Origin of the sequence: Cellulomonas cellasea (assembly GCF_030372105.1) — a bacterium.
Lineage (GTDB): Bacteria > Actinomycetota > Actinomycetes > Actinomycetales > Cellulomonadaceae > Cellulomonas_A > Cellulomonas_A cellasea_A.
On sequence record NZ_JAUDBQ010000006.1, the window covers coordinates 1 to 56782 of the forward strand.

The following is a 56782-nucleotide window of genomic DNA, read 5'->3' on the forward strand; positions in this document are numbered from 1 at the left end:
AGGGGTGGCTCTTTCTGCGTTTCCAGGGCAGAAACCGCCCCCGAAGGGGCGGGTAATCCGCGGTTCTCAGGCCTCGACGGGGGCCGCCGGAGATGCGATCTGCACCAAATTGCCGCACGTGTCGTCCAGGACGGCGACCGTGACGGGGCCCGTGGTGGTGGGCTTCTGCACGAAGCGCACCCCGAGCTCGCGTAGGCGCTCGTACTCGGCGTCCACGGAGTCCACAGCGAAGGACGTCACCGGGATGCGGTCGCGGTAGAGCGCGCGACGGAACGGCTGGACCGCCTTGTGGGCCGCCGGCTCGAGCACCAGTTCGGGGCCCTGCGGGTCGTCAGGGGAGACCAGCGTCAGCCATGCGAACTTGCCCATCGGGATATGGGTCTTCACCTCGAAGCCCAGGATGTCCGTGTAGAAGGCCAGGGCCTTGTCCTGGTTGTCGACATAGATGCTCGAGAGCTGGATCCGGGGCATGGCTGTCCTTCAGACGGGTGCGGGGGTACCGCCCGAGCCTAAATCGCCGTGCCGGGCTGCAGGTGCGGGCGCGCCAGCGCGGAGCGGGCGTCGAGGAGCGCCGCGACGATCTTGTCTTGGCGGTCCGTGGTGGACGGGTCCCGCATGAGGGAGGCCCCGAGGGCGAGCGGCTGCTCGGTGGGGGAGCGAGGGGGCAGCACGACCGCGAGGCCGAGCACGCCGGGATGGGTCTCACCGTCATCCAGGGCGAATCCACGGGCGCGAGTCGCGTCGAGCTTGCGTTGCAGGTCGTCGATGGTCGCGACGGAGCGCTCGGTCCAGCGCGGCATCGTCGCGGGATCGCTGAACCGTTCGCGCACGTCCTCGGGGTCCAGGAGGGCGAGGAGCGCGGAGCCGACGGCGGTGACACTCGCCGGGAACCGGTCGCCGATCGACGCGGAGAGCCGCAGCGGCGCGCGCCCCTCATGCCGGGCCAGATAGAGCACGTCAGTCCCGTCGAGCATGGCCACTTGCAGCAGCTCAGAGCGCAGCACAGGGGAGTCGGCGCAGACCCGGTAGAACTCGCGCACCAGGTCGAACTCGCGCACGAAGGCGCCGCCGAGTCGCACCGTGGTGCGTCCCAGCGCGTAGAGGTGCTCCGTCTTGCGGACCAGGCCCGCCTGCTCGAGCGCCAGGCACAGGTTGAGTGTCGAGGACTTGGCGAGGCCGAGGGCCCGCGCGATGTCGGTCAGGCCCAGCGGGCCGCGTTCGGCGAGCAGCGTGAGGATCGCCGCGGCGCGGGTGACCGCGGGCGCCGGGCTGCGGGTCGGGTCCTCGGTGGGCGGCATCGGCGTCCTGTCGGCGAGTGTCAGGAGGTCATCAGGCGGCGGTCAGTAGAAGTCGACGGTGTCCATCCGGTTGACGAGCTCCTGGCCGTCGAGCAGCCGGGTGGCGTTGGCGGCGAAGAGCTCGGCGATGAGGCGGTCCTCGTCGTCGTTCAGCGCGGCGGTGTGCGGGGAGATGAGGACGTTGTCCAGGTCCCAGAGCGGGTCGTCGGCGGGCAGCGGTTCGACGGCCACCACGTCCAGGCCCGCGAAGGCCACGCGGCCGTCCTGCAGCGCCTCGACGAGCGCGTCCTGGTCGACCACGTCGCCGCGGCCGACGTTCGCGAAGATCACGCCCGGCTTGACCTGTGCCAGCACCTCGGCGCTGATCAGGTGACGTGTGCGGTCGGTGCCGGGGAGCGTGCTGACGATGGCGTCGGCCTGCGCGACGACATCCGCGAGGCGGTCGACGCCGACCACCTCGGCCACCCCGTCGGTGGGCCGGACGGTGCGGTTGACGCCGATGACGTGCGCGCCCATCGCGGCGAACAGCCGGGCTGTGGCGCGGCCGATGTTGCCGAGGCCGACGACGACCACTGTCATCTGGGAGACCTGCTGCATCGTCCAGCGCTCGCTCCAGTGCCGGGCGGCCTTCTGGGACTGCAGGCGCGGCAGGGACTTGGCGCCGGCGAGCACGGCGAACAGCGCGAACTCGGCGAGGGTGCCACTGTGCGGGCCGGCGGAGGTGGAGAAGGCGACGCGGGCGAGCTCGTCGGGGGTGAGGCCGGCGGCCTTGACCTGTGCGCCGCCGCCCGCCGCCATGGTGTGCACCCAGCGCAGGCCGGGGTTGGAGCGCACGGCGCGTCGCAGCGCCGAGGGGTCGATGTCGGGGATGCCGTACAGCGCGTCCGCGCCGTCGATGAGCGCCTCGAACCGGGCCTGGTCATCGAAGGAGCGCCGGAACGACGGGTCGCCGGAGTGGTCGCCGGGGAACCGCATGGGCGGCAGCAGCCCTTGGTCGCACACGATGTCGAGGCGGGGCTCGAGTCGTGTGAGGAGCGCGCAGTGCTCGTCGGTGAGCGGCGTGGCGATGACGACCCGGAGGCGCTCCGGGGAGGTGCTGGTCATGGTCCCCGACCGTACACGTGGTTGAACAGGGTTTGCTAGGTTGACCCGCGGATGGTCGCGACAGGCGGCCACGCGCCCGCGGGGCTCACGAAGCCCCCACGGCGCACACGTCAGTGCGGTGCTCACGGAGGTGGAGATGGCCGGCGTCGGATTCATCGGGCTCGGTGTGATGGGGCGGCCCATGGCCGGGCACATCCTGGACGGCATCGCCCCCGAAGGGCGTGAGCTGGTCCTCCTCGACAGCGGCCGCGGGAACGCCGACGCGCTGATCGGGCGTGGGGCCCGCGGCGTGACCACCGCGCGCGCCGTCGCCGAGGCCTGCGGCCTGATCGTCGTGATGCTGCCCGACCTGCCCCAGCTGCGCGACCTGCTCGACGGACCCGAGGGCCTGCTCGCCGGCGTCGGGAAGCCCGTGCTGCTCGTCATCTGCTCCACCGTCTCGCCGGACGGGGTGCGCGAGCTCGACGCCGAGCTCGCCGAGCGGACCGGGGGCCTGCTGCGGGTGGTCGACGCGCCCGTCTCCGGCGGCGAGGTCGGCGCGGTGGCCGGCACGATGTCGATCATGGTGGGCGGCCCGCGCGGCCTCGTGGACCAGGCGCTGCCCGTGCTCGACCTGATGGGAACGCCCGCGCACCTGGGCCCGCTGGGCGCCGGGCAGGTGGCCAAGGCCTGCAACCAGCTCATCTGCGCCGCCCAGGTCGCCGCGATCGCCGAGGCGGCAGTCGTCGCCGAGCGAGCGGGCCTCGACGTGGGACGGCTGCTCACCCTGCTGCAGGGCGGCTACGCGGCCAGCACGATCCTCGCGGACAAGGCCGACCGCTTCGCGCAGAAGGACTACACCGTCTCCGGCGCCGCGAAGTTCATGGTCAAGGACCTGGCCGCCTACCGGGCCGAGGCGGACCGCACGGGCACACCGACGCTCATCGCCGACCGCCTGCTCGACGCGTTCACCGAGCTGACCGCCCAAGGCCTCGGCGACCAGGACACGTCGGTGGTCCAGGCCTACGTCGCCGGGCGGGCGGCCACCGCGGGCTGAGGTCGCGCCAGCCCTGACATCTGCGCGGGCCCTGACAGTTGCGCGGCCCTGACATGTGCCCGGGCCCCGACGGGTGCAGCATGGAGGCCCGCACTGGGCCACCGTGAGGAGAGCAGGATGACTGCGCCGATCGTCGTCGGGTACGACGCCTCCGAGCAGGCGGCTGTCGCGGTCAGGTGGGCGGCAGGCGAGGCTGCCCGATCAGGCCGCGAGCTGCTCGTGGTGCATGCCTGGGGGTTCGCCGACCGCCCAGGCGGCGGCGCCGGGCACTCACCGCTGGGCGAGGCGGTCCTCGCAGGCGTGCAGGCGGTGGCCGACGAGGGCGCGGCGATCGCCCGGGCCGCCGCCCCCGGCGTTGCCGCCACCGGCGTGGTGGGCCACGGCTCCCCAGCCCAGGCGCTCGTCGACCACGCGCGCGACGCCCGGATGCTCGTGCTGGGCCGCCACGGCGCCGGCTGGTTCAGTGGCGCCCTCACCGGATCGGTGGCCACAGGCGCCGTGCAGCGGGCGAGCTGCCCGGTGGCCGTGGTGCCCGCCGACGCGCTGGAGCACGCCCGGACCGACGTGGTGGTGGTGGGAGTCGACGGATCGGCGGGATCGGACACCGCGCTGCTCGCCGCCGCCGCCGAGGCCGAGTCGCGGGGGGCGACGCTGCGGGTCGTGACGACATGGACCGCCGCGGAGGCGAGCTCGGCGTTGTCCTACTGGGCGGTGGCCTACCCGACGGTCACCCCGGACGAGATGGCCCTCGCCCACGCCGAGCGCGTCCAGGAGGCGGCCCGCACGGTGCTCGCCGAGCGGGGCGCCCGACTCGAGGTCTCCTGGGAGGTGACCGAGGGCCCGGCGCCGCACGTCCTCGCGCAGGCGTCGACAGGCGCCGACCTCGTGGTGGTCGGCGCCCGCGGGCGCGGCGGCCTGGCCGGGTTGCTGCTGGGCTCGGTGAGCCGCAACGTGGTGCGCCGGTCCCACTGTCCGGTGCTGGTCACGCGGGCCGACATCGACCAGGGCTGAACAGCGGACCAGGGCTGACCAGCGAGCCAGGGCTGACCGGCAGGCCAGGGCCGACGGTCACCGACCGCCGCGGCCAGCGCCCTGCCCGCCGGGCTGCGCGCCGCCCATCTGCCCGCCCTGCTGGCCCCCGCCCATCCCCGAGCTCGCCTGGCCTGCGGTGCCGGTCGCGGCCACAGTCGCCCCGTCCAGGTCGCCCTCGTGGCCGAGGCCGCCCACTGTCTCCCCGGTGATCGTCCCGCCGATCGCGGCCTGGTACTCCTCACCCGAGACGACGTCCGCCGACGAGTAGATGACCGAGCCGTACGGCTTCGTCGCCTCGAACACCGCGAGCTGGTTCCCCTCCGAGTCCAGGATGTGCACCACGTCGCCGGCCTGGCCGGTGGCGGAGAGCGCCACGAAGGACTGCGCCGACGAGGCCGCAGGGGTCTGCGCCATGCCCGCGCTGCCCACCGCGATGAGCTCGCCGCCCGTCACGTCGAACGTGCCGGCGACGTCGATCGAGCCGTTGCCGCCGTTGGTGGGGCCGTGCACCACGAGCGTCCCGCCGCTCAGGGAGGCGGACCCGTTCGAGTCGAAGCCGTCGCCACCGGCGTCCAGCACCACAGTGCCGCCCGCGATCGTCAGGCTGGAGTCGTCGGCGGCGTCGCCGCCGCCACCGGGCGCCGGCGCGTCGCCCCACTCGTCCTCCGACGCGTCGTTGTCACCGCCCGCGGCATTGATGCCGTCGTCGGACGCCACCACGGAGACTTGGCCGTCGACGACCGTCACCTCCGCGGCCTCGAGGCCCTCATATGAGCGCGTGACGTCCACCGATCCGCCGCTGATCCGCAGGGCGTTGTTCGCGTGGATGCCGTCGTCGCCGGAGGCGATCGTCACGGCGCCACCCGCGACATGCACCACCCCGTCGGAGTGGATCGCGTCGTCGGCGGCGCTGACCAGCACCTCACCGCCGCCCACGATGACGCTGACGTCGCCCACCAGGCCCTTCGGGGACGCGTCATCGGCCACGGACGCGGTGCTGCCGCCGCCCGTCGTGACGTCCAGGGCGCCACCCGAGACGATCACGTCGGTCGTCGCGGCGATGCCGTCGTCGCCCGCGACGAGCGCGAGGTCGCCGCCGGAGACGGCCACGTAGCCCTTCGTCTCGTCCTCGTCGTTGTCGGACTTCAGCGCGTCGCCGCCTGCCTCCACGTCCAGGGCGCCGCCACGCACCACCAGGTAGTCCTTGCCGCGGATGCCGTCGTCCACCGCCTCGACGGTGAGCGAGCCCGAGTCGATGACCAGCCCGTCCTTGCTCGCGATGGCGTCGTTGGCGTTCCCCTCGACGTGCAGCGCGCCGTCGCCGGTGAGGGTCAGGTCGGCGGTGGAGAAGAGCGCCGCGTTCGGCTCATCCGTCGCGGCGTCCGGGTAGACGTACGTAGTCGCGTCGGACAGGCGGTTCGACGACCCCTCGGCGAGCACCACGGCCGCCTCGTCGGCGTCGAGGAACTGCAACGGGCTGCTGGTGGAGCTGGCGATCTCGGCGCCGTCCAGGACCACGCGGACCAGGCCGTCGCCGGGGCTGTCCACCACCACCTGGCCGTCGTCCAGCATGCCGCTGATCCGGTACGTGCCGGGCGCGGTGACGGTGACCGTCGAGCCGTCCACCCGCACGCTGTCGTCGTCGGCGGTGGCCGAGTCCCCGGTGAGCGTGATCGCGACCTCGTCGGACGCGTCCCACGTCGACGCCGAGGCGTGCGGGGTGGCGTTCGCGGCGAGGGCCTCCTCGACGGACACGTCGGCGTCGGTGGCCGGGGTGGCGGCCGTCGACGCCGAGGTGGACGAGTCGCTCGTCGTGGTGGAGTCCACGGCGGTGGTGGAGGTGCAGCCGGCCACGAGGGCGACGGCGGCGACGGGGGTGACGAGGTGGGTGAGGGTGGTGCGTCTCATCAGATGCTCCAAACGGCGAGGGGTCTCATGCGGTCGGGGTGATGGCTGTGACGTGCCCGCCCTGGACGTGCCCGCCCTGGACGTGCCGGTCGAGGACGCGCCGCCAGGGAGTGGCCGGCAACTCCGGGTGGAGGGCCGCCATGCCGGTGCCGTACTTCGAGATCCGCACCGGGCGCAGGCCGTGCCGCCACAGCAGCCGGTCAGTGGACGACGGCGTCGAGCCGGTCTTCGACTCGATGATCGCGACGCCGCGCAGGTCCAGATCGGCGCCGCTGGCGGGATCCGCCCACACCAGGCCGGTGTCGATGGTGGTGCGGCTGTCGCCCGGCAGGTGCAGGGTCACGCGCCGGTACCGGCTGACGAGCGTCGGGAGGAACGGCGCCCCGCCCATGCCGGGGATCGCGGCGAGCTCGAGCACCGAGTCCGCGAACAGCAGGCTCTCCGGGGTCAGCGCGCCCCGCTGGTCCGGATCGTGCGGCATGCGCGTCTTGACGGTGGCGCCGCGCGGGCCGCGGGTCTTGACCTCGACCCAGCTCTGGCGCGAGTCCACGTAGGTGCGGGTCCGGACCTTGAACCGGCGTCGGCGGCGGCGCGCGGCGCCCAGGTAGCTCGTGAGCTCGGGGGTGTCGAAGTACACCGACTCGTAGGCGAACTCCCGGTCCGCGCCGATCTGCAGCACCCGGGCGCCCGGGTGGATCTGCCGCAGCAGCGGGCCGAGCGCGTCCGCGGGGACCACGTACTTGCGGTCCACCCGCGTCTGCAGGGACGCGCGGGCGTCGAGCTCGGCCAGGCTGATCGGGCCGAGGTGGTCGAGGTGGTCGAGGGTCGAGGTCATCGCAGCCCCGCGGCCAGGCCGTCCCGCGCCGAGGGCGGCGGCACAGCGCCCGGGACGGCGGGGCGGACGCGCCCGGGCATTCCCGCCGCCGCGTACCGGACCTCGACGCAGGTCGTGTCGTTGACCAAGTCCAGCCGCTGCACGCTCACCCGGTGGACCCGCGCGCCCAGAAGGCCCTCGAGGTGCGCGATCAGCGCCGCCTCGTCGGCCAGGGCCACATCCAGCACCACCACCTGGTGGCGGTACTGGCGGAACAGCCGCGGATGGTCGCCCACGGCGAGGACGACCAGGATCAGGGCCATCAGCGCGATGCTCAGCCCCGGCGCCCCCGCGGCGAGCCCGCCCAGCAGCCCCAGCGCGAGCGCCGAGAAGTAGTACGCCACCTCATGCTGCTCCAGCTCCGTCGAGCGCAGCCGGATGATCGACAGCACACCGAAGAGCCCGAGCCCCAGGCCCGCGCCCACAGTGCTCTGCGCCAGCGCCCCCGCGACGGCGAGCACACCCACGTTCACGCCGAGGTAGGCGACCACCAGGTCGCGTCGCCGGTGGCGCGGGAAGTACAGCCCGAACGTGAGGATGCTGATCGCTATCAGGTCGACCAGGTACAGCAGGTACTGCGACATGCGGGGCCTCCGGAGAGTCAGGGCCGGGTCGTTCTCGGCTGGACTATTCAGCGACCCCCGACTGTGCCGACGCTGTGCGAGCCCTGTGCTGGAGGTGCGGATCGGGTTGTCCGAGTGAGGACGAACGTCCTGAGGGGACCGTCGGGGCCCGACGGAGGGTGGAGACGGGCGCCGCTCCCCAGGCCGCGGCGCCGCTGCTCAGCAGGGGAATGAGAGGACCGCGACATGAGGGCATGGCAGTTCACCGGGACCCACCAACCGCTTGCGCTCAACGAGGTGCCCGAGCCTGTCCCGGGCGCCGGCGAGGTCGTCGTGGACATCAAGGCGGCAGGCCTGTGCCACTCCGACGTGGGCGTGCTGGACGACGAGGGCTGGCTCTCGATGCTCCCCGTGCTCCCCGTGACGATGGGGCATGAGGTCGCCGGCGTGGTCTCCGCGATCGGCGAGGGCGTGACCGAGTGGAGTGTCGGCGACCGCGTCGGCGTGTGCCCCACGTCGAGCCCCGTCACCCCCGGCTACAACCGCGATGGCGGGTTCTCCGCCAAGTACCTCGCGCCGGCCGGCGACCTGGTGGCCATGCCCGACGGGCTGGGCTTCGAGCTCGCCGCGCTCGGCACCGACGCCGGGATGACGTCCTACCACGCGGTCATGACGATCGGCGGCGTGAAGGCCGGCGACAAGGTCGCGATCATCGGCCTGGGCGGGCTCGGGCAGGTCGGCGCGCGCGTCGCGGTGGTCAAGGGCGCCGAGGTGACGGTCGCCGAGATCAACGAGGACGTCTGGCCGCTGGCCAAGGAGATCGGCGCCGTCGAGGTCGTCAAGAGCATCGAGGAGCTGGCCGGCCGCGACTTCGACGTGGTCATCGACTACGCCGGGTTCGGGAGCACCACCGCGCGGGCCGTCGACGCGATCCGTCGCGACGGGACCATCGTCGTCGTCGGCATGGGCGTGCTCGAGGCGACCATCAACACTCGCGACGTCATCCTCAAGCAGGCCCGGATCCTCGGGTCCAACGGCGGCGTCAAGCAGGACATCGCCGACTGCTACGAGCTGTTCGCGAGCGGCGAGGTCGCTCCCGTCACCACCACGATCACGTTCGACGAGATCCCCGAGGGCATCGAGAGGCTGCGCCGCGGCGAGGTGTCCGGCCGGCTCGTCGCCCGCATGGACTGACAACTCCGACGGCGCGCAGCTGCCCGGCCCGCCGCCCGATGAGGCGGCGGGCCGGGCAGTGTCATGTGCGGGCCCGCGATCCGAGGGCTGGGGAGCCCGGCCGCCGGGTCAGCGCGCCAACTCGGCCAGGATGATCGCGTTGCCCCACGGGTCGCGGATGTGCGCGTACCTGCCGTCGTCGTCGACGAGCGGGCCGTGATCGGGGTGCACGCCGGCGGCGGACATCCGCGCGAGGTCGGCGTCGAGGGTGTCGGTGTAGAGCACCAGCAGCGGGTACCCGGCGGTCTGGTTCCCGGCGCGTGCCCGGGCCTCGTCGGACGTCGCGGCGAACAGCCACAGGCCTGGGTCCTGCAGTCCGCCGGGGCCGACGTGCACGTAGCGGAAGCCGGGGGAGGGCTGCTCGTCGTAGAGCGTTGTGAAGCCGAACGCGGTGGCGTAGAACTCCTGTGCCCTGTCGAGGTCGTCGACGAGGACTGTGTATCTGCCGATGGTCACCATGCACGAAAAGTGGCGCTTCGGGCGGTCTGGCGTCAAGTCGGGCCGAGGTCAGCCCGCCGAGGTGCCGTGTGACGCCGGCGGTGGCGGGCCGACGCGCATCGCGAGGGCGAGCACCGCCTGGGAGCTCAGTGGTCGGCGCTGCGCCCTGCGACGGAGCAGCACCATGCGGCGCAGCTCGCGTTCGGTGGGCGGAGCATCGGTGGTGTTGTCGACGTCGTCGTCGGCCATGTCATCCACCTCCTGGGGAGACGACCTCGATCGGGGCCTCGATCGAGGGGAGTTCGGTGCGGGCGCCGAGCAGGGTCGCTGCGGCGAGCCCGGTCAGCAGGATCGTGAGCGCGGCCAGCGCGGCGGCGGCGCGCAGCAGGCCGGTGGGCCCGTCCGTGCGACGGGCTCCCAGCAAGGCGGCGATGCCCACGGCGAGCGCGAGGGCGACTGCCGCGACGGGCGTGGCGGGGATGAGCGCGAGGGACAGCGCGGCGAGGGCGAGCAGCGCGGGCCCCGATCGGGCGGGGTGGCCGACGCGGTGCGGGACGGTCGGGGTGGCTGGGCCGAGCAGCGCGGGCCCGGTGGCGTCCGCCTCGCGGGCGATCCGCTCGACCGGTCCGAGCCGACGCAGCACGTCCTGCACGTCCTGCGGCGTGGGCGCCTCGCCCAGGGACTCGTCGACGTGCTCGCGGATGGAGGCGACGACATCGGCGCGCTCGGCGGGGTCGATGCCCGCCAGGGCGCGGTCGAGGTCGTCGAGGTACGCCTCGACGAGGGGCAGGCGCGGGGCGGTCATCAGCTGGCCTTTCCGAGCACGGCGTCCACGCCCTCGCTGAACGGGACCCAGATCGCGGCGAAGGTGCGGACGGCCGCGCGGCCCTCGTCGGTGAGGGAGTAGTAGCGGCGGGGCGGCCCGCTGCGGGACTCCTGCCAGGTGGTCTCGACCCAACCCTGCTTGCGGAGCCGGGCGAGCAACGGGTAGAGCGTGCCCTCGCTGGTGAATAGCGACTCATGGCGGCCGAGCTCGGTGGCGATCTCCAGCCCGTAGGCGGGGCCGGACCTCAGGTAGGCGAGCACGCAGAACTCGAGCACACCCTTGCGCATCTGGGTGAGCACGCCTTCCGCGGTCGGTTCCATGCGCCGCACGGTAGCAGTAGCGTGCGGCGCAAGGTAGTGCGCATCGCCAGGTTCCCTGGTTGGCTCAACGCGGGAGCAAGGGGGCCTCCTCTCCTGGTCGGCCCCGTCTGCCCCGTCCGACCACCTAGGGGAGACACATGCATAGGTTCCGCACCGCCACCGTCGCCACGATCGCCGCCGCCGGGCTGGTCCTCGCCGCTGCGCCCAGCATGGCCGCCGGGCACAGCCCCACCGCGGCCGACAGCGTGTCCACGGCAGCCGTCACCGGCGCCGACGCGCTCAGCCCCGAGCTCGAGGCGTACCTCGGCACGTTGAGCCCCACCGACCGCGACGCGTTCATCGCCAGCAACCTGCCAGCCGAGATCGTGCTGACCCGCGGCGCCCAGCAGCCGCTCGACGCCGCAGCCCGGCGCAGCCTCAGCGCGGCGACCTCCGCGGGCCGGTCCGTGAGCATCCTGGCGACGGGCTGCTGGACGGCCCGGCAGAACGGCAGCGCCCGGTCCGGGCTCGGCAACACGCTGTACACGTACTACACGGTGGGTGGCTGGTGCTCCTCCGGCTCGACGGTGACCAGCGCCTGGCTCGCCGACGCGGGCGGCGAGACGTCGACGCCGGGCTGGAGCTACCAGGGCCGGATCAACGGCGGCTCCGGCGTGGTGTCCAACACCGGCCGCGCCTACTCCCAGCACCGGTTCACGCTCAGCGCCGGCGGGGCCACCGTGCAGTCGCCCACCCCGTGCCTGCGGGTGACGGGCACGTCGAGCGGCTCCGCGTCGGGATCCTCGAGCTGCGGGATCTGACCCGCGCCGCGCCCACAGCAGGCCGCGCCCAGACGACGTCGGGCCCCCGAGGATCGCTCCTCGGGGGCCCGACGTCGTCCTGCGGGTGGGACCCGCGGCGGACTGGCTAGCGCGTGGCGCTGGCCGCGGCGGCGGCCAGGTACTCGCGCCACCCGCCGTGCTGCGTGATCTCCGGGTGCTGCTCGGCGCGCTCGCGCTCGTACAGGATCCCGGGCACCACACGCCCGTCGGCCAGCTGCACCGGGCCGCGGTACAGCCCCGGGGGCTCGCCCTCGATGACCTTCAGCAGGACCTCGATGGGCACCTGGTAGAGCTCGCCTGTGATGGACGCGCCCTGCTCGTCGTCGGCCACCTTGTACATGCCGGGGTGGACGTCGCCGATGGTGTGCACCCGGTAGAGGGGCGCCGTGGCGATCTCCTCGATGAACTCCGCGCCGGCGAGGTTCGGGTGCAGTTCCAGGCCCCGCATGAGGGTGCCGTTGACGAACAGGATGTCGTCGTCCAGCTCGGTGTTCTTCTCGTTGCGCGCCTTCCAGCCGAACGCGGCGAGGATGACGGCCAGGAACACGTAGCCCAGGGTCACGGACGGGGAGGCGTTGAAGCCGATCTCGTAGGCGTTGATGAGGCCCACGAAGGACAGCACCGCGCCGAGCCCGGCCGTGATGGCCGCGGCGTACATCTTGCGGTCGATGATGAAGCAGGTGATCGCGCCGAGCACGACGCCCACGAGCACCGCGCCCTGGCCCAGCAGCTTCAGGCCGTCGTAGATCACGCCGTTGTCGATCAGGGTGGCGATGCCGACCTCGTTCGCCGTGGTGCCGGCCGAGGCCAGCGCGTTGTCGATCTGGCCGGTGGCCCACTCCGCGATGCTGGGCAGCATCGCGATGACGATGGCCGGGGCGTACCGCTTGGCGCTCACGTTGAACGCCTGCGCCCCGATGACCAGGCCGATGTACAGCAGCACGGGCACGAGCGCCTGCATCGGGAAGATCGCGAGGAACGTGCCGATCAGGCCCGTGAAGCAGACCACCGCGACCACGATGCCGGTGACCAGCGAGTAGCCGATGCGTCCGCCGACCTGCTTCCAGCCCGGGTGGCCGATGTACACGGCGGGCGGGAACGGCGAGCCGAGGAACGAGCCGACGATGGCGCCCAGGCCGTCGGCCGTGAGGACCTGGCGGACCGAGTAGCGGTCGCCAGCGGCGGCGGCCGACTCGACGTTGGTCATGCCCTCGGTGAAGTTGTAGATGCCGAGGGGGATGGCGGAGGCGAGCAGCGGGGCGATGTCCTGCAGGCCGGTGAGCACGTCACCGGTCGGGAACGGCAGGTGCAGCGCGAGGTCCGCGATCGACGCCGAGACGGCGCTCGGCTCGAGGATCCCGCTCCAGCCCAGGGCGACGCCGATCCACGCGACAGCCGTCGCGATGACCACGGCCAGCAGGCCCACGGGGGCGTTGAACGGCATCGGGCGGTTGCCCAGCCAGCCCACGAGGATGAAGGCCAGCGCGATGAACGCGATCCACGGCGCCTGCCAGATCTGCGCGGCAGGGCTCATCGCGATGAACGTGATGGAGATACCGGCCAGGGCGCCCAGCAGAGCCGCGCGGGGCGTGATCTTGCGGATCCACGGCCCGAAGACGGCGCCGAGCAGGATGATGCAGCCGATGATGAACGCCCAGGCGAGGCCAGCGCGCCACGCCTTCATCGCGTCGCCGGACTGCAGCAGCACGGGCAGCATGACCACGAACACGACGATGAACGTGTGGGGCACGCTCGGGCCGTAGGGCAGGGCCGTGACGTCCGTGCGGTTCTCGCGGCGGGCGAGGCGGCGCGCGAGGATCGCGTACCAGATGTTGCCGAGCGGCAGGGCGATGCCCAGCGCGGGCAGCACCCGCCCGTACACGGTCTCGGCCGGGATCTTGACGACGGCCAGGCACAGGCCCGTCAGGACGATGACGTTGAGCAGGACGTTCGTGCCGAGGCCGAACAGCCCGTTCCAGTCACCCGGGACCCACCACTTGAGCTTGACGGGCGCCTCGGCGCCACGCTTCGGGGCAGCAGCGACGGTGCTCATGCCTCTCCTCCACTCTCGCTGGACTTGATCGCGCCGAGCAGGGCAGCGGAGTCCGCGACCCACCCGACAATGCCGCCCTGCGCCGAGAACATCGCCAGCGCGGACTCGTGGAACTCGGGGAAGTACGACGACGTGCAGTCCGAGAGCACCAGGCACTCGAACCCGCGGTCGTTCGCGGCGCGCACCGTCGACTGGACGCACACCTCGGTGGTGACGCCGGTGACGATCAGGCGCGTGATGCCACGGGCGCGCAGGATCGTCTCCAGGTCGGTGCCATAGAAGGAGTCCTTGCCGGGCTTGTCGAGCACGACCTCGCCCTCGATGGGCGCGAGCTCGGGGATGATGTCGTGGCCGCGCGAGCCGCGCACCAGGAGCCGCCCCATGGGGCCCTCCTCGCCGATCCGCAGCGTCGGGTTGCCGCGGTCGCGCTTGGCGGGGAACAGGTCCGTCAGGTCGGGGCGGTGGCCCTCACGGGTGTGGATGATCGTGGTGCCCAGCTCGCGGAAGGCCGCGAGGACGCGCTGGGTCGGCTCGATCGTCGTGCGCAGCCGCGAGACGTCGTTGCCGAGCGACTCGCCGAACCCGCCCGCCTCCACGAAGTCGCGCTGGAAGTCGATGCACATCAGCGCGGTCTGTCGAGGGTCGAACGTGAACGAGAACGGCTCTGCGGGGACAGTGATGGTCATCAGATCTCCTGTTCAGGGCGGGGGGTGGGGACTGTCGGCAGGTCGGTCGCAGAGGCCGTGGGCTGCCGGAGCATGACATGCGTCCCTGATTGCCCGGCGAGCGCCTCGCGCAGCCGGGGCAGGGACGTGATGACGGCGCGCTTTCCGCCGTCCTGGACGAACTGCAACGCCGACTCGACCTTGGGGCCCATGGACCCGGCGGGGAACTCGCCGGCCTCCAGGTGGGCGCGCAGCTCTGCCGCGTCCACCTGGTCGAGCGTGCGCTGGTCGGGAGTGCCCCAGCCGACGTAGACGTGGTCCACGCCCGTCACCAGCACGAGCGTGTCGACGCCAGCCGTCGCGGCCAGCAGGGCCGACGCCCGGTCCTTGTCCACCACCGCGTCGACACCGCGCCACCCGTCGGCGGTGCGCGCCACCGGGATGCCCCCGCCGCCCGCGGCCACCACGACCGCATGCGGGGCCAGGACGCGGATCTGCTCGGCCTCGACGATGCGCAGCGGCGGCGGGCTCGCGACGACCCGGCGGAAGGCGCCCGGGCTCGTCTCGACGACAGTCCAGCCCTCGGCGGCGGCCCGCGCGCGGGCCGTCTCGCCGGTGATCTGGGAGCCGATGGGCTTCGACGGGGCGCTGAACGCCGGGTCCTGCGGGTCCACCTCGGAGTGGGTGAGCACCGCCACCGCGCGCTGGTCGAGCCCGCGGCGCTCCAAGGCGGTGTCCAGCGCCATCGTCAGGATGTGCCCGATCCCGCCCTGCGAGTCTGCGACCGCCAGCCACAGGGGCAGGTCGGGCAGGCCCTCATGGTCGGCGTCCGGGGCCACCAGCTCGCCGCGCCGCAGGATGAAGCCGACCTGCGGCCCGTTGCCGTGCGACACCAGCACCCGCCAGCCGTCGGCCACCAAGTCGGCGACCTGCTCGGCGAACTGCGCGGCCCGCTCGAGCTGGCGGGGCACCGACCCCGGCTCGCCGTCGAGGACGAGCGCGTTGCCGCCGATGGCGACCAGCACGGAGCCCTTCATCGGGAGTCCCTGAGCTCGCGCAGGGCCAGCACGGCCTGCGTGAACACGGCGCTGGGCGCCTCGACGATGCCGGCGCCGATCTGCCCGACGCCCGCCTCGCGGTGCGCGATGCCGGTGTTGATCACCGGCAGCACACCCGTGTCGAGGACCTTCAGCACGTCGATGCCGCTGGGGGTCCCCGTGAAGTTCAGCGGGGGCAGCATGTACGCCGGGTGCGGGCCCATCGTGATGCGGCGCATCGACCGGGTGGTGGCCAGCGCGTCGTCGGGGGTACCGCCCACGAACTGCACGATCGCGGGGGAGGCCGCCATCGCGAAGCCGCCCAGGCCGAGGGTCTCGGTGATGGCCGAGTCGCCCAGGTCGGGGTTGGCGTCGTCGATGCTGAAGCCCGGGAAGAACAGGCCGTCGGCGGGGCCCACCGGGGCGGTGAACCAGCGCTCGCCGGCGCCCGCGACCCGCAGGCCGAACTCGACGCCGTTGCGGGCCATGGTCGTCACGAGGGTGGAGTTCTCGATGCCCACCGCGGCGTCCATCGCGAGCTTCGCGCCCGCCATCGACATGTTCAACGCGAAGTGGTCGTTGCCGGCCAGGAACTCCAGCACCTCGACGCCGCGCGGCAGGGTGGCCAGCGTCGGGGCCAGGCGGCGCGTGAGCAGGCTGGTCGCCGCCACGTTCCGGTTGTGCCCCTCGTCGCCCATCGCCAGCGCCTGGCCGATCAGCGACGTGACGTCGATCGGGCCGTAGGCCTGCAGCGTCGAGTCGAGCACCGGGCCCAGCACGTCGCGCATCCACTCCAGGCGGGTGATGACCTCGGAGTCGAAGGCGCCGAAGCGCAGCACCTTGCCCAGACCCTCGTTGAGGGTCGCGAACGCGCGACGGTCGCCGTCCTCGACGACCAGCACGGGCATCGAGGGGGAGACCACGCCGGCCATCGGGCCGACGGCGCCGTGGTGGTGGCACGGGTCGACCTGGATCTGGCCGGTGCTCAGCAGCTCGCGGGCCTCGTCGGGCGTGGACGCCCACCCCTCGAACAGGCTCGCGCCGATCAGCGCGCCGATCATCGGGCCGCACATGCGCTCGACCTCGATGGGCGGGCCTGAGTGCAGCAGCGTCCGCGCGCCGTCGAGGCCGGGGACGACCTCCCGGGCGGGGCGGATCGCGACCAGGCGCGGGCGCACGGCGTGCACCGCGGCCAGTGCGCGACGGTTGGCCTCCTGGGTGACGTCGTCGTTAAGCCCGGCCGCGGCGACCGCCGCGACGGCGTCGCCGAAGGCGGGCGGGCGCCAGTCGAGCTGCACGACGTCCTCGGCGGGCACCCCCTCGACGATGAGAGGCAGGCCAGCGTTGACGACGCGGATACCGCCGGTGATCATGCGTCCTCCTTCGGGGAGCTCGTGGACGCGCCGGTGGGCGCGACGGTGGCGCGGGCCGCGGCGTAGCGGGCCGCGGACGCGTTGGACGGGTGCAGCAGGACGCCGGCGTCGCGCAGCAGGGCGCGCTGCTGGTCGATGCCCTGCGGGTCGTCGGGGGCGCCGCAGACGGACCCGACGACCACCAGCTCGCGGCCGTCCTTGGCGGCGGCGGCGCGCGCGGAGCGCACCGCCTCGGCCAGCGGGGCGGCCGGATCGGCGGAGGAGCCGTGGCCCAGCACCAGGTCGACCAGGACGAGGCCGACCAGCGGGTTCTCGCCGGCGGCGGCGACCCGCGCCGAGCGCTCGGCGGGCTCGATCATCGGGTGCGGGCGGCCGGCGGTGAACTCGTCGTCGCCCAGGTCGAGGATCTCCGCGTGGACGCCGGCGGCGCCCAGCACGACCTTCGACTCGGACGCGAGCGTGCCGCCCGTGTACAGGCCGAGCACGCCGCCCGACAGTGGCACGTCCAGGTCGGGGGTGGCGGCGGCCTCGATGACGAGCGGGTGGCCGGCGAGCTCCGCGGCGGCGATGGCGCCGCCCTCGAGCGTGCCGCGCACCACCACGGGGCCGTCGGAGTCGGGCAGTCCGAGCAGGCATGCGACCACCGGCTTGCCGAGGATGGCGAGCCGCGCCAGGAGGCGCTCGGCGACGGCGGGGGCCGGGGGCTTCGAGACGACGACGACGACCTCGGTGGCCTCGTCGGCGGCGAGCATGTCGAGCGCGTGGTGGGTCATCAGGCCGTCCACCTCGGCGCTCAGGTCGCGGCCGCCCACGCCGATGAGCTGGGACACGCCACAGCCCGCGACGTCGAGCAGGCAGGACACCTCCTGGGCGCCCGTGCCGGACGCGGCCACGATGCCCACCGAGCCGCGCTGCACCACGTTGGCGAACCCGAGCGGCACGCCGTCGAGGATCGCGGTGCCGCAGTCGGGGCCCATCAGCAGCAGGCCGCGGTCGACGGCGAGGCGCTTGAGCCGCACCTCGTCCTCGATCGAGACGTTGTCCGAGAAGCAGAACACGTGCAGCCCGCTGCGCAGCGCCTGCTCGACGACGGCGGGGGCGTAGGCGCCCGGCGTGGAGATGGTCGCGAGGGTGGCGCCGTCGGCGACAGCGACGCCCTCCGCGATGGACTGGGGGAGCTGCTCGGCGCGCTCGCCGGTGGACTGCTCCACAGCGGTCAGCCCGGCCTCCGCGGAGTCGAGGGCCTCCTGCGCGATGGCCTCGTCGTCGGCGCGGACGACCAGCAGCAGGTCGTCCGGGGCGGCGACCAGGTCGTCCGGGCGCATCGACGAGCGCTCGAGGATGTCGAGGTTGCCGGGCGTGGCCATGACGGCGCCGACGCGCCGCACGCCTTCGCGCTTCTCGGTGGCCGAGGCGAGCGCCATCAGCGCCACCGAGTCGCGGTAGAGGCGGGGCAGCACGCGGGCGCGCAGCACTGTCGTGTCGGGTGCGCTCATGCGCTCCTCCTGGGGTGGATCGTGCGGGATGGGAACTGGTCTGAGGTGAGGGTCAGCACGGCGCGCGCCGCGGCCGTGGCGCCGCTCGCGTGGTCGATGCCGGAGCTGGCCCCCCAGGTGCGGGCGTGGGCGATGGCCGCGGCGACGAGGGTCGGGTCGGCCAGGGCGCGCACCAAGACGTGCACGTGCTCGGAGAACTGGCCGTCGATGGCGGCGAGCAGGTCGTGTCGGGACATCGCGGTGGTCTGGTCGACGAGCGCCGCCACCGGCGCGGCGAGCCGCCGGGCCGGGTCGAGGCCGTGGGCCCGGGGGAGCCCGGTGGCCGCGGTGAGCGTCGCGAGCACCCCGATGACCACGTCGTCGCCCGCGGGCGTGGTGCCGGGGCCCGCGCCGATGAGCCGCACGAGCAGGTCCTCGGCGAGCAGATCGTCGCCGGCGAGGGCCGCGCGGGCCAGCGGTCCGGCGAGCTCGCGCTGGGCGCGCGGGTCCATCACGGGGTCGGTGGCCTGGACGGGCTGGGCGGCGAGCGACGATCCCATGCGCGCCACCGCGAGCGGGTCCAGCGCGGTGGGGGGCAGGCGCAGGTCGACGCGCTCGATGACCTGCGGCGGGTCGGCGAGCCAGGCGTCGAGGCTCACGGTGCGGGGCGACTGCGCGGGTCGCACCGGCTCGTCTCCGGAGACCTGGTGCGCGAATTCGGCGAATTCGGCGTGGTCGGGGAGGCAGACGCCACCGGGCACGAGGCCGCGCAGGCGCGAGGTGATGGCGACGAGTTCGGAGCGGTGGTCCCCCCGACGCTCGGTGGGCCGGGCGAGGATGACTGCAGATTGTCCGACATGGACGAGGCGGAATGACTCCGCCTCGCGCCACGGCTCAGGGCCGAGTGGCACGCGCACGTGGCGCACCGCTCCAGGCTGGCCCTTGAACATCGTTGTCATGCTCATGAATGTACGAAGCCGCGCCTGTATTGGCTGCGTCCGCATCGGACTGAGTTCCGCCCTACGATTGTCCGAAAAGGACGAGGGGAGATGCCGTGACGTCGGTGACAGTCCGCGAGATCATGACTCTGGGCGCGTTGCGCGGGACGTACGTCCTGGGTGGTGCTAGTGGGCTCGACCGGGTGGTGTCCGGGGTGAACGTCATGGAGGTCCCCGACATCGAGGACTTCGTCAAGCGCGGCGAGCTGCTGCTCACCACCGCCTACCCCGTGCGCGAGCGGCCCGAGCGGCTGGTCGAGCTGGTGCCGGAGCTCGCGGCGCGGGGCCTCGCGGCCCTCGCCATCAAGCCGATGCGCTACCTCGAGGAGCTCCCGCCGCGCCTCGTCGAGGTGGCGGACAGCCTGGGCTTCCCGGTGCTGGTGATGCCCGACACCACCTCGTTCAACGAGGTGATCGGCGCGGTGCTCGCGGTGGTGCTGGCCGAGTACGGCGCCGAGCCCGGTGGCGCCGAGGTGATCCGCGAGCGGCTCACCGGTGTCGCGCTCGCGGGCGGCGGCCTCGAGGAGATCGCGCGCACGCTCGCCGGCGCCCTCGACCGCGATGTGCGGATCGTCGACGAGGATGCGGTGGTGCTGGGCAGCGGCGCTGTGGAGCCGGGCGTCGACGCGGGGGAGCCGTGGGAGTTCGCGATCACCGTGGCGGGGACGCGCCGCGGCCGGATCCTGGTGGGCGGGCGGGACGAGCCGAGTCTCGGGCAGCGCCGCCTCATCCGGCAGTCGTGCTTCGCCGCCGGGATGCACATCGCGCAGGCGATCGCGGGCATCGAGCTCGACCGCCGGCTTCGCGGGCTGTTCCTCGAGGAGTTGGTGAGCGGCCCGCACCTGGACGAGATGTTCGTGCGGCAGCGCTCACGGCTGTTCGGGTGGGACTTCACCACGCCGCACGCCGTGCTGCTGGCCCGCTGCGCGGCCGAGCTCGCCGACGGGCAGGTCGCCGCCGTCACCACACGGGTGCTCGGCTCCGAGGCGCTGGTCTGGTCGCGCGGCCGCGAGGTGGTCGCGATCGTGCCGCAGGCGGCGCTGGACCGGTCCGCGATCCGCGAGGGGGTGCTCGACGACCCCGCCGACCGGTGGCGCCGCGAGCTCGCGGAGGTCGCGCAGTGCCCGGTGGTGGTGGCGGTGGGCCCGATCGCCCGCGAGCCGGGAGCCCTGGCGGACAGCCACGCGGGGGCGCGCGAGTCGCTGCGGATCGCCGAGGGCGCGTCGCGCGAGGTGGTGTGGCATGAGGACCTGGCGGTGGAGCGGTTGCTGCTGTCGGTGCCGCGGGCCGCGCTCGACAAGTTCGTGGACGACGCGATCGGGCCGTTGCTGCGGCATGACGCCGAGCACAGCGGGGACCTGTGCCGCACGCTCGAGGAGTTCTTGGGGGTGGGGAACGGGGCCGAGGCCGCCCGGCGCCTGTACATCCACTACAACACGATGAAGCACCGGATCGCCCGGATCGCGGACCTGACCGGGGCGGACCTGCACGATCCGCGCACGCGGCTGACGCTCTCCCTCGCGCTGGAGATGCGGAAGGTGCGCTGACCTGCGGCGGTGCTTGAGGACCGCTGTTCGCTGTGAGACCATGTTTCACGCAGCGCGATAGGCGTTGCGCCTAGCGAAATGGATCACCGTGGATACCCTCGCCGCCCTGAGCGACGCACGTCTCGTCCCCGTCGTCGTGCTCGATGACGCCGCCCATGCCGACGCCCTCGCCGGCGCCCTCGTCGCCGGCGGGCTGCCCGTCGCCGAGGTCACGTTCCGCACCGCCGCGGCCGCCGACTCCATCCGCGCGATGGCCGACCGCGGCGACATCCTCGTCGGCGCCGGCACCGTGCTGACCGTCGCCCAGGTCGACCAGGCCGTCGCCGCCGGCGCGTCCTACGTCGTCTCGCCCGGCCTCAGCCGCGCGGTCGTCGAGCGCTGCCAGGAGCTCGGCGTGCTCGCCCTGCCCGGCGCGGTCACCGCGACGGAGATCCAGGCCGCCCTCGAGCTCGGCCTCACCACCGTGAAGTTCTTCCCGGCCGGCACCTCCGGCGGCGCCCCCGCCATCGCCGCGCTCGCCGCGCCGTTCGGCCAGGTCACGTTCGTGCCCACCGGCGGCATCGGCCCCAAGAACCTGCAGGACTACCTGAGCATCCCGTCCGTGGCCGCCGTCGGAGGCTCCTGGATGGTCCCCCGCGACCGCGTCGCCGCAGGCGACTTCGCCGGCATCACGCAGCTCACCGCCGACGCCGTCGCCCTCACCCGCTGACCCCTCCCGCACCACGAAGGACTGACCCATGTCTCAGCTCGCCATCCGTCCCGCCTCCGAGTGCCGTTATGACGCGGTGTCCCTGGGCGAGGTGATGCTGCGACTCGACCCGGGCGAGGGCCGGGTCCGCACCGCGCGCTCCTTCCGGGCCTGGGAGGGCGGCGGCGAGTACAACGTGACCCGCGGACTGCGCCGGGCGTTCGGGCTGCGCGGCGCGATCGTCACGGCGCTCGCGGACAACGAGGTCGGGCGCCTCGTCGAGGACTTCATGCTCCAGGGCGGGGTCGACACCCAGTTCGTCAAGTGGGTCCCCTACGACGGCATCGGCCGCGAGGTCCGCAACGGCCTGAACTTCACCGAGCGCGGATTCGGGGTCCGCGGCGCCGTGGGCGTCAGCGACCGCGGCCACACCGCCGCGTCGCAGCTCAAGCCCGGCGACATCGACTGGGAGCACCTGTTCGGCGACCTCGGCGTGCGGTGGCTGCACACCGGCGGCATCTTCGCGGCCCTCTCGGAGTCCGCCGCCGAGACCGTCATCGAGGCGGTGCAGATCGCCAAGAAGCACGGCACGATCGTGTCCTACGACCTCAACTACCGGCCCAGCCTGTGGCGCTCCATCGGCGGCCAGGCCAAGGCGCAGGAGGTCAACCGGGCCATCGCCCCGTTCATCGACGTGATGATCGGCAACGAGGAGGACTTCACCGCCTCGCTCGGCTTCGAGGTCGAGGGCGTCGACGACAACCTCTCCGCGCTCGAGGTCGACAAGTTCGCCGCGATGATCGAGACGGCCGCCGCCGCGTTCCCGAACTTCCAGGTCATCGGCACCACGATGCGCACCGTGCACTCCGCGTCGATCAACGACTGGGGCGCCCTGGCCTGGTCGCGGGAGACCGGCGTCGTGCAGTCCACGCACCGCGAACGCCTGGAGATCATGGACCGCGTCGGCGGCGGGGACTCCTTCGCCTCCGGCCTCATCTACGGGCTCCTGGACGGCCAGCCGCTGCAGACCGCCGTCGAGTACGGCGCCGCGCACGGCGCACTGGCGATGACCACCCCCGGCGACACGACGATGGTCACCAAGGCCGAGGTCCTCAAGCTCGCCGGCGGCGGGAACGCCCGAGTCGACCGCTGAGCCGGTCGCATCAGACTGAGCGCCCGCACCGCCCCGATCTCCCGGGGCCGGTGCGGGCGTTCGTCGTCGGGGCGCCCAGCCCGTCAGGGATGCGTCAAGGCGGCTGCGGGGGGCGCTAAGGAGTCGTCAACGCCGGGTTGCGGGCGCCCGTGGCGGGCGTAGGACAGGGGGTGTGCGCGGGTGCGCACCGGTCCGCCGCGTCACGCGGACCGCCCGACTCCCCGAAGGCGCCCCTCATGGCCGACCTGGCCTTCCTCGCGCTCACGGTGGCGTTCGTCGCCGCCGTGGCGCTCGTCGCACGCACGCTGGACCACCCGTGACCGGGGCCGACTGGGCCGCCCTGGTGGTCACGGCCGCGGTGCTCGTCTACCTGTTCGTCGCCCTGGTCCGCCCGGACTCGACCCGATGAGCGCGACGTGGGCCGCCGTCGGCCAGATCGCGCTGCTGGTCGCACTGCTCGCCGCGGTGCACGCGCCGCTCGGCGCGTACATGGCGCGGGTCTTCACCTCGCCCCGGCACCTGGGCGTCGAGCGGGCCGGCTACCGGCTGATGCGCGTGGACCCCGACGCCGATCAGCGCTGGAGCGCGTACCTGCTCTCGCTGCTGGGGTTCTCGCTGGCGTCGGTGCTGCTGCTGTTCGGCCTCGCGCGCCTGCAGAACCACCTGCCGATGTCGCTGGGCATGTCGCCGATGGACCCCGCTGGCGCCTGGAACACCGCCGTCTCGTTCGTGACGAACACGAACTGGCAGTGGTACTCGGGCGAGCAGGCCGCCGGCTACCTGCTGCAGATGGCGGGCCTCGCGGTGCAGAACTTCCTCTCGGCGGCCGTCGGCATCGCCGTGGTCGTGGCCCTGATCCGCGGTTTCGCGCGCTCGGGCGCCGAGGGTCGGGTCGGCAACTTCTGGTCCGACCTGGTCCGGTCGACAGTGCGCATCCTGCTGCCGATCGCGGCGGTCGGCGCGGTGCTGCTCGTCGTGACGGGCGTCATCCAGAACTTCGCCGGCCCCACGGAGGTCACCACCCTCGCGGGCGGCGCGCAGAGCGTGCTCGGGGGGCCGGTCGCCTCGCAGGAGTCGATCAAGCTGCTCGGCACCAACGGCGGCGGGTTCTTCAACGCGAACTCCGCGCACCCCCTGGAGAACCCGACGCCGGTCAGCAACCTGCTCCAGGTCTTCCTGATCCTGCTCATCCCGTCCGCGCTGCCGCGCACCTTCGGCCTCATGATGGGCGACAAGCGGCAGGGCCACGCGGTCCTCGGGGCGATGGCCACGCTGTGGGTCGCCGCCGTGGGGCTGCTGACCTGGGCCGAGATGGCGGCGCCGGGGGCGGCGCCGCAGCTCGTGGGCGCCGCGTCGGAGGGCAAGGAGACCCGGTTCGGCGCCGCGGGCAGCGCGCTGTTCGCGGCCTCCACAACGGGGACGTCCACGGGCGCCGTCAACGCGATGCACGACTCGCTGACGGCGCCGGGCGGCGGCGTCACGATCTTCACGATGATGCTCGGCGAGGTCGCCCCCGGCGGCGTCGGCTCGGGCCTCTACGGGATGCTCGTGCTGGCGATCGTCGCGGTCTTCGTCGCGGGGCTCATGGTCGGGCGCACGCCCGAGTACCTGGGCAAGAAGATCGGCCGCCAGGAGATCACGCTCGTCGCGCTCTACGTGCTCGCGGTGCCCGCCGTGGTGCTGCTCGGCACCGCCGTGGCCATCGCGACGACAGCGGGGCAGGCCGGGATGCAGGAGGCCGGGCCGCACGGCCTGTCCGAGGTGCTGTACGCGTTCACCTCCGCCGGGAACAACAACGGCAGCGCGTTCGCGGGCCTGACCGTCTCGACGCCCTTCTACAACACGCTCCTCGGCTTGGCGATGCTCCTCGGGCGCTTCGTGCCCATCGCGCTCGTGCTGGCCCTCGCGGGCCGGTTCGCGAGCCAGCACACGGTCCCCGCCGGCTCGGGCACCCTCCCGACGCACCGCCCGCTGTTCGTGGGCCTCCTGGTCGCGGTGACGCTCGTCGTCGTCGGCCTGACCTTCATCCCCGTCCTGTCCCTCGGCCCGATCGCCGAGTCCCTCTCATGAAGGACACCGTCATGCACCCGACCCTGGTGGCCCCCGCAGGGGCCTCGGTCGACCCTGGACCTATGGAGCCCCACGGCGCGCCCCGCCCCAGGGGCAACCGGCGCGCGCTGAGCGGGCGGCAACTCCTCGCGGCGCTCCCCGTGGCTCTGCGCAAACTCGACCCGCGTGAGCTCTCCCACGCGCCGGTGCTGTTCGTCGTCGAGATCGGGGCCGTCGCGTCGACAGTGCTCACCGTGCTCGACCCGGGCGTCTTCGCAGTCTCGGTGACGATCTGGCTGTGGTTCACGGTCGTGTTCGCGACCCTCGCCGAGGCGGTCGCGGAGAGCCGGGGCAAGGCGCAGGCCGCGAGCCTGCGGGCCACGCAGGCGCAGACCACGGCCCGACGAGTGCTGGCGCCGCAGGACGCCGTGGGCGGTGTGGCGCTGTCCGACCTGCCGACCGCGCCCGTGCCGTCCTCCACGCTCGCCGTCGGGGATGTGGTCGTGGTCGTCGCGGGGGAGGTCATCCCCGGCGACGGCGACGTGGTCGAGGGCATCGCGAGCGTCGACGAGTCGGCCATCACCGGCGAGTCGGCCCCGGTGATCCGGGAGTCCGGCGGCGACCGCTCGGCAGTCACAGGCGGCACCGTGGTGCTCTCCGACCGCATCGTCGTCCGCATCACGGCGCCCGCCGGGCAGACGTTCGTGGACAAGATGATCGCCCTCGTCGAGGGCAGCGAGCGCCAGCGCACGCCCAACGAGGTCGCGCTCAACGTGCTGCTCACGTCGCTGACCATCATCTTCGTGCTGGCGGTGGCCACCCTGCAGCCCTTCGCCGTGTACTCGGGCGCCCGGCAGTCGCTCATCGTGCTGGTGGCGCTGCTGGTGTGCCTCATCCCGACGACGATCGGCGCGCTGCTCTCCGCCATCGGCATCGCGGGCATGGACCGCCTGGTGCAGCGCAACGTGCTGGCCATGTCGGGCCGCGCGGTGGAGGCCGCGGGGGACGTGGACGTGCTGCTGCTCGACAAGACGGGCACCATCACGCTCGGCAACCGCCAGGCCTCCGAGCTGCTGCCCGCCGAGGGCGTCACCCTCGCCGAGCTGGCCGACGCCGCGCAGCTCTCCTCGATGGCCGATGAGACGCCCGAGGGTCGCAGCGTGCTGGTGCTGGTCAAGGAGCAGCTGGGCTTGCGCGCCCGGGAGGACGGCGAGCTGGTGGGCGCCGAGCTCGTGCCGTTCACGGCCCGCACCCGCATGAGCGGGCTGGACCTGCCGGGCGGTTCTGGCGATGCCGCCGACGGCCAGGCGCGGCGCATCCGCAAGGGCGCCGCCGCCGCGGTCGCGGCCTGGGTGCGGTCCACCGGCGGCAGCATCGGGGCGCAGAACGGGCAGGTCGTCGACGCGATCAGCTCCTCCGGCGGCACTCCGCTCGTGGTGGCGGAGCAGATCGGCGACGGCCCGGCCCGCGTGCTCGGGGTCATCCACCTCAAGGACGTGGTCAAGCACGGCCTGCGCGAGCGGTTCGACGAGCTGCGCGCGATGGGCATCCGCACCGTCATGGTCACGGGCGACAACGCCGTGACGGCCCGCGCGATCGCGCTCGAGGCCGGTGTCGACGACGTGCTCGCCGAGGCCACCCCCGAGGACAAGCTCGCGCTCATCCGGCGCGAGCAGGCAGGCGGCCGACTGGTCGCGATGGCGGGGGACGGCACCAACGACGCCCCGGCGCTCGCGCAGGCCGATGTCGGGGTGGCGATGAACACCGGCACGAGCGCGGCGAAGGAGGCCGGGAACATGGTCGACCTCGACTCGAACCCGACCAAGCTCATCGAGATCGTGCAGATCGGCAAGCAGCTGCTCATCACGCGCGGGGCGCTGACCACGTTCTCGATCGCCAACGACGTCGCGAAGTACTTCGCGATCCTGCCGGCGATGTTCCTGGTGGCCTTCCCGCAGCTCGGGGTGCTCAACGTGATGGGCCTGTCGAGCCCCGAGTCGGCGATCCTCTCCGCGGTCATCTTCAACGCGCTGGTGATCGTGGCGCTCATCCCGCTCGCGCTGCGGGGCGTGCGGTACCGCCCGGCGAGCGCCGCCGTGATGCTGCGCCGCAACCTGCTCGTCTACGGCGTCGGCGGCCTCATCGCGCCGTTCGCCGGCATCAAGCTCATCGACCTGATCGTCTCCCTCATCCCCGGGATCGGCTGACATGACCACCCCCCGCACCGCGACGCCCGTCGCGCCGCACCCCCGTCCGCGCACCACCCGCTCGGCCGGCGCCACGCTCGTGGCGCTGACCCGGCAGACCTGGGCCGGGCTGCGCGTCCTGCTGGTCCTCACCGCCGTGCTCGGCTTCGCGTACCCGCTGGCCGTGGCGGGCATCGCGCAGGCAGCGTTCCCGTGGCAGGCGAATGGCTCCCTCGTGAGCGCCGACGGCGCCCACGTCACCTCTCCCGACGAGGCGGTCGGCTCCCTGCTGGTCGGCCAGCAGTTCGAGGGCGACGAGTGGTTCCACCCGCGCCCGTCGGCCGGGGGCTACGACACGCTCGCCTCGGGCGGGTCGAACCTCGGCCCGACGAACCCGGACCTGCTCGCCACCGTGCGCGAGCGCCGGGCCGAGGCAGCCGCGATGGACGGCGTCGACCCCGCGTCGGTGGCGCCGGACGCGCTCACCGCCTCAGGCTCGGGGCTCGACCCCGACATCTCGCCGGAGTACGCGCACCAGCAGGCCGACCGCGTGGCGCGGGCCCGTGGGCTGTCCGCCGCGGAGGTCACGGCGCTCGTGGACGAGACCACGCAGGGCCGTGGCCTGGGCGTGCTCGGCGAGCCGCGGGTCAACGTGCTCGAGCTGAACCTCGCGCTGACCACAATGGGGTCGTGAGAACACCCGCGCCCGACGCGCCGCAGCCGGCCGGTGACGCCACGTCACCGGCCGGCCTCGGCGAGCATGCGGGCAGCACCAGCGCGCATGCGGGCAGCCCCAGCGCGCATGCGGGCAACCCTGGCCGAGGCGGCCGCCTGACGGTGTACCTCGGCGCGGCCCCCGGCGTCGGGAAGACCTACGCGATGCTCGACGAGGCGCACCGCCGCCAGTCGCGCGGCACCGACGTGGTGGTGGGACTCGTCGAGACGCACGGGCGCGCGGCGACGGCGGCGCTCCTCGACGGCCTGGAGGTCGTGCCGCGGCGCACCGTCGCGTACCGCGACCAGGAGTTCGGCGAGCTCGACGTCGACGCGGTGCTGAAGCGCGCGCCGCAGGTGGCGCTCGTCGACGAGCTCGCGCACACCAACGTGCCAGGCGTCGAGCACGCCAAACGCTGGCAGGACGTGCACGACCTGCTCGACGCCGGGATCGACGTGGTGACCACGGTGAACGTCCAGCACCTGGAGTCGCTCAACGACGTGGTCGAGGCCATCACCGGGGTGCGGCAGCGCGAGACAGTGCCCGACCACGTGGTGCGCGACGCCGACCAGGTGCAGCTCGTGGACCTCTCGCCGCAGGCCCTGCGCCGCCGCCTCGCGCACGGCAACGTGTACCGGGCCGAGCAGATCGACGCGTCGCTGTCCTCCTACTTCCGGGTCGGCAACCTCACCGCGCTGCGCGAGCTGGCGTTGCTGTGGCTCGCCGACCGGGTCGACGACGCGCTGACGGCCTACCGCCGCGACCACAGCATCGAGGAGCCATGGCCCGCCCGCGAGCGGATCGTGGTGGCCGTCACCGGCGGCCCCGAGGGCGAGACGCTCATCCGCCGCGGCGCCCGCATCACGCAGCGCTCGGCGGGCTCGGAGCTGCTCGCCGTGCACGTCCTGCCCACCGACGGCCTGCCCGGCGCCGCGCCCGGCGTCATCGCCGCGCAGCGCGAGCTCGTCGAGCAGCTCGGCGGCGCCTTCCACACCGTCGTGGGGGAGGACGTCGCCACAGCAGTGATCGACTTCGCGCGCGGGGTCAACGCCACGATGATCGTCGTCGGGGTCTCACGGCGCAGCCGATGGCGCGAGGCCCTCTCGGAGAGCAACGGCGTGGAGATCGCGCGCCTCGCAGAGAACATCGACGTGCACCTCATGACGCATGAGAAGGCCCGGGCGGGGCGGCGCGGGGCGCGGCCGCACGGCTCCCTGCTGTCCCGGCGCCGCACCGTCAGCGCCTGGCTGCTCGCCGTGCTCGGCACCGCCGGGATGACCCTGCTGCTGCGCCCGATGGACGGACGGCTCGGACTGCCCACCGAGCTGGTGCTCTTCCTCGCGCTGACCGTCGGGGTGGCGCTGATCGGAGGGCTGTGGCCTGCGGTGTTCAGCGCCGTGGCCGGGTTCTTCGCGCTCAACTACTTCTTCACCGCGCCCACCGGCCGCCTCACCGTCGACGCCCCCGAGAACGCGCTCGCGCTCGCGGTCTTCGTGCTGGTCGCCGCAGCGGTTGCCTCCGTGGTCGACCTCGCGGCGCGGCGCACAGGGCAGGCGTTCCGGGCGCGCGCCGAGGCGTCGGCGCTCGCGGCAGTGTCCCGGTCCGTGCTGTCGGGGCAGGACTCCGCGCAGGCGCTCGTCGGGCGGCTGCGGGAGACATTCACCCTGGAATCGGTGGCGCTGCTCGAACGGGAGCCGGGCCGCGGCGGCGAGCGCGGTGGAGAGCCGCGTGGGGGTGAGCCGCGTGGGGGTGAACGGGGGGCGTGGCGGGCCTTGGCCACCGACGGCGCCCGTCCGGCACTGCATCCCGACGACGCGCAGACGGTCGTGGCCATCGACGACGCGCGCGTCCTCGCCCTGCGGGGCCGGGTGCTGCCCGCCAGCGACCGGCGCGTGCTCGACGCCTTCGCGTCGCAGGCCGGCGCGGTGCTCGAACGCGGCAGGCTGCGCGCCGAGGCCGACCGGGTGCACGCCCTGCAACAGGCCGACGTGGCCAGGTCCGCGCTGCTCGGCGCCGTGTCCCACGACCTGCGCACGCCGCTGGCCACGATCCGCGCCGCCGTCGACGGCCTCAGGTCACCGGACGTGCGCCTCGACGAGGACGACACCGCCGCGCTCGTCGGCGCCGCGGACACCGCCACCTCCCAGCTCGAGCGCCTCATCGACAACCTGCTGGACCTGTCCCGGCTGCAAGCGGGCGGCCTGAAGCCGGTGCTGCGGCCCACCAGCCTGGACGAGGTGGTGCCACTCGCCATCGAGGGCGTCGACCCCGCACGGCTCGACGTGGACGTGCCGGAGACCCTGCCGCTGGTGCGCACCGACCCCGGCCTGCTCGAACGGGTGGTCGCGAACGTCGTCGGCAACGCCGCCCGGCACGCGCCCGCCGGGACACGGGTGCGGGTGGCCGGATCATCGACACGGCGCTCGGTGGAGGTACGCGTCATCGACAGCGGCCCAGGGCTCTCCGAGGAGCAGAAGGACCGGATGTTCGAGCCCTTCCAGCGGCTCGGCGACACATCCCCCGGAGGCCTGGGACTCGGACTGGCCGTGGCCCAAGGCCTGGCCGACGCGGTGGGCGCCGAGCTCACCGCCGAGGACACCCCCGGCGGCGGCCTGACGATGGTGCTGACCGTGCCGCGCGCTGAGGAGGCCGCATGACCGCTTCGAGGGTGCTCGTGGTGGACGACGAGCCCGGCCTGGTCCGAGCCCTCGCCATCAACCTGCGCGCCCACGGCTGGGAGGTCGCCACCGCCACCGACGGCGCGCACGCCCTGGACCTCGCCGCGTCATGGCGGCCCGACGTCGTGCTGCTCGACCTGGGCCTGCCCGACATCGGCGGCCTGGACGTGCTGGCCGGCATCCGCGGCTGGAGCCGGGTGCCCGTCGTGGTGCTGTCCGCCCGGCAGCACGGTGAGGACAAGGTCGAAGCCCTCGATGCCGGCGCCGACGACTACGTGACCAAGCCCTTCGCCATGAACGAGCTCCTCGCCCGCCTGCGCGCAGCCGTGCGCCGCGCCGCCCCCAGCGACGTCGCGGAGGCTGTGGTCGAGGCAGGGGAACTGGCCATCGACCTGGCCCGACGCCGCGTGCTGCGCGCCGGCGTCGAGGTGCGGCTCAGCCCCACCGAATGGGCGCTCGTCGAGGTGCTGGTCCGCAACCGTGGGCGGCTCGTGTCACGCGAGCAGTTGCTGCTCGAGGTGTGGGGGCCCGCCTACACGAACGAGACGGGGTACCTGCGGGTCTACGCCGCGCAGTTGCGGCGCAAACTCGAGGTGGACCCGTCGCACCCGCGGCACCTGCTGACGCAGCCGGGGATGGGGTACGTGTTCGAGGTGTGAGCAGGTTCCCGCGACCCGTCCCCGCATGCGCTGCCGCGCCAGGCCGGCGCCGCCATCTCTCGCGTGGACTTCGACATCTACCCATTCCTGCAGGCCGTCACTGCTGTGCCCTGCTCGGTGATATCCCGGTTCGGGTGCGCAGGGGAGCGCGCCGACCCATCGGCCACCCTTACCTGGCAGCCACTACCAATTCTCCGGCCGTTGGGTCTGTTCTCATGGGATTCGCTGGAGTGGGTCCCGATACGCTTGACACGATCTCCGCGCTGACCAGTGGTGCGGTTGCGGTTCTGGCGGTGCTAGGAAGTGCGGCGACTGCGATTCCGCCCTCGGTCGTGGCGACAGTCAATCGCGTGAGGAGCGGCGATGAGTGGTTCGATATCGGCCTAACGAGCATCGGAGTTGGTGTGGTGTCGGAGCCCCTCGTCCCAAAGGCTGCTGTGGGCATGGCGCGCGCATCTAGTGTGCCCGGAGTAGAAGTGAGGTCTATCCCGCACGATCGGCTGGTCTGGCGGTTCCTGCATTGCGTTATGGCCATCTTCGCAACGAAGGCGGTGCAGAGGCGGGATGCTCGTGGTCGGTCACGCGCCCAGCTCGCCGCCGATGTTGTCGACGACGGCATCGGTCCGGAGGCATCGGTGTGGGGGCGTGACCATGCCCTCGAGATGCTGACTTACGCGCTTCTGGGAGTGTTCGGCGGCGCCTACGGATGTTTGCTCACCGCGGCGATGCTGCTGCGCCCCGCCATCGGTCCGGTGGCAGCGGGGAATGCCCTGGCCGTCGGGGCAGCCCTGTTGTTCCCCTTGGCCGGTCTCGTGTTCCCCCTCTCGCTTCGATTCGCGCTCGCGCGACGCCAACTCCGCGGCTGGGAACGTCGTGGCGAGCCGGAGGACGAGCGCCCTGGCGATGCATCCCTGCCTAGCAAGTCCGATCTTGTCGTCGGCATCGCCCTAGGCGGGACATTTGGTCTCATGCTGGTCCTCGGCATCTTCGCCGACTGACAGCCATCCCGTGCGAGTTCGTGAAGCAGATTGAGGAATGCCGGCCGATCCTCGGCGGGCGCTCCTGAGCCCGGTCGACGGAGCGCGGCGGGTCTTTGGGGGTCGGCTCAGCCGATAAGGATCCTTCACTCATGTGCACTGCCCCCGCCTTGAGGGGGCCATTGATCGAGGAGTCCCGCGCCGGTGGTCGTCGTCGAGCCGACCTGCATTGGGTGACCGGAGACGCTGGGATGGTGCTGTTCAGTGACGCGACTCGTTCGCGGTCCGAGCAGGTCCATGTCACCTGGGCCCGCACAGGCCGCCGCACCCGTACGCTCGGCGTGACCCTGGAGGACACATGGCCAACCTGAGCCTTCTCACCCAGTCGCACCTCGACGCCGCCCGCACGTCCGACAACGGCCGCAGCGCCGAACTCCTGCTGCACGACGGCCCACTGCGGCAGACGGTCATCGCACTCGTGGCCGGCACTCAGCTCGCCGAGCACAACTCGCCCAGCGCGGCCAGCCTGCAAGTCCTGGTGGGCCGCCTGCGCGTCACCGGTGTCGAGGCCGACGCGCTGGTCGCGGGGGAGATCGCCCTGCTCACACACCAGCGCCACGCGGTGCTGGCCGAGGAGGACTCGGTGTTCCTGCTGACGACGGTGACGGGCGTGGAACCGGCCGCGGGGCCGACTAGGGCGCGGTAGGCCTGCGTGCGAACGAGGCTGGCGTGGGAGATTGCGCATCTCGGGGAAAGCGTGTGGGCAACCTCGACGAGGTGACGGACCAGCGAGGCGTTCGCGCGCACCAAGGTCGGCTTTCTTAGATCGAAGATGTCCACAGCGTGAGAGCGGAGGACGCGATGAGTGAGTCATTCGACGAACTGGTTTCTCTCGTCATTTCTACCGAAGAGGCGCTCCCAGGCACGGCCTCGATTGAGCCGCTTCTGGTGGAAGCGTTGGAGCGTATGAAGCTCGACGCCGAGCATCGTGAGTATTATGTGGACCGGCTTCTCAAACTCATCCTTGAGCCATCATTCGGAGAGTTGGTCCTCGGTGAGCCGGGTATCGTGGAATTAGTGGAGTTCTGCATGCACGAACTCCGGTGGCCTGAAATTCGCCTCGCACTCACTTCACTCGATGTTGAAGGCGTTGACTGGCGGGTCCGCAGGAGCGCCCAGCGAGTTCTCATGGCGTACGAAGATCATTGGGAGGGCGCCGAAATATACGCGAAGTTCAGATGAGATAAATCTGCAGGCGGGGCGGCCTCCCCCAATGAGAGAGCGCACGCCGAGGCCTCCGGCGGACGAGGCTCGTCCCAGGGCAGGATTCCGCCGGGCAAAGATGGGAGTCCCATGTGGTTCCGGGAGCCGATGCGGTGAATAAGTACAAACTGCTGATCGTCAGCGCCGTCGGCGATCGTGATGGCATGGCGCTTGAACTAGCGGATGTCGAGTCGGGTGAGCAAGTGGCAGAGGTGTTCGTGGACGCCAGGACTCAATTGCGCACGGTCGCCTTCTACACAAATCGTCATGTGCCATTCGAGGTCGTGGAATGGCTGCTATCTGAAGCAACCAAGCGCTTGTAGTGCGCTGTCGGAGATCTCCAGCCCCGCATCCCGACGTACTGGGAGCGGGAGACTGCACTCATCGGTCAAATCGACATCCGACCACGGCCGCAGCACCGACGTCCTCTTGCGTGACGGCTTTCTGCGGCGGGCCTTCATCGACCTCGTTGGAGGCGTCGAGTCGGCCGGGCACAACTCGCCTAGCGCGGCGAGCCTGCAAGTTCTGGTGGGCCGCCTGCGCGTCACCGGCGTCGAGGCCGACGGGTCCTAGCGTTCCGATGAGCCCGCGGCGACCTCAGCCAGGCGGTCCCGGTCGAGGACCGCTGTCCACCGGCGTCCCGAGTCGATGACCTGGTTCTTGCGGAACCGGCTCATCACACGGGACACGGACTCGGGCGTCGAGCCGGTCATTCCCGCGAGATCTGCGCGGGAGAGCGGGATCTGGAGCAGGGTGCCGCCGTCGTCGGCCCGTTCCTGGCCGAGCTTGTCCGCGAGGCGGAGCAGGGTCGCGGCGACGCGTTGGGCCACGGTGTCCGTGGAGTGGCGGCCCAGGTCAGAGCGGGCCCGGGCGAGGCGCGCCGCGACGTCGTCGAGCACGCGCAGTGCGACCGTCGGGTGCTCGGTGAGCACGGCCCGGAACGCGGTGGGATCGATCCGCAGGGCGCAGGTGGTCGTGAGGGCTTCGGCCGTCTCCGGGTAGGTCGGGTCGCCGAGGGTGGTCAGGGTCCCGAAGAGGTCTCCCGGGGTGAGGAGGTCGACGACGATCTCGCGCCCGCCGTCTGTCGGCTGGGAGACCTTCACCCGGCCGGAGGCCAGCACGTACAGGTGGTCGGCGGGGGCGCCAGCGGTGAACACCTGGCCCCCGGCCGGCCAGGCGAGCGAGACCATCCGGGCGTCGATGGCCTCGAGCTCTGACGTCGAAAGGCCGGCGAACAGCGGGACGTGGCCCAGGACGCGCATCCGGACAGGCGTCGGGCAGTGGTGGGGCTCAGCACAGGCTGTCCGGAGCGGGATCCGCCGTCGGGCCGAGGGCGTCGTCGTCGGCCCTGGCCCGTCGTGGTGAGGGTGTGCGTGCGGGGTGGTCACATCGTCTCCTGGGCTCCTCGCGAGCGTATCCCCCCTGATCCGAGGTCTGGGTCCGGACATTCCGCGCGGTGCTGCGGCTACCTGACGCACGTCATGTTCGCGTGGCGGCGTGCCTCTTAGCGTCGGCGTCAGTCGCCTCGACCGGGGCGGCGCAGACTCCACTAGAAGAGGTTCGATCATGAGCTCCATCAGCACCCCCTCCACCTCCACCGCCGCGACCACCCGCACGATCCTGCGGGCCGAGGGCTTCTCCTGCCCGTCCTGCGTGGCGAAGATCGAGAAGCAGGTCGGGCGTCTCGCGGGCGTCAGCGCCGTCACAGTGCGGTTCGCCTCGAGCCGCATCGAGATCGACCACGACCCGCAGGCCGTCGGCGTCGAGGCGCTGATCGCGGCTGTCGCCAAGGCCGGTTACGCCTCCACGGCGGCGGCGTTCTGATGGCCGTCTCCTGGAAGCCTCGCGGCCGCTGGGCCGTCCCCGCGGTGAGCGGGCTGCTCATCGTGGGATCGGCCGCGACAGCCGCGGTATTCGGCGCGGGCGTCGCGAGCAACGCGCTGATGCTCGCGGCAGCCGTCGCGGCGGGATCGCCCATCGCCGTCCACGCAGTCCGCGCGCTGGGGACGCGGGTGATCGGCATCGACCTGCTCGTCACCGTCGCCTCCGTCGGGGCGGTGGTGATCGGCCAGTACTGGGAGGCCGCCGCTGTGACGTTCCTGTTCGCCGTCGGCCACGCCCTGGAGCAGGCCACCCTGAGCCGGACCCGGTCGGCGCTGGCCGAGCTGGTCGCCGTCGCACCGGATGTCGCCGTCGTCCAGCGGGCGGGCGGACAGATTGAGGTGGCGGCCGCCGACGTCGCCATCGGGGAGACGGTCGTGGTCAAGAACGGCGCGAAGGTCCCGGTCGACGGCGAGATCACCGCCGGGGTCGGGGCGGTCGACCAGGCCTCCATCACGGGGGAGTCGATCCCTGTGGAGAAGGCCATCGGGGACCAGGTCTTCGCCGGCACCGTCTCGCGTGGTGGCGTGCTGCAGGTGCGGGCGACCGGCGTGGGGGCCGACACGACGCTGGCCCGGATCATCCACCGCGTCGAGGAGGCGCAGGACGCCAAGGCCCGCACTCAGCGGTTCATGGACAGGTTCTCCCGCTGGTACACGCCCGGCATCATCGTCCTCGCGGTCGTCGCGGGGGCGCTCACCGGCGACGTCGTCCTGGCGCTGACCCTGCTCGTGATCGGGTGCCCGGGCGCGATGGTCATCTCCATCCCGGTCTCGATCGTGGTCGGCATCGGCCGCGCGGCCAAGGACGGCATCCTGATCAAGGGCGGGGAGCACCTGGAGCGGGCGGCCAAGATCACAGCGGTCGCCGTCGACAAGACCGGCACGCTGACGCGTGGTCGCCCGCTGCTGACCGACGTCGTCGTGCTCGACCCGGAGGCGGACCGGACTGCCGTCCTGCGCTGGGCCGCGCTGGCCGAGGCGGGCTCCGAGCACCCCCTGGCCCGCCCGGTGCTGGACGCCGCCCGCGCCGAGGGCCTGACGGGCGAGTTCCCCGAGGCCGCGGAGTCGATCCCCGGGAAGGGCATCACCGCGACGAGCGAGGGGCGCCACGTGCTCGTCGGCAACGTCGCCCTGCTGTCCCACATCGGCATCGCCGACAACCGGGGGAGCGATCGGGTGGCCCACGACCTCGCCGCCGCGGGGCGCACGCCGATGATCGTGGCGGTCGACGGCGTCGTCCTCGGGGTGCTCGCCGTCGCCGACGAGGTGCGGCCCGACGCCGCGCACATGGTCGCCGAGCTGCACCGCGCGGGCGTGCGCACGGTCGTCATGCTCACGGGGGACGCCCTCCCGGTCGCGCGCGCCGTGGGAGCGGCGACCGGCGCCGACGAGGTGCGGGCCGGGCTGCTCCCACAAGACAAGCACGACGCCGTGCGGGAACTGCAGCGGCAGGGGCACGTCGTGGCGATGGTGGGCGACGGCGTCAACGACGCCCCTGCGCTCGCCGTCGCGGACGTCGGGGTGGCGATGGGCGCGGCGGGATCAGCCGTCGCCCTCGAGACCGCCGACATCGCCCTGATGGCCGACGACCTGCGGAGGCTCCCGGAGGCCATCCGGCTGGCGCGCCGGACCGTGGCGACCATGCGGCAGAACATCGCCGTCGCGCTGGCCACCGTGGCGCTGCTCCTGCTCGGGGTGCTGCTCGGCGGGGTGACGATGTCGGTGGGGATGCTCGTGCACGAGGTGTCGGTGCTGGTGGTCATCCTCAACGCGATGCGACTGCTGCGCAGGCGGGCACAGCCCTCCGCGGCTCCCGCCGCCCCGGCGGCCATCGTGCGCCAACCGGAACCAGCAGCGGCATGATCAGCGGCTGGTGGGGCTCGAGTGACGGGCTAGCCGCGATCGCGCCCCGGCTGCGCCTCTCAGCTTCCGGGCCGGGCGCTACGCACCGGTGCGTAGCGCCCCACGGCCCGCCGTGCTGGCGCTGCCTGAAGGTCAGCTGTGGTACCGAGCGCACACAATGGAGAAGAGGCGGCCGAAAGGGTGAATCCGGCCGATTAATCACCACCGAGGTAACAGGCATCGCTACCGTCATTATGGCGGACAAGCAGCGTGCGACAGGGGAGTGCGTAGCAGGTTCGCGCTGACAGGGGTGGCGTGAAGCGGAACTCTAAGTTTCCGACCACGTTTCTCCCAATTCTCATGCGCCTGGGCGCTTGTCATATTTCCCATCGTCTCTGGTCTGGGTGGCGTTAGTCCCGCCGACAATTCGAGAACGGCTCGTTTTGCTGATCTTCCGGAGTGGCGGAGCATCAGTCGGACCGTTGATGTTCGTGCCGGCCCAGGCCGCGCGGGAGGGGCCTCGTGGTGCGTATCAGTTTCCAGCATGTCGTTGTCGTGATCACCGTTGTGGCGTGCAGTGTGGTGTCGGTCGGGCCGTGGCCCGCCGCGTTGGCTAGTGCAGTTGAAGCGCCGACGGTGGTGGCCTCGGTGAAACCGGTCGATCCCGGATCGCTCTCGTTGACAGTGCAGGAGGGCGACGCGACGACGCTCGTCGCGACAGGGGCGGGCGACGACCTGAGTCAGCCTGTGGTGATTCAGGCGGACGACGGGGCGATCCTCGCGACCTGCATCGTGGGGGACGACTGCGCGGTCGAGGTGTCGACGGACGAGACGGGGTCGTACATCGCTCGGGCAGGAGACACGTTCTCGGAGCCGGTGGTGCTGGCCTGGCCGGAGACGCCCGAGGCCATGGAAGCCATCTCGGAGGCGTCGCGGCTCACCCTGCCCTTGCCGAAATCGGGTGAGGAGACGACGGGTACGGACAATGGATGGGGGCTCACCATTGGCACACGGCCGGTGTACCAGCACGAGCCGTGGGACACGGACGGGGCATGGGGGCACATCTCAACTTGGCCGACCTCCGCGAGCTCCGCTTGGTATGAGTTCTACGCCAACGCGACCCCGCCTGCCGGCGTTGATCTGAGCGACGAATACGAGGTCTTGATCCGCGACAAAGACATCGACAACACGCTCGCCTGTGGCGGCGTGGTTCCCGGTGACCTGAGTGTGGCATGTTCGTACTATCACGAATATCAGGGACCTGATCAGCACGAAGTCGCAGTGGAAGTGCGGAGGCATGGAGAGGTCATCGCCTCGCTACCGTACGACGGCTGGTACGACCGGTACTTGCATCTCGAGTTCTGGCCGCAGAACGGCGGCGTCTTCCTCGCTGGCGAACCCATCACACTGCGGGCGGCCAGCGGCGGCGACAACTTCCCGTGGGACGTCTACTCGCTCTACCTCCAGGAGACGACCAGCGGAGAGATCTTGGCGAGCTGCGACTCGAGCCCGTGCATCGCCGACGCAAGCCCGGGCTACTACACGGGCATCCGTGCGTACCGAGCGTTCGCCGCTGACCCGGACGACCCGACCCTGCATGTCGCAGCATCGACTTCGTACTACACGGTCTCGCGCGATTCCTGGTACGCGTCCATCTGGCAGTACGGCCCGGTCCAAGGTGGGCGCGTCCCGGTGATCGTCACCACCGGCGGCCAGGACGTCGGAAAGACCGGCGGCCACTACCGGACCTACATCGTGGACCTCACGGCGGGGACCGTGGTGAAGACCTGCACGACCGGCACCCAGTGCGTCACGACCGTTGACGCGACCAAGGGGCACACGTACGCCGGGGCCGTCGCATCGAGCCAGGGCCCAGACATCGACGTTCAAGCGGTGAGCTGGAGCCCGATCACCTTCACCTCCGACGGTGGAACTATCCGCAACGGCGCGCGTTGGGAAACCAGCGGTGGGTACAACCCGTCGATCCCGAGCTGCCAAACCTGCGCTGGCGACCCGGTGAACACTTACACGGGGGAGTTCTGGGACACGATCACCGATCTCTCCTTCGGTGACCTTAAGGTCACGCGCAATTACGGTTCCACGGTCGCTTCGATCGACCAGGGATTCGGTCATGGATGGTCCGGAAACCTGAGGATGAGGCTGGAGAAGGCGCACTCGACCATCGGTGCCGACCTATCCGAATCCCAGCAGCTCGTCGTCATCCAGGAGAATGGTTCGTTCGTTCCGTTCGCCCGCACCGACGACGGATTCGCCACCGCTGCTCGCGTTCAAGCGACCCTCGTCGCGCGAGAAGACGGGACCTACGCTTTCGAGCGGAAGGACGGCCAGACCTACGTCTTCGCCGCAAACGGCGAGTTGACCACGATCACCGACCGCAATGGCAACACCCGCACCCTCACCTACACCGATGGCGACCTGACGCGGATCGCAGACGACCGTGGCCGCTCGATCGACCTGTCCTGGACGGACGGTCACGTCACCGCTGTGACCGACAGCACCGGCCGCACCGTCGGGTACACCTATGACGCCGCAGACGACCTGGTGGAGGTCACCGACGTCACCGGTGGGGTGACCACCTACGAGTACGACTCCGCGCACCAGATCACCGCGTTCACCGACCCGAACGGCGCGCGCGTCGAGAATGTCTACGACCGCGGCAGGGTCGTGCAGCAGACGGACGCGCTCGATCGGGTCATGACCTTCGTCTACGACATCGACTCGAGCGGCGACGGCTCCACTCTCGTGACCGCGCCGGACGGATCGAAGACCCGCAGCACTTACGTCGACGGAGCCGTCGTCGCCCAGACGGTGGCCGAGGGCACCTCCGTGGAGGCGACGACCACCTACGCGTACGTCGATGGTCTGCGCGTCGCGACGACCGATCCCGCGGGCGAGACGACCACCGTCACATATGACTCCCGCGGCAACCAGACCTCGGCGACCGACCCACTGGGCCGCACCGCAACAAGCACATACGACGAGTTCAACAACCCGCTCGTGGTGACGAACCCGGCAGGCGAAGCCACAACGTTCGCCTATGACGAGCGTGGGAACTTGCTGTCCTCGACCGGTCCAGACGGCGCGCAGACCACGTACACCGTCAACCCCGACGGCACGGTGGCCTCTGTCACCGATGCCCTCGAACGCGCGACGGCGATGACGTACGACATGCACGGCTTCTTGGTGTCGATGACGGCTCCCGACGGCGCGGTCGCGACCACGGCGTTCGACTCTCTGGGAAGGCAGATATCAGCGACGAGCCCTCTGGGTAACCTCGCGGGCTCGGATCCGGGGCACTTCACCTCGACGTACACCTACGATGCGGCCGGTCGGCAGTTGAGTGGGACCGATCCCTTGGGCGCGGTCGTGGCATCTGCGTACGACACGGGAGGCCGGCCGACGACCGTGACGGATGCGACCGGCGCGACCACAACCACCGAGTACGACTTAGCGGGCCGGGTCATCGCCGTGGTCGATGCCGCCGGGAGTCGCACCGTCTTCTCCTACGACGACGCTGGCCGGGTCACGGAGGTCACCGACGCCACCGGCGCGTCGACGTCGACCTCGTATGACGCGCTCGGTCGCCCGACGGCGGTGACGGACGCGCTGGGGCGGGTGTCGCGCACGGAGTACGACGCCGGGAACCGTGTCATCGCCACCGTCACCCCGTCCGGGGCGCGGACCACGTACACCTACGACGCCGCCGACCAGTTGTTGACCGTGACCGACCCGCTGGGGAAGGTCACGACCACCACCTACGACCAGGCCGGGCGTCCCGTCACCGTGACGGATGCTGACGGGCGCAAGGTCACCACGAGCTATGACGCGACGGGGCGCCCGGTGAAGGTGCTGCGCGCTGACGGCAGTGCCCTGAAGTGGGAGTACGACGCGACCGGGCATGTCACCGCCACCGTCGATGCTTCCGGTGCGCGCACGACGTACACCTACGACGCTGCGGGCCGGCGTGCGAGTGCGACGGACACCGCCGGGCGCACCACCACGTTCGGGTACGACGCGGCGGGCCTGCTCACCACGCTGACCCAGGCCGACGGGTCCGTGACCACCTATGGGTATGACGCGGCAGGTCGGCGCCTCAGCACGGACTACTCCGATGACACCCCAGACGTGGCCACGGTCTACGACCTCGCCGGACGACCGACCACGGTCACCGACGGAACTGGGACCACGGCGTACGCCTATGACGTGTTGGGTCGGGTGCTCGAGGTCGCCAACGGTGACACGTCCGTCGGGTACGCGTGGGACAAGCTCGGCCGCCTGACGGACCTCACGTACCCCACCGGGGAGAAGGCGCACCGCGTGTATGACGCGGCGGGCCAGCTCACCAAGGTGACCGACTGGGCTGACCGGGACTACACCTACACCTACGACGCGGACGGCCGCACCGAGCAGGTCGTCTACCCCAACGATGCCGTGACGTCCTACGACCGTGACGACGCCGGCCAACCCCTGGGCATCACTGTCAGCGGGAATGGGATCGACCTGCTCGAGCTCGCCTACGGGTACACCGATGCCGGGCTCCTGGCCGACCAGGCCACCACCCGCTCCACGCAGTCCCGGGCGCCACCGGCCACGGCGGCCTCGAGCAGTGACTTCGCTTGGGACGGGCTCGGGCGGATCGAGCAGATCACCGGCGACAACGCTGGCGCGTTTGCCTTCGACGCGGCCGGATCGGTCACCACGCTGGCCGACGGGCGGACCCTCGCCTACGACTCCGCCCGCCAGCTCACCACCCTGGCCACACCCGCCACCGATACCGCCCCCGCCAAGACGACGGCCTACGGTTACGACGCCCGCGGCAACCGGGCCACCGCCACCACCGACACCGGCCCGAGCGCCGGGACCGTCGGGCACACCTACAACCAGGCCAATCAGCTGACCTCAGTCACCGGCCTGGACGGGACCACCACCAGCTACACGTACGCCGCTACCGGGCTCCGCGCCACCGCGACCACCGGCACAGCCGTCGAGCAGTACACCTGGGACACCCTCGCCGGCATCCCGCTACTGCTCACCGACGCGACCCACGCCTACGTGTACGGCAACGGCAGCACCCCGCTCGCCCAGGTCGACCTGGCCGACGGGTCCGTCGACTACCTGCACACCGACGCCCTCGGCTCCGTCCGCAGCACCACCGACCACATCGGCGCCGTCACCTCGGACGCCGACTACGACGCCTACGGAATCCCCCAGGCCGTCACCGACGTGCTCTGCGCGGTGATCACCCGATTCGGATACGCCGGGGAGTACACCGACGCCACCGGCTACCTCTACCTCCGCGCCCGCTACTACGACCCCACAAGCGCCCAATTCCTCACCCGCGACCCCCTCGAAGCCACCACCGGCAACCCCTACGGCTACACCGACGGCAACCCACTGCAGTTCACCGACCCCCTAGGCCTTTTCTCCGGCGACTGGGGTACCCTCGCCGCGGGCGTGGTCAACCTCACCTGGGGGACGGTCAAGGTCGCTCAAGGCGGAGCGATCGTGTTCCTCGGTGCAACAGCCACAGTTACTTTGGTTGGCGCGATTCCTGGCGTTGTCGGAGCAGGCGTAGGTGTCTATCACATAGGCAGCGGCATTGCTAAAGCAGGAAAGGGGGCTCGGCAAATCGAAATGGCGCTGCAGGGCGACGCTGGTAGTGCAACATGCACCCCGGCTGATTGGAAGGGTGACGTCTCGCGTTTCTTGTGGGGGACAATCCCTCTGGGGAGCTTCCTCGACGAGAGGACCGACTGGCTTGATAAGTGGGGGAGTCTTCCATGAGGGCGCGAGGAGAACCCGAGTCGGTGCTGATCTCGCCCACGCGAGCTGGCTTGGCGAACTTTCCATGGCCGGGTGAAGTTCTTGGGGCCTGCACTGCGCTGCGAGTGGGAAGGTTCCTCTCTACTCGGCTCGGGCGCTTTTCCGTCGCGCTAATGGCCATCCCCATCGCGCTGCTTGATTTCAGCAACTTCCCGGGCGCAAAAGCACTGCTATCTCGGTGGTCACCCATCGGGCAGTTAGCGTACGGGCATCGGGTGGCATCGCTGGGGTTCGCCTACAATGCCATTACCTCCGACAAGGTTCGGGTGGACTGGACTGAGGAGCCCACGAGTGTCTCTCTGATTTCTGAGGGGATCCTTCTATCTCGATTGACGCTTAACGGTCGCGAAGTATTTGTTGATCGCCGCTGTGGCGCAGCGCTCGTTCGCCTGTGGAGTTGATCGTGGGCAAGGTGCGCGCCTGTGGCTGTTAGGCGGCTACCGCCAACGGCCTCGTCGGGCACGCTGGGGAGTGTGCCGACACCCGGGGGGACTCCTCCTGCGCGATCCTTGACCAAGCCTGTGCTGTGCCCGAGATGCTCGCCCGGGTGCGAGTCGCCAAGGGAGGGACGGTCGTGGTCAATAACGGCGCGAAGGCCCCGGTCGACGACGAGGTCGTCGCCGGGGTCGGGGCCATGTCGGAGAGACCAACGCGAAGCCTGACGATGCGTACGGGCGACGTTCTCGTCGCCCGCGACGAGCTGCTCGAGGTCTGGGGCCCGGCCTACACGAACGAGACGGGCTACCTGCGGGTCTACACGCCCAACTGCGGCGCAAGCTCGAGGCCGACCCGTCCCACCCGCGCCACCTACTGACCCAGCCGGGCATGGGGTACCTGTTCGAGGTGTGAGCCTCGTGCCCCGGCGGCGAGCGCCGCCGTCCCCTACGCTCGTCGCGATCCCAGGAGGACGCATGGCCAACCTGATCCTGCTCGCCCAGTCGCACCTCGATGCCGCCCGCGCGGCCGATAACGGCCGCAGCGCCGAGCTGCTGCTGCATGATGGCCCACTGCGGCAGACCGTCATCGCCCTCGTGGCGGGCACGGAGCTCGCCGAGCACAACTCGCCCAGCGCGGCCAGCCTGCAGGTGCTGGTGGGCCGGGTGCAGGTCACCGGCATGGAGGTCGATGAGGTGGCCGCGGGAGAGGTCGCGCTGCTCACGCACCTTCGACATGCCGTGCGGGCCGAGGAGGACTCGGTGTTCCTCCTGACGACGGTGACGGGCGTGGAGCCCGCCGCGGAGCCGACCAGGGCGCGGTAGGTCCAGAGGTAGGCGCCGCCGGGTCCTACCGTTCCGATGAGCCCGCGGCGACGTCAGCCAGGCGGTCCCGGTCGAGGACCGCTGTCCACCGGCGTCCCGAGTCGATGACCTGGTCCTTGCGGAGCTGGCTCATCACCCGGGACACGGACTCGGGCGTCGAGCCGGTCATCCCGGCGAGGTCGGCGCGGGAGAGCGGGATCTGGAGCAGGGTGCCGCCGTCGTCGGCCCGTTCCTGGCCGAGCTTGTCCGCGAGCCGGAGCAGGGTCGCGGCGACGCGTTGCGCCACGGTGTCCGTGGAGTGGCGGCCGAGGTCGGAGCGGGCCCGGGCGAGGCGCGCCGCGACGTCGTCGAGCACGCGCAGGGCGACCGTCGGGTGCTCGGTGAGCACGGCGCGGAATGCGGTGGGGTCGATCCGCAGGGCGCAGGTGGTCGTGAGGGCTTCGGCCGTCTCCGGGTAGGTCGGGTCGCCGAGGGTGGTCAGGGTCCCGAAGAGGTCGCCCGGGGTGAGGAGGTCGACGACGATCTCGCGCCCGCCGTCTGTCGGCTGGGAGACCTTCACCCGGCCGGAGGCCAGGACGTAGAGGTGGTCTGCGGGGGCGCCAGCGGTGAACATCTGGCCCCCGGCCGGCCAGGCGAGCGAGACCATCCGGGCGTCGATGGCCTCGAGCTCTGACGTCGAGAGGCCGGCGAAGAGCGGGACGTGGCCCAGGACGCGCATCCGGACCGGCGTGGGGCAGTGGTGTGGCTCGGCGCAGGGCGTGCGCAGCGGGATCCGCCGTCGGGCGGAGGGGGCCGCCGTCGGCCCGGACCCGTCGTGCTGATGGTGGGGGTGCGAGGTGCTCACATCGTCTCCTGGGCTCCGGGCGAGCGTATCCCCCCGGATCCAGGACCCGGCCGAGCCAAAATGCAGCGGTGCTGCGGCTACATGACGCACGTCATTCTCGCGTGGTGGCCAGCCTCCTAACGTCCGAGTCAGTCGCCTCGAACGGGCGACACAGGCTCCACGAGAAGAGGTTCGATCATGAGCTCCATCAGCACCCCCTCCACCTCCACCGCCGCGACCACCCGCACGATCCTGCGGGCCGAGGGCTTCTCCTGCCCGTCCTGCGTGGCGAAGATCGAGAAGCAGGTCGGACGTCTCGCGGGCGTCAGCGCCGTCACTGTGCACTTCGCCTCGAGCCGCATCGAGATCGACCACGACCCTCAGATCGTCGGGGTCGAGGCCCTCATCGCCGCAGTCGCCAAGGCCGGCTACGCCTCCACCGCGGCGGCGTTCTGATGGCCATGAGACTGCGCGGCCGCTGGGTCGTTCCCGCGGTGAGCGGACTGCTCATCGCGGGGTCGGCCGCGGTCGCCGCGGTGTTCGCGGCGGGACTCGCGAGCAATGCCCTGATGCTCGCGGCAGCCGTGGTGGCGGGCTCGCCCATTGCCGTCCACGCCATCCGCGCACTGGCGGCGCGGGTGATCGGCATCGACCTGCTCGTCACGGTCGCGTCCGTCGGGGCGGTGGTGATCGGCCAGTACTGGGAGGCCGCCGCGGTCACATTCCTGTTCGCGGTCGGCCACGCCTTGGAGCAGGCCACCTTGAGCAGGACCCGGTCGGCGCTGGCCGAGCTGGTCGCCGTCGCCCCGGATGTCGCCGTCGTGCTGCGTGTGGGCGGCCAGATCGAGGTGGCAGCCGCTGACGTCGCCAGGGGAGAGACCGTCGTGGTCAAGAACGGCGCGAAGGTGCCGGTCGACGGCGAGGTCGTCGCCGGGGCCGGGGCTGTCGACCAGGCCTCCATCACGGGGGAGTCGATCCCGGTGGAGAAGGCCGTCGGGGACCAGGTCTTCGCCGGCACCGTCTCCCGTGGTGGTGTGCTGCGGGTGCGGGCGACCGGGGTGGGGGCCGACACGACGTTGGCCCGGATCATCCACCGCGTCGAGGAGGCTCAGGACGCGAAGGCCCGCACTCAGCGGTTCATGGACCGGTTCTCCCGCTGGTACACGCCCGGCATCATCGTCCTCGCGGTCGTCGCGGGGGCGCTCACCGGCGACGTCGTCCTCGCGCTGACCTTGCTCGTGATCGGGTGCCCGGGGGCGATGGTCATCTCCATCCCCGTCTCGATCGTGGCCGGCATCGGCCGCGCGGCCAAGGACGGCATCCTCATCAAGGGCGGGGAGCACCTGGAGCGGGCGGCGAAGATCACGGCGGTCGCCGTCGACAAGACCGGCACGCTGACGCGTGGACGCCCGCTCCTGACCGACGTCGTCGTGCTCGACCCGGACGCGGACCGAGCAGCCGTCCTGCGCTGGGCTGCGCTGGCCGAGGCAGGCTCCGAGCACCCCCTGGCACGGCCGGTGCTGGACGCCGCCCGCGCTGAAGGGCCGCCCAGCGGCCAGTTCCCGGAGGCCGCCGAGTCGATCCCCGGGATGGGCATCACGGCGACGAGCGACGGGCATCGCGTGCTCGTCGGCAACGTCGCCCTGTTGTCCCACTTCGACATCGCCGACGTCCGGGGCAGCGATGGGGTGGCCCACGAGCTCGCCGCTGCCGGGCGCACTCCGATGATCGTGGCGGTCGATGGCGCCGTTGTCGGGGTGCTCGCCGTCGCCGACGAGGTGCGGCCCGACGCCGCGCACATGGTCGCCGAGCTGCACCGCGCGGGCGTGCGCACGGTCGTCATGCTCACGGGTGACGCCCTCCCGGTCGCCCTCGCCGTCGGCAGCGCGACCGGCGTCGATGAGGTGCGGGCCGGGCTGCTCCCACAAGACAAGCACAACGCCGTCCGGGAGCTGCAACGCCAGGGGCACGTCGTGGCCATGGTGGGTGACGGCGTCAACGACGCCCCCGCCTTGGCAGTCGCCGACCTCGGTGTGGCGATGGGCGCGGCGGGATCAGCCGTCGCCCTCGAGACCGCCGACATCGCCCTGATGGCCGACGACCTGCGGAAGCTGCCGCAGGCCATCCGGCTGGCACGCCGCACCGTGGCGACCATGCGGCAGAACATCGCCGCCGCGCTGGTCACCGTGGCGCTGCTCCTGCTGGGAGTGCTGATCGGCGGGGTGACCATGTCCGTGGGGATGCTCGTGCACGAGGTGTCGGTGCTGGTCGTCATCCTCAACGCCATGCGACTGCTGCGCAGGCGGGCACAGCCCTCCGCGGCTCCCGGCGCGCCGGCGGCCGTCGGGCGCCAATTGGAACCAGCAGCGGCTTGATCAGTGGCTGGTTGGGCTCGTATGACGGGCTAGTCGCGAGCGCGTTCCGGCTATGCCTCTCAGCTTCCGTGCCTGGCGCTACGCGCCGGTGCGTCCGCCCCACGGCCCGCAGCGCCGAGCTGGCGCTGCACGAAGGTCTGCTGGGGCACCGATCGCACACAATGGAGAAGAGGCGGCCGAAAGGGTGAATCCGGCCGATTAATCGCCACCGAGGTAACAGGCATCGCTACCGTCAATATGGCGGACAAGCCGCGCATGCCAGGGGAGTGCGCAGCAGGTTCGCGGTGACAGGGGCGGCATGAAGCGGAAGTCTGGATTTCCGACCATGTTTCTCCCAATTCTCATGCGCTAGGGTGCTTGTCATATATCCCATCGCCTCTGGTCAGGGTGGCGTTAGTTCCCGCCGACAATTCGAGAACGGCTCGCTTTGCTGATCTTCCGGAGTGGCGGAGCATCAGCCGGACCGTTGATGTTCGCGCCGGCCCAGGCCGTGCGGGAGGGGGCCTCGTAGTGCGTATCCGTTTCCAGCATGTCGTTGTCGTGATCACTGCTGTGGCGTGCGGTGTGGTGTCGGCCGGGCCGTGGCCCGCCGCGCCGGCTAGTGCAATTGAGGCGCCGACGGTGGTGGCCTCGGCAAAGCCAGTCGATCCCGGCCCGCTCTCGTTGACAGTGCAGGAGGGCGAGGATGTGACGACCCTCGTCGCGACCGGGGCGGGCAAGGACCTGAGTCAGCCCGTGGTGATTCAGGCCGACGATGGGGCGGTGCTCGCGACCTGCATCGTTGGCGACGACTGCGCTGTTGAGGTGCCGACGGGCGAGACCGCGTCGTACATCGCTCGGGCGGGGGACACGTTCTCGAAGCCGGTGGTGCTGTCCTGGCCGGAGGCGCCCGAGGTCATGGAAGCCGTCTCGGAGGCGTCGCGGCTCACACTGCCGTTGCCGACATCGGGTGAGGAGACGACGGGTACGGAAAATGGGTGGGGGCTCACCATTGGCACACGGCCGGTGTACCAGCTCGACCCGTGGGACGCGAACGGTGGATGGGGGCACAGCTCAACTTGGCCGACCTACGCGAGCTCCGCTTGGTATGAGTTCTACGCCGGCGCGACTCCGCCAGCCGGCATTGATCCGAGCGACGAGTACCAGGTTCAAATCCGCGACAAAGACACCGACACGCTCGTATGTGGCGGCGTGGCCCCCGGTGAGTTGAGCGCGTGCTCGTACTACAACGGCTTTCAGGGGCCTACTCAACATGAAATCGCTGTCGAAGTGTGGAGGCAAGGGGAGGTTATCGCGTCGCTACCATACGACGGCTGGTACGACCGATACTTGTATCTCGAGTTCTGGTCGCAGAACGGCAGCGTCTTCCGCGCCGGTGAACCCATCACGCTGCAGGCGTTGAGCAGGGACGACAACTTCCCGTGGGACGTCTACTCGCTCTACGTCCAGGAGACGACCACCGGCGAGATCCTGGCGAGTTGCGATTCGAGCCCGTGCATCGTTGACGCCAGCCCGGGCTACTACACGGGCACCCGTGCGTACCGGGCATTCGCCGCTGACCCGGACGACCCGACGCTGCGCGTCGCGGCGTCAACGTCGTACTACACGGTCTCGCGCGACTCCTGGTCCGCGTCCATCTGGCAGTACGGCCCGGTGCAAGGCGGACGCGTCCCCGTCATCGTGACCACCGGCGGCCAGAACGTCGGAAAGACAGGCGGCCACTACCGGACCTACGTCCTGGACCTCACGGCAGGGACCGTAGTGAAGACCTGCACGACCGGCAGCGAGTGCATCACGACGGTAGACGCGACCAAGGGGCACTCGTACGCCGGGGTCGTCGCATCGAGCGAGGGCCCAAACGTCGACATCCAGGCGGTGAGCTGGAACCCGATTACCTTCACCTCTGACGGCGGCACCATTCGCAACGGCGTGCGTTGGGAAACCAGCGGTGGGTACAACCCGTCGATCCCGAGCTGCCAAACCTGCGCCGGCGACCCGGTGAACACCTACACGGGGGAGTTCTGGGACACGATCACCGATCTCTCCCTCGGTGGTTTGGCGGTCACGCGAAACTACGGCTCCACGGTCGCTTCGATCGACCAGGGCTTCGGACACGGATGGTCCTCCAACCTGAGTATGCGGCTCGAGAAGGCGCACTCGACCATCGGCGCCGACCTGTCCGAATCCCAGCAGCTCGTCGTTGTCCAGGAGAATGGTTCGTTCGTTCCGTTCGCCCGCACCGACGACGGATTCGCCACCGCTGCTCGCGTTCAGGCGACCCTCGTCGCGCGAGAAGACGGGACCTACGCTTTCGAGCGGAAGGACGGCCAGACCTACGTCTTCGCCGCAAACGGCGAGCTGACCACGATCACCGACCGCAATGGCAACACCCGTACCCTCACCTACACCGATGGCGACCTGACGCGGATCGCAGACGACCGTGGCCGCTCGATCGACCTGTCCTGGACGGACGGTCACGTCACCACCGTGACCGACAGCACCGGCCGCAGCGTCGGCTACACCTATGACGCCGCAGACGATCTGGTGGCGGTCACCGACGTCACCGGTGGGGTGACGACCTACGAGTACGACTCGGCGCACCAGATCACCGCGTTCACCGACCCGAACGGCGCGCGCGTCGAGAACGTCTACGACCACGGCAGGGTCGTGCAGCAGACCGACGCGCTCGACCGGGTCATGACCTTCGTCTACGACATCGACTCGAGCGGTGACGGCTCCACGCTCGTTACATCGCCGGACGGATCGAAGACCCGCAGCACCTACGCCGACGGAGCCGTGGTCGCCCAGACGGTGGCCGAGGGCACCTCCGCGGAGGCGACGACCACCTACGCGTACGTCGATGGCCTGCGGGTCGCGACGACCAACCCCGCGGGCGAGACGACCACTGTCACCTATGACTCCCGCGGCAACCAGACGTCGGCGACCGACCCACTGGGCCGCACCTCAACAAGCACATACGACGAGTTCAACAACCCGCTAGTGGTGACGAACCCGGCAGGCGAGGCCACAACGTTCGCCTATGACGAGCGTGGGAACCTGCTGTCCTCGACTGGTCCAGACGGTGCGCGGACCACGTACACCGTGAACCCGGACGGCACTGTGGCGTCCGTCACCGATGCCCTTGAACGCGCGACGGTGATGACGTACGACGCGCACGGTTTCTTGGCCTCGATGACGGCACCCGACGGTGCGGTCGCGACCACGGCGTTCGACTCCTTGGGGCGGCAGGTATCAGCGACGAGCCCTCTGGGTAACATCGCGGGCACGGACCCGGGGGACTTCACCTCGACGTTCACCTACGACGCGGCCGGTCGGCAGTTGAGCGCGACCGATCCGCTGGGTGCGTTCGTGGCATCGGCGTACGATGCCGGAGGCCGGCCGACGACGGTGACGGATGCGACCGGCGGTGCCACGACCACCGAGTACGACGTGGCGGGCCAGGTCACCGCGGTGGTCGATGCCGCCGGGAATCGCACCGTATTCACGTACGACGCCGCTGGCCGGGTCACGAAGGTCACCGACGCCACCGGCGCATCGACCTCGACCTCCTATGACCCGCTCGGCCGCCCGACTGCGGTGACCGACGCGCTCGGTCGGGTGTCACGCACGGAATACGACGCCGGGAACCGGGTCACAGCCACAATCACCCCGTCCGGTGCGCGGACCACCTACACCTACGACTCCGGCGACCAGCTCCTGACCGTGACGGATCCGTTGGGAAAGGTCACGACCACCACCTACGACCAGGCCGGGCGTCCGGTGACGGTGACCGACGCCGACGGGCGCAAGGTCACCACGAGCTACGACGCGGCGGGGCGCCCGGTGAAGGTGCTGCGCGCTGACGGCAGTGACCTGAAGTGGGAGTACGACACGACCGGGCAGGTCACGGCAACGGTTGATGCTTCCGGGGCGCGCACGACCTACACCTACGACGCTGCGGGCCGGCGTGCGACTGCGACCGATACCGCCGGGCGCACCACGACGTTCGGATACGACGCTGCGGGCCTGCTCACCACGCTGACCCAGGCCGACGGCTCGGTGACCACCTACGCGTACGACGCCGCAGGGCGGCGCGTCAACACTGACTACTCCGACGACACCCCGGACGTGGCCACGGCTTACGACCTCGCCGGACGACCGACCGCGGTCACGGACGGAACCGGCACCACGGCGTACGCCTATGACGTATTGGGTCGGGTACTCGAGGTCGTCAATGGCGACACGTCAGTCGGGTACGCGTGGGACGTGCTCGGCCGCTTGACCGACCTCACCTACCCCACGGGCGAGGTCGTCCACCGGGCCTACGACACCGCGGGCCAGCTCACCAAGGTGACCGACTGGGCTGACCGGGACTACACCTACACCTACGACGCGGACGGCCGCACCGAGCAGGTCGTCTACCCCAACGATCTCGTGACCTCCTACGACCGCGACGACGCCGGCCAAACCCTGGGCATCACCGTCAGCGGGAATGGGATCGACCTGCTCGAACTCGCCTACGGGTACACCGACGCCGGGCTCCTCGCCGACCAGACCACCATCCGATCCACCCAGTCCCGCGCGCCGCCTACCACGGCGACCACCAGCAGCGACTTCGCCTGGGACGGGCTCGGGCGGATCGAGCAGATCACCGGGGACAACGCTGGCGCGTTCACCTTCGACGCCGCCGGATCGGTCACCACCCTGGCCGACGGGCGCACCCTCGCTTACGACACCGCCCGCCAGCTCACCACCCTCGCCACACCCGCCACCGGCACAGCCCCCGCGACGACGACGGCGTACGCGTACGATGCCCGCGGCAACCGGGCCACCGCCACCACCGACACCGGCCCGACTGCGGGGACCGTCGGGCACGCGTACAACCAGGCCAACCAACTCACCTCAGTCACCGGCCTGGGCGCGGCCACCACCAGCTACACGTACGCCGCCACCGGCCTCCGCGCCACCGCCACCACCGGCACAACCGTCGAGCAGTACACCTGGGACACCCTCGCCGGCGTCCCACTACTGCTCACCGACGCGACCCACGCCTACGTGTACGGCAACGGCAGCACCCCGCTCGCCCAAGTCGACCTGGCCGACGCGTCCGTCGACTACCTGCACACCGACGCCCTCGGCTCCGTGCGCAGCACCACCGACCAGGCCGGCGCGGTCACCTCGGACGCGGACTACGACGCCTACGGGATCCCGCAGGCCGTCACCTCCGTGCTCTGCGCGGCGGTCACCCGGTTCGGATACGCCGGGGAGTACACCGACCCCACCGGCTACCTCTACCTCCGCGCCCGCTACTTCGACCCCACCAGCGCCCAGTTCCTCACCCGCGACCCCTCGAAGCCACCACCGGCAACCCCTACGGCTACACCGATGGCAACCCCCTGCAGTTCACCGACCCCCTCGGCCTTGACTGGTGGAACCCGGGCACGTGGACGGCTGACACTCTCGACAACGTCTCGCTGGGACTTGGTGTCGCTGCAGTAATCGTCGCCGCGACAGGTGTAGGGGCGCCGGTTGCGGCGGTCCTCGGAGGCTTGTCCATGGCTGCGGCGGGAGGGGCTTCGCTTCGCCACTACCAGCAGGGCGACTGTGCGAGCGCCGCCCTGTCCGCGGTTGGAATGATCCCGGGACTCGGAGTCGCGGGCCGCGTCGCTGTTAAGGGCGTCCAAACGTCCGCAGACCTCTTGCAGGTGGCCGCGCGATTCGCCCCGTCCCGAGCGAGGGCTCTCAGGTCGTATGGTCGAGAGATTGACGAGCACATCGTCAAGCTCGAGAAGTACTTGCGAGATCCGGATGCCTACGATAATAAGGGCTTCCTCGCCGCCGCTGGTGACAATATTGCTCGTCGTGAAAGTATAATCAACGGAAGGGCGACCGGTCTGCTGAAAGAGATCGACACGCAGTTTGACAACTTTTTGAAGGAGTTGATGGTCTGGTGAGTGATATTGAGGTGGATCTTTCGCAACTCCGCGCGAAGATCGATCGACTTTTGGCTGAGTTGATTCGCCAGCATGGTACTGGGCTCGACATTTCATTCGACTACTTTTGGGAGATTCAAGACCTGCGCCTGACTGACGTGTTCCAAGAAGCGCCTGAAGTCACGATCGGCCAGGTTAGTGAAGCGTTGGAGTTTCTCGATGTGGACCTTGAGAGGTGGGAAGGGGGAACTGAGAGCCTGCTCGGGGCGCCTCTGAGATGGCTGTCCAACGTACTCGCGTCGGTTGCGGCCGAATTGGAGTACGGCGGGTCTTCAGCCTCGACCCGGCAGTAGCCGCGATCGAAGCACCCCCAGTGGCCAGGTGGTGCCTCGTCACAGGCCGGTCAGCTCCGCTGTACGCGACCGTAAGCCTCGCGCCCCCGGCTGCGCCTTCCAGCCTCCCGGCACATGCTGGAGTCATGAAGAAGGACATCCACCCCGACTACCACCCGGTCGTCTTCCGTGACGTGTCAGGCGAGTTCGCCTTCCTGACGCGGTCCACGGCGACGCCGTCCAAGACCATCGTCTGGGAGGACGGCAACACCTACCCAGTGGTCGATGTTGAGATCTCGAGTGCGACGCACCCGTTCTACACGGGGCAGTCGCGTGTGGTCGACACCGCTGGCCGCGTCGAGAAGTTCCGGCAGCGCTACGGGGACCGCACGGCCAAGGCCGCCGAGAAGAAGGCGGCTCCCGAGTCACCGGCGCCCGAGGCGTCCGACTCCGACGAGTCCTGAGGGCCCGTCCGGCGGCGGCCTGCGAGACCGCGGCGCCCCGCTCTGCCCGGACGCTCCCGGTTCGACGCCTCACCGACGCCTGGAGGTCGCCGGGTGTTGGGTTGGGGGTGCTGAGATCGACCCACGACCGGGATCTAGGACGGGGAACGATGAGCCACCGCGTAGCCGAGCACCCTCGACCGCACCATGTGCTCTGGCACCTGAGTGACCTCCACCTGGTCGGCGACGGCCCCCTGTATGGGGCGGTGGACGCGACGGCGCGGCTGCGGCAGGTGCTGGCCGAGGCGGAGGCGTCGGGCATCCGGCCGGACGCGATCGTCGTCACCGGCGATTTGGCCGACAAGGGCGAGCCTGACGCCTACGCGACGCTGAGGGCCCTCATGGACCCCGTGGCCGCGCGGCTCGGCGCGCTCGTCGTGTGGGCGATGGGCAACCACGACGACAGGGCGGGCGTCCGCCGCGCCCTGCTGGGAGAGCCAGCCTCCGACGACCCGATCGACCGCGTCGACGAGGTGGACGGCCTGCGCATCGTCACCCTCGACACCAGCGTGCCGGGCCACCACCACGGCGAGATCCGCCAGTCGCAGCTCGACTGGCTCGCCCAAGTGCTGGCCGAGCCCGCCCCGCACGGCACCATCCTCGCGTTGCACCACCCGCCAGTGCCGAGCGTGCTGGACCTCGCGGTGCTCGTCGAGCTGCGCGACCAGCACCACTTGGCCGACGTGCTGCGCGGCACCGATGTGCGCACGATCCTCGCCGGCCACCTGCACTACTCGACGACCGCGATGTTCGCGGGCATCCCCGTGTCCGTCGCGTCGGCCACCTGCTACACGCAGGACCTCAACGTCGCGGCGGGCGGCCTGCGGGGACGCGACGGCGCGCAGGGCTTCAACCTGGTGCATGTGTACGACGACACGATCGTGCACTCGGTGGTGCCGCTCGGCTCGGGCCTCACGGTGGGGGAGCCCGTGACGCCCGAGGAGGCGGCCCGACGGCTCGCCGCCGCGGGCGTCGTCATCCCGGAGCCGCTCCGCGAACGGCGCGACGCGGGAGCGGGCGACCGCTCCCGCGTGACTGTCAGGCAGGGCTGACGGGACCGTCCTCTGCCGTCTTCTCCCACGGCGCCGCGATCGGGTAGTACTGCTCGAGGAACTCGGTCACGGCACGGGTGCGCAGGTCCGCGTCGATCTCGGGGAAGCTGCCGTCGTTGAGGCAGAAGAAGTCCATCTCCCGTGAGGCGAGCAGCGACGTCATGTCCGCGAGCCCGGCTCGCGACGTGGTGTCGACGTACTTCACGCGGGCGTTCTCCTGTGCCACGGCGCGGCCCATGAGCAGCGCGTAGTAGTGGTACAGCGAGTTCGTCACGGAGATGTTCGAGCTCGCCCGGAACGGGCTGGCCGCGGTGGCGGCGAACTCGTCGGGGAACTCGGCCTCCAGCTCGGCCATGACGCTGCGGCGCAGCGGGGTCGCGGCGTGCTCCAGGTGGCGGGTGGTGACACGGCCGAAGCGCTCGTTCAGTAGGCGCCGGTTGACGCGTGCGGCGTTCTCGAACCCGCTGCGCACCTCGTTGTTCTCACCCAGGCCGATGCGGGTGCTGGCCTCGATGAACTTGGTGATCCCGCCCGGGGAGAAGAACATCGCCGGGCTCACCGCGCGGCCGAAGAACATGTCGTCATTCGAGTACAGGAAGTGCTCGGCGAGGCCGGGGATGTGGTGCAGCTGGGACTCGACGGCCTGCGAGTTGTGCGTGGGCAGCACCGAGGTGTCGGTGAAGAACTCCTCGCTGCGCACGAACGTCACCGACGGGTGGTCGGCCAGCCACGCCGGCTTGGGGGAGTCGCTCGCGACGAAGATGCGGCGCACCCACGGGGCGAACATGTGCACCGAGCGCAGCGCGTACCGCAGCTCGTCGATCTGCCGGAACCGGGCCTCGGAGTCGTCGCCCTCGCCCACCACGTAGCTCTGCATGCGCGCGGCCCGGGCCTTCTGCCAGGCGCTGTCGGAGCCGTCCACCCAGGAGAACACCAGGTCGATGTCGAAGCTGATGTCCGCCGCGTGCTCGGCGAACATGTTCTCGATCGTGGTCCACGTCCGCCCGTAGCGCTCGACCTCGCCGCGCACCGCCTCGTCGCGGTGGATGGTGCGGCGGGTCAGCGAGTTCTCGATCGGCAGGACGATGTCGTCGTCCCCGAACGCCCACAACTCGATCTGCACGCCGGTGGCGGCGCCGTACCGCAGCCCGCCGTTGAGGCACACCCGCGGCCGGTACAGCCGGAACGCCCGGGCCTTCGACGTGGTGGACAGGGCGCCGTCGGCCACCAGCAGCGTCGGCGCCTTGGCGTCGAGGGGCTTGACGTAGAACGGCTCGTCCGCGCACGCGCTGGCCAGCGCCGCGCGCAGGGCCTTGCGCTGCGCGCGGTCCACGGCGATCACGGGGCGCTCGTCGTTGCCGCGCACCAGCAGGCAGTCGATGCCGGCCGTGTCCAGGGCGTCGCGCACGAACAGCAGGTCCTCGACCATCGCCGCATGCGGTGTGAGATCGGTGTTGACCAGGCAGTAGCGGCCCTTGAGCAGGACGACGTCGTCGCGCTCGCGGAGTCGGGCGCGGGAGGCGGCGGTGACGGGCAGCGCGGGCTCGACGGCAGTCTCAGGGGGTGCGAGGTACACCTCGCGCGGGGCGGGAACGGTGACGATGGCGAGTCCGATGGTCGATGGGGGGAGGAGGCGCCACGAGCGAAGTCATCAGATCCCATCGGATCGACCACTCCGATGAGGCAGGCTGAGCGTACCTGTCGGTAGACCCCGCGCAACCCCACGTCGACGGCGCCGTTCCCACGCCGACAACGGCCCCCGTCACCTGTCGGACGAGTCCCTCAGGCGCGGCTCAGGCGGGCGCGAACCGCTGCGCGCTGCGCGCCTTCGCCTTGGCGGCCTCGACCTCGCGGTCCTTGGGCGGCGCCGACGTCACCAGGTCGTCCAGCAGGTGCTGGGTGATGTGCGCGATCTCGGCCACAGCCCGCTCGAACGCGGCGCGGTTCGCCTGCGACGGGTGGGTGGA

The 56782-nt window shown here is 71.2% G+C and carries 51 protein-coding genes and 1 pseudogene (1 of these 52 cut by a window edge); 31 read left to right on the forward strand and 21 right to left on the reverse strand.

All coding sequences use genetic code 11. The features are described from left to right. Positions 1-66: 66 nt before the first annotated feature. Genes QUV83_RS07155 through QUV83_RS07165 form a run of 3 tightly spaced genes read right to left on the reverse strand, consistent with a single transcriptional unit; the run spans position 67 to position 2402 of the window. Positions 67-471, reverse strand: coding sequence for a VOC family protein (locus QUV83_RS07155; protein WP_289563509.1), 405 nt, complete (start codon positions 469-471; stop codon positions 67-69). A 38-nt stretch (positions 472-509) separates the two neighbouring features. Further along, positions 510-1298 carry an IclR family transcriptional regulator gene (locus tag QUV83_RS07160; RefSeq protein WP_289563510.1) on the reverse strand — a complete coding sequence of 263 codons (789 nt, stop codon included), beginning with the start codon at positions 1296-1298 and terminating at the stop codon, positions 510-512. 42 nt (positions 1299-1340) lie between these two features. Next, positions 1341-2402 carry a D-2-hydroxyacid dehydrogenase gene (locus tag QUV83_RS07165; protein ID WP_289563511.1) on the reverse strand — a complete coding sequence of 354 codons (1062 nt, stop codon included), beginning with the start codon at positions 2400-2402 and terminating at the stop codon, positions 1341-1343. A gap of 136 nt (positions 2403-2538) precedes the next feature. Between QUV83_RS07165 and QUV83_RS07170 the strand changes: the two genes are divergently transcribed. Together QUV83_RS07170 and QUV83_RS07175 are read left to right on the forward strand one after the other, a co-directional pair. Continuing rightward, positions 2539-3438, forward strand: a complete 900-nt coding sequence (locus tag QUV83_RS07170) for an NAD(P)-dependent oxidoreductase (RefSeq protein WP_289563512.1) — start codon at positions 2539-2541, stop codon at positions 3436-3438. A 117-nt stretch (positions 3439-3555) separates the two neighbouring features. Next, on the forward strand, positions 3556-4449 hold the full coding sequence (locus QUV83_RS07175; RefSeq protein WP_289563513.1) for a universal stress protein: 894 nt from the start codon (positions 3556-3558) through the stop codon (positions 4447-4449). Between the two features lie 57 nt (positions 4450-4506). Here the strand turns inward: QUV83_RS07175 and QUV83_RS07180 are convergent, their stop codons facing one another. Genes QUV83_RS07180 through QUV83_RS07190 form a run of 3 tightly spaced genes read right to left on the reverse strand, consistent with a single transcriptional unit; the run spans position 4507 to position 7836 of the window. Beyond that, complete coding sequence (locus tag QUV83_RS07180; protein ID WP_289563514.1) at positions 4507-6378, reverse strand: carbohydrate-binding domain-containing protein; 1872 nt, start codon at positions 6376-6378, stop codon at positions 4507-4509. Positions 6379-6403: 25 nt separating this feature from the next. Beyond that, positions 6404-7213, reverse strand: coding sequence for a polyphosphate polymerase domain-containing protein (locus tag QUV83_RS07185; RefSeq protein ID WP_289563515.1), 810 nt, complete (start codon positions 7211-7213; stop codon positions 6404-6406). Next, entirely contained in the window at positions 7210-7836 is a 627-nt protein-coding gene (locus QUV83_RS07190; RefSeq protein ID WP_289563516.1) for a DUF4956 domain-containing protein, read from the reverse strand. Before QUV83_RS07190 ends, QUV83_RS07185 begins: the two co-directional genes overlap by 4 nt. Before the next feature lie 225 nt (positions 7837-8061). Here QUV83_RS07190 and QUV83_RS07195 point away from each other — a divergent pair, with 225 nt between their 5' ends. After that, a complete protein-coding gene (locus QUV83_RS07195) occupies positions 8062-9009 on the forward strand; it encodes a zinc-binding dehydrogenase (protein WP_289563517.1) in 948 nt (315 codons plus the stop codon). A 108-nt stretch (positions 9010-9117) separates the two neighbouring features. Here the strand turns inward: QUV83_RS07195 and QUV83_RS07200 are convergent, their stop codons facing one another. From QUV83_RS07200 to QUV83_RS07215, 4 genes are read right to left on the reverse strand one after another with little or no spacing between them, the layout of a single operon-like run. After that, entirely contained in the window at positions 9118-9507 is a 390-nt protein-coding gene (locus tag QUV83_RS07200) for a VOC family protein (RefSeq protein ID WP_289563518.1), read from the reverse strand. 48 nt (positions 9508-9555) lie between these two features. Continuing rightward, positions 9556-9735: a hypothetical protein gene (locus QUV83_RS07205; protein WP_289563519.1), complete on the reverse strand. Its 180-nt coding sequence runs from the start codon at positions 9733-9735 to the stop codon at positions 9556-9558. A 1-nt stretch (position 9736) separates the two neighbouring features. Next, positions 9737-10291, reverse strand: a complete 555-nt coding sequence (locus tag QUV83_RS07210) for an HAAS signaling domain-containing protein (protein WP_289563520.1) — start codon at positions 10289-10291, stop codon at positions 9737-9739. After that, positions 10291-10632, reverse strand: coding sequence for a PadR family transcriptional regulator (locus tag QUV83_RS07215; protein WP_289563521.1), 342 nt, complete (start codon positions 10630-10632; stop codon positions 10291-10293). The genes QUV83_RS07210 and QUV83_RS07215 overlap by 1 nt, the downstream gene beginning before the upstream one ends. A gap of 137 nt (positions 10633-10769) precedes the next feature. Between QUV83_RS07215 and QUV83_RS07220 the strand changes: the two genes are divergently transcribed. Then, positions 10770-11432 (forward strand): hypothetical protein, encoded by a 663-nt coding sequence (locus QUV83_RS07220; RefSeq protein WP_289563522.1) that lies wholly within the window; start codon positions 10770-10772, stop codon positions 11430-11432. A 106-nt stretch (positions 11433-11538) separates the two neighbouring features. Here QUV83_RS07220 and QUV83_RS07225 read toward each other — a convergent pair whose 3' ends face one another. Genes QUV83_RS07225 through QUV83_RS07250 form a run of 6 tightly spaced genes read right to left on the reverse strand, consistent with a single transcriptional unit; the run spans position 11539 to position 19015 of the window. Beyond that, on the reverse strand, positions 11539-13506 hold the full coding sequence (locus QUV83_RS07225; protein ID WP_289563523.1) for an allophanate hydrolase-related protein: 1968 nt from the start codon (positions 13504-13506) through the stop codon (positions 11539-11541). After that, the gene (locus tag QUV83_RS07230; protein ID WP_289563524.1) at positions 13503-14192 is read right to left on the reverse strand and encodes a cysteine hydrolase family protein; all 690 of its coding nucleotides are present in this window, start codon (positions 14190-14192) and stop codon (positions 13503-13505) included. The genes QUV83_RS07225 and QUV83_RS07230 overlap by 4 nt, the downstream gene beginning before the upstream one ends. Further along, on the reverse strand, positions 14192-15208 hold the full coding sequence (locus QUV83_RS07235; protein WP_289563525.1) for a carbamate kinase: 1017 nt from the start codon (positions 15206-15208) through the stop codon (positions 14192-14194). Before QUV83_RS07235 ends, QUV83_RS07230 begins: the two co-directional genes overlap by 1 nt. Beyond that, positions 15205-16581 carry a DUF1116 domain-containing protein gene (locus tag QUV83_RS07240; RefSeq protein ID WP_289563526.1) on the reverse strand — a complete coding sequence of 459 codons (1377 nt, stop codon included), beginning with the start codon at positions 16579-16581 and terminating at the stop codon, positions 15205-15207. The genes QUV83_RS07235 and QUV83_RS07240 overlap by 4 nt, the downstream gene beginning before the upstream one ends. Further along, positions 16578-18077, reverse strand: a complete 1500-nt coding sequence (fdrA, locus tag QUV83_RS07245) for an acyl-CoA synthetase FdrA (protein ID WP_289563527.1) — start codon at positions 18075-18077, stop codon at positions 16578-16580. The genes QUV83_RS07240 and fdrA overlap by 4 nt, the downstream gene beginning before the upstream one ends. Continuing rightward, the gene (locus tag QUV83_RS07250; RefSeq protein WP_289563528.1) at positions 18074-19015 is read right to left on the reverse strand and encodes an oxamate carbamoyltransferase subunit AllH family protein; all 942 of its coding nucleotides are present in this window, start codon (positions 19013-19015) and stop codon (positions 18074-18076) included. Before QUV83_RS07250 ends, fdrA begins: the two co-directional genes overlap by 4 nt. A 95-nt stretch (positions 19016-19110) precedes the next feature. On the opposite strand from QUV83_RS07250, the gene QUV83_RS07255 reads away from it, so the two are divergent. The 15 genes from QUV83_RS07255 to QUV83_RS07325 all read left to right on the forward strand — a co-directional run bounded on the left by QUV83_RS07255 (position 19111) and on the right by QUV83_RS07325 (position 33542). Further along, a complete protein-coding gene (locus QUV83_RS07255) occupies positions 19111-20601 on the forward strand; it encodes a PucR family transcriptional regulator (protein ID WP_289563529.1) in 1491 nt (496 codons plus the stop codon). 82 nt (positions 20602-20683) lie between these two features. After that, the gene (gene eda / locus QUV83_RS07260; RefSeq protein WP_234346506.1) at positions 20684-21310 is read left to right on the forward strand and encodes a bifunctional 4-hydroxy-2-oxoglutarate aldolase/2-dehydro-3-deoxy-phosphogluconate aldolase; all 627 of its coding nucleotides are present in this window, start codon (positions 20684-20686) and stop codon (positions 21308-21310) included. Between the two features lie 28 nt (positions 21311-21338). Further along, positions 21339-22442: a sugar kinase gene (locus QUV83_RS07265; RefSeq protein WP_289563530.1), complete on the forward strand. Its 1104-nt coding sequence runs from the start codon at positions 21339-21341 to the stop codon at positions 22440-22442. A 170-nt stretch (positions 22443-22612) separates the two neighbouring features. Next, positions 22613-22762: a hypothetical protein gene (locus QUV83_RS07270; protein ID WP_289563531.1), complete on the forward strand. Its 150-nt coding sequence runs from the start codon at positions 22613-22615 to the stop codon at positions 22760-22762. Next, the gene (locus QUV83_RS07275; protein ID WP_289563532.1) at positions 22759-22851 is read left to right on the forward strand and encodes a potassium-transporting ATPase subunit F; all 93 of its coding nucleotides are present in this window, start codon (positions 22759-22761) and stop codon (positions 22849-22851) included. Before QUV83_RS07270 ends, QUV83_RS07275 begins: the two co-directional genes overlap by 4 nt. Then, positions 22848-24512 (forward strand): potassium-transporting ATPase subunit KdpA, encoded by a 1665-nt coding sequence (gene kdpA, locus QUV83_RS07280; protein ID WP_289563533.1) that lies wholly within the window; start codon positions 22848-22850, stop codon positions 24510-24512. The genes QUV83_RS07275 and kdpA overlap by 4 nt, the downstream gene beginning before the upstream one ends. A 62-nt stretch (positions 24513-24574) precedes the next feature. Continuing rightward, a complete protein-coding gene (gene kdpB / locus QUV83_RS07285; RefSeq protein ID WP_289563534.1) occupies positions 24575-26698 on the forward strand; it encodes a potassium-transporting ATPase subunit KdpB in 2124 nt (707 codons plus the stop codon). Between the two features lies 1 nt (position 26699). Then, positions 26700-27371, forward strand: a complete 672-nt coding sequence (gene kdpC / locus QUV83_RS07290; protein ID WP_289563535.1) for a potassium-transporting ATPase subunit KdpC — start codon at positions 26700-26702, stop codon at positions 27369-27371. Between the two features lie 137 nt (positions 27372-27508). After that, entirely contained in the window at positions 27509-30049 is a 2541-nt protein-coding gene (locus QUV83_RS07295; protein WP_289563728.1) for a DUF4118 domain-containing protein, read from the forward strand. After that, on the forward strand, positions 30046-30729 hold the full coding sequence (locus tag QUV83_RS07300; protein ID WP_289563536.1) for a response regulator: 684 nt from the start codon (positions 30046-30048) through the stop codon (positions 30727-30729). The genes QUV83_RS07295 and QUV83_RS07300 overlap by 4 nt, the downstream gene beginning before the upstream one ends. A 527-nt stretch (positions 30730-31256) precedes the next feature. After that, positions 31257-31727: a hypothetical protein gene (locus QUV83_RS07305; protein WP_289563537.1), complete on the forward strand. Its 471-nt coding sequence runs from the start codon at positions 31257-31259 to the stop codon at positions 31725-31727. A 337-nt stretch (positions 31728-32064) separates the two neighbouring features. Continuing rightward, positions 32065-32412 carry a cupin gene (locus QUV83_RS07310; protein WP_289563538.1) on the forward strand — a complete coding sequence of 116 codons (348 nt, stop codon included), beginning with the start codon at positions 32065-32067 and terminating at the stop codon, positions 32410-32412. A gap of 155 nt (positions 32413-32567) precedes the next feature. Continuing rightward, positions 32568-32948: a hypothetical protein gene (locus QUV83_RS07315; RefSeq protein WP_289563539.1), complete on the forward strand. Its 381-nt coding sequence runs from the start codon at positions 32568-32570 to the stop codon at positions 32946-32948. A 134-nt stretch (positions 32949-33082) separates the two neighbouring features. Next, positions 33083-33292 carry a hypothetical protein gene (locus QUV83_RS07320; RefSeq protein ID WP_289563540.1) on the forward strand — a complete coding sequence of 70 codons (210 nt, stop codon included), beginning with the start codon at positions 33083-33085 and terminating at the stop codon, positions 33290-33292. Between the two features lie 106 nt (positions 33293-33398). Continuing rightward, on the forward strand, positions 33399-33542 hold the full coding sequence (locus QUV83_RS07325; RefSeq protein WP_289563541.1) for a hypothetical protein: 144 nt from the start codon (positions 33399-33401) through the stop codon (positions 33540-33542). On the opposite strand, the gene QUV83_RS07330 is transcribed toward QUV83_RS07325, so the two are convergent. After that, positions 33539-34231 (reverse strand): Crp/Fnr family transcriptional regulator, encoded by a 693-nt coding sequence (locus QUV83_RS07330; RefSeq protein ID WP_289563542.1) that lies wholly within the window; start codon positions 34229-34231, stop codon positions 33539-33541. The two genes, QUV83_RS07325 and QUV83_RS07330, sit on opposite strands and share 4 nt — an antisense overlap. Positions 34232-34535: 304 nt before the next feature. Between QUV83_RS07330 and QUV83_RS07335 the strand changes: the two genes are divergently transcribed. Next, positions 34536-34793: a heavy-metal-associated domain-containing protein gene (locus QUV83_RS07335; protein ID WP_289563543.1), complete on the forward strand. Its 258-nt coding sequence runs from the start codon at positions 34536-34538 to the stop codon at positions 34791-34793. Beyond that, positions 34793-36715, forward strand: a complete 1923-nt coding sequence (locus tag QUV83_RS07340) for a heavy metal translocating P-type ATPase (RefSeq protein ID WP_289563544.1) — start codon at positions 34793-34795, stop codon at positions 36713-36715. The genes QUV83_RS07335 and QUV83_RS07340 overlap by 1 nt, the downstream gene beginning before the upstream one ends. A gap of 734 nt (positions 36716-37449) precedes the next feature. Here QUV83_RS07340 and QUV83_RS07345 read toward each other — a convergent pair. Then, positions 37450-37614 (reverse strand): hypothetical protein, encoded by a 165-nt coding sequence (locus tag QUV83_RS07345; RefSeq protein ID WP_289563545.1) that lies wholly within the window; start codon positions 37612-37614, stop codon positions 37450-37452. 427 nt (positions 37615-38041) lie between these two features. Here QUV83_RS07345 and QUV83_RS07350 point away from each other — a divergent pair, with 427 nt between their 5' ends. From QUV83_RS07350 to QUV83_RS07360, 3 genes and pseudogenes are all read left to right on the forward strand, one after another. Further along, the gene (locus QUV83_RS07350) at positions 38042-42499 is read left to right on the forward strand and encodes an RHS repeat-associated core domain-containing protein (protein WP_289563546.1); all 4458 of its coding nucleotides are present in this window, start codon (positions 38042-38044) and stop codon (positions 42497-42499) included. A gap of 721 nt (positions 42500-43220) precedes the next feature. Further along, positions 43221-43387 (forward strand): annotated as a pseudogene (locus tag QUV83_RS07355) (winged helix-turn-helix domain-containing protein); the annotation flags it as partial. A 62-nt stretch (positions 43388-43449) separates the two neighbouring features. Next, positions 43450-43797: a cupin gene (locus tag QUV83_RS07360; protein WP_289563547.1), complete on the forward strand. Its 348-nt coding sequence runs from the start codon at positions 43450-43452 to the stop codon at positions 43795-43797. 25 nt (positions 43798-43822) lie between these two features. Here the strand turns inward: QUV83_RS07360 and QUV83_RS07365 are convergent, their stop codons facing one another. Continuing rightward, on the reverse strand, positions 43823-44641 hold the full coding sequence (locus QUV83_RS07365) for a Crp/Fnr family transcriptional regulator (RefSeq protein ID WP_289563548.1): 819 nt from the start codon (positions 44639-44641) through the stop codon (positions 43823-43825). Positions 44642-44818: 177 nt separating this feature from the next. Here QUV83_RS07365 and QUV83_RS07370 point away from each other — a divergent pair, with 177 nt between their 5' ends. The 7 genes from QUV83_RS07370 (at position 44819) to QUV83_RS07400 (ending at position 54815) form a co-directional block, all read left to right on the forward strand. Next, positions 44819-45076 (forward strand): heavy-metal-associated domain-containing protein, encoded by a 258-nt coding sequence (locus QUV83_RS07370; RefSeq protein WP_289563549.1) that lies wholly within the window; start codon positions 44819-44821, stop codon positions 45074-45076. Beyond that, positions 45076-46995, forward strand: a complete 1920-nt coding sequence (locus QUV83_RS07375; protein WP_289563550.1) for a heavy metal translocating P-type ATPase — start codon at positions 45076-45078, stop codon at positions 46993-46995. Before QUV83_RS07370 ends, QUV83_RS07375 begins: the two co-directional genes overlap by 1 nt. Positions 46996-47682: 687 nt before the next feature. Continuing rightward, entirely contained in the window at positions 47683-52494 is a 4812-nt protein-coding gene (locus QUV83_RS07380) for a DUF6531 domain-containing protein (RefSeq protein ID WP_289563551.1), read from the forward strand. 56 nt (positions 52495-52550) lie between these two features. Further along, the gene (locus QUV83_RS07385; protein WP_289563552.1) at positions 52551-52949 is read left to right on the forward strand and encodes a hypothetical protein; all 399 of its coding nucleotides are present in this window, start codon (positions 52551-52553) and stop codon (positions 52947-52949) included. Further along, positions 52946-53281, forward strand: a complete 336-nt coding sequence (locus QUV83_RS07390; protein ID WP_289563553.1) for a hypothetical protein — start codon at positions 52946-52948, stop codon at positions 53279-53281. Before QUV83_RS07385 ends, QUV83_RS07390 begins: the two co-directional genes overlap by 4 nt. Before the next feature lie 125 nt (positions 53282-53406). After that, positions 53407-53724, forward strand: a complete 318-nt coding sequence (locus QUV83_RS07395) for a type B 50S ribosomal protein L31 (RefSeq protein WP_289563554.1) — start codon at positions 53407-53409, stop codon at positions 53722-53724. A gap of 149 nt (positions 53725-53873) precedes the next feature. Then, positions 53874-54815, forward strand: coding sequence for a phosphodiesterase (locus QUV83_RS07400; protein ID WP_289563555.1), 942 nt, complete (start codon positions 53874-53876; stop codon positions 54813-54815). On the opposite strand, the gene QUV83_RS07405 is transcribed toward QUV83_RS07400, so the two are convergent. Next, a complete protein-coding gene (locus QUV83_RS07405) occupies positions 54802-56244 on the reverse strand; it encodes a stealth family protein (protein ID WP_436231895.1) in 1443 nt (480 codons plus the stop codon). The genes QUV83_RS07400 and QUV83_RS07405 overlap by 14 nt on opposite strands. Positions 56245-56608: 364 nt before the next feature. Further along, a protein-coding gene (locus QUV83_RS07410; protein ID WP_289563557.1) for a DUF2277 domain-containing protein crosses the window boundary here: on the reverse strand, positions 56609-56782 show its 3' portion. The gene runs 99 nt beyond the window's last position; only the last 174 of its 273 coding nucleotides appear in the window; the start codon falls outside the window, past its right edge; the stop codon is at positions 56609-56611.

Excerpts from the sequence above, each read along its gene's own strand:
- QUV83_RS07155 (WP_289563509.1), bottom strand. The coding sequence starts at position 471 with ATGCCCCGGATCCAGCTCTCGAGCATCTATGTCGACAACCAGGACAAG.
- QUV83_RS07160 (WP_289563510.1), bottom strand. The coding sequence starts at position 1,298 with ATGCCGCCCACCGAGGACCCGACCCGCAGCCCGGCGCCCGCGGTCACC.
- QUV83_RS07165 (WP_289563511.1), bottom strand. The coding sequence starts at position 2,402 with ATGACCAGCACCTCCCCGGAGCGCCTCCGGGTCGTCATCGCCACGCCG.
- QUV83_RS07170 (WP_289563512.1), top strand. The coding sequence starts at position 2,539 with ATGGCCGGCGTCGGATTCATCGGGCTCGGTGTGATGGGGCGGCCCATG.
- QUV83_RS07175 (WP_289563513.1), top strand. The coding sequence starts at position 3,556 with ATGACTGCGCCGATCGTCGTCGGGTACGACGCCTCCGAGCAGGCGGCT.
- QUV83_RS07180 (WP_289563514.1), bottom strand. The coding sequence starts at position 6,378 with ATGAGACGCACCACCCTCACCCACCTCGTCACCCCCGTCGCCGCCGTC.
- QUV83_RS07185 (WP_289563515.1), bottom strand. The coding sequence starts at position 7,213 with ATGACCTCGACCCTCGACCACCTCGACCACCTCGGCCCGATCAGCCTG.
- QUV83_RS07190 (WP_289563516.1), bottom strand. The coding sequence starts at position 7,836 with ATGTCGCAGTACCTGCTGTACCTGGTCGACCTGATAGCGATCAGCATC.
- QUV83_RS07195 (WP_289563517.1), top strand. The coding sequence starts at position 8,062 with ATGAGGGCATGGCAGTTCACCGGGACCCACCAACCGCTTGCGCTCAAC.
- QUV83_RS07200 (WP_289563518.1), bottom strand. The coding sequence starts at position 9,507 with ATGGTGACCATCGGCAGATACACAGTCCTCGTCGACGACCTCGACAGG.
- QUV83_RS07205 (WP_289563519.1), bottom strand. The coding sequence starts at position 9,735 with ATGGCCGACGACGACGTCGACAACACCACCGATGCTCCGCCCACCGAA.
- QUV83_RS07210 (WP_289563520.1), bottom strand. The coding sequence starts at position 10,291 with ATGACCGCCCCGCGCCTGCCCCTCGTCGAGGCGTACCTCGACGACCTC.
- QUV83_RS07215 (WP_289563521.1), bottom strand. The coding sequence starts at position 10,632 with ATGGAACCGACCGCGGAAGGCGTGCTCACCCAGATGCGCAAGGGTGTG.
- QUV83_RS07220 (WP_289563522.1), top strand. The coding sequence starts at position 10,770 with ATGCATAGGTTCCGCACCGCCACCGTCGCCACGATCGCCGCCGCCGGG.
- QUV83_RS07225 (WP_289563523.1), bottom strand. The coding sequence starts at position 13,506 with ATGAGCACCGTCGCTGCTGCCCCGAAGCGTGGCGCCGAGGCGCCCGTC.
- QUV83_RS07230 (WP_289563524.1), bottom strand. The coding sequence starts at position 14,192 with ATGACCATCACTGTCCCCGCAGAGCCGTTCTCGTTCACGTTCGACCCT.
- QUV83_RS07235 (WP_289563525.1), bottom strand. The coding sequence starts at position 15,208 with ATGAAGGGCTCCGTGCTGGTCGCCATCGGCGGCAACGCGCTCGTCCTC.
- QUV83_RS07240 (WP_289563526.1), bottom strand. The coding sequence starts at position 16,581 with ATGATCACCGGCGGTATCCGCGTCGTCAACGCTGGCCTGCCTCTCATC.
- fdrA (WP_289563527.1), bottom strand. The coding sequence starts at position 18,077 with ATGAGCGCACCCGACACGACAGTGCTGCGCGCCCGCGTGCTGCCCCGC.
- QUV83_RS07250 (WP_289563528.1), bottom strand. The coding sequence starts at position 19,015 with ATGACAACGATGTTCAAGGGCCAGCCTGGAGCGGTGCGCCACGTGCGC.
- QUV83_RS07265 (WP_289563530.1), top strand. The coding sequence starts at position 21,339 with ATGTCTCAGCTCGCCATCCGTCCCGCCTCCGAGTGCCGTTATGACGCG.
- kdpA (WP_289563533.1), top strand. The coding sequence starts at position 22,848 with ATGAGCGCGACGTGGGCCGCCGTCGGCCAGATCGCGCTGCTGGTCGCA.
- kdpB (WP_289563534.1), top strand. The coding sequence starts at position 24,575 with ATGGAGCCCCACGGCGCGCCCCGCCCCAGGGGCAACCGGCGCGCGCTG.
- kdpC (WP_289563535.1), top strand. The coding sequence starts at position 26,700 with ATGACCACCCCCCGCACCGCGACGCCCGTCGCGCCGCACCCCCGTCCG.
- QUV83_RS07300 (WP_289563536.1), top strand. The coding sequence starts at position 30,046 with ATGACCGCTTCGAGGGTGCTCGTGGTGGACGACGAGCCCGGCCTGGTC.
- QUV83_RS07305 (WP_289563537.1), top strand. The coding sequence starts at position 31,257 with ATGGCCATCTTCGCAACGAAGGCGGTGCAGAGGCGGGATGCTCGTGGT.
- QUV83_RS07310 (WP_289563538.1), top strand. The coding sequence starts at position 32,065 with ATGGCCAACCTGAGCCTTCTCACCCAGTCGCACCTCGACGCCGCCCGC.
- QUV83_RS07315 (WP_289563539.1), top strand. The coding sequence starts at position 32,568 with ATGAGTGAGTCATTCGACGAACTGGTTTCTCTCGTCATTTCTACCGAA.
- QUV83_RS07330 (WP_289563542.1), bottom strand. The coding sequence starts at position 34,231 with ATGCGCGTCCTGGGCCACGTCCCGCTGTTCGCCGGCCTTTCGACGTCA.
- QUV83_RS07335 (WP_289563543.1), top strand. The coding sequence starts at position 34,536 with ATGAGCTCCATCAGCACCCCCTCCACCTCCACCGCCGCGACCACCCGC.
- QUV83_RS07340 (WP_289563544.1), top strand. The coding sequence starts at position 34,793 with ATGGCCGTCTCCTGGAAGCCTCGCGGCCGCTGGGCCGTCCCCGCGGTG.
- QUV83_RS07345 (WP_289563545.1), bottom strand. The coding sequence starts at position 37,614 with ATGGCTTCCATGGCCTCGGGCGTCTCCGGCCAGGCCAGCACCACCGGC.
- QUV83_RS07360 (WP_289563547.1), top strand. The coding sequence starts at position 43,450 with ATGGCCAACCTGATCCTGCTCGCCCAGTCGCACCTCGATGCCGCCCGC.
- QUV83_RS07370 (WP_289563549.1), top strand. The coding sequence starts at position 44,819 with ATGAGCTCCATCAGCACCCCCTCCACCTCCACCGCCGCGACCACCCGC.
- QUV83_RS07375 (WP_289563550.1), top strand. The coding sequence starts at position 45,076 with ATGGCCATGAGACTGCGCGGCCGCTGGGTCGTTCCCGCGGTGAGCGGA.
- QUV83_RS07385 (WP_289563552.1), top strand. The coding sequence starts at position 52,551 with ATGGCTGCGGCGGGAGGGGCTTCGCTTCGCCACTACCAGCAGGGCGAC.
- QUV83_RS07395 (WP_289563554.1), top strand. The coding sequence starts at position 53,407 with ATGAAGAAGGACATCCACCCCGACTACCACCCGGTCGTCTTCCGTGAC.
- QUV83_RS07400 (WP_289563555.1), top strand. The coding sequence starts at position 53,874 with ATGAGCCACCGCGTAGCCGAGCACCCTCGACCGCACCATGTGCTCTGG.
- QUV83_RS07405 (WP_436231895.1), bottom strand. The coding sequence starts at position 56,244 with ATGGTCGAGGACCTGCTGTTCGTGCGCGACGCCCTGGACACGGCCGGC.